At 73.7% G+C, this 55,002-nt stretch carries 53 protein-coding genes, 1 tRNA gene, 1 other RNA gene and 3 pseudogenes (1 of these 58 only partly in view); 32 read left to right on the top strand and 26 right to left on the bottom strand.

The window, feature by feature from the left end; genetic code table 11:
* Positions 1 to 33 (bottom strand) — tRNA-Ser (locus AUV08_RS11175) (it extends 53 nt beyond the left edge of the window).
* 155 nt (positions 34 to 188) lie between these two features.
* Between AUV08_RS11175 and ffs the strand changes: the two genes are divergently transcribed.
* Together ffs and gluQRS are read left to right on the top strand one after the other, a co-directional pair.
* An RNA gene (gene ffs, locus AUV08_RS11170) (signal recognition particle sRNA small type) lies at positions 189 to 285 on the top strand.
* A 16-nt stretch (positions 286 to 301) separates the two neighbouring features.
* Positions 302 to 1,288: a tRNA glutamyl-Q(34) synthetase GluQRS gene (gene gluQRS / locus AUV08_RS11165; RefSeq protein WP_061867553.1), complete on the top strand. Its 987-nt coding sequence runs from the start codon at positions 302 to 304 to the stop codon at positions 1,286 to 1,288.
* A 39-nt stretch (positions 1,289 to 1,327) separates the two neighbouring features.
* Here the strand turns inward: gluQRS and AUV08_RS11160 are convergent, their stop codons facing one another.
* On the bottom strand, positions 1,328 to 1,993 hold the full coding sequence (locus AUV08_RS11160; protein WP_049146682.1) for a malonic semialdehyde reductase: 666 nt from the start codon (positions 1,991 to 1,993) through the stop codon (positions 1,328 to 1,330).
* Positions 1,994 to 2,071: 78 nt separating this feature from the next.
* Here AUV08_RS11160 and AUV08_RS11155 point away from each other — a divergent pair, with 78 nt between their 5' ends.
* Together AUV08_RS11155 and recR are read left to right on the top strand one after the other, a co-directional pair.
* On the top strand, positions 2,072 to 5,539 hold the full coding sequence (locus AUV08_RS11155; RefSeq protein ID WP_061867554.1) for a DNA polymerase III subunit gamma and tau: 3,468 nt from the start codon (positions 2,072 to 2,074) through the stop codon (positions 5,537 to 5,539).
* 115 nt (positions 5,540 to 5,654) lie between these two features.
* A complete protein-coding gene (recR, locus tag AUV08_RS11150; protein WP_002856659.1) occupies positions 5,655 to 6,254 on the top strand; it encodes a recombination mediator RecR in 600 nt (199 codons plus the stop codon).
* Positions 6,255 to 6,297: 43 nt separating this feature from the next.
* On the opposite strand, the gene AUV08_RS11145 is transcribed toward recR, so the two are convergent.
* Positions 6,298 to 7,554 carry an ABC transporter permease gene (locus tag AUV08_RS11145; RefSeq protein ID WP_061867555.1) on the bottom strand — a complete coding sequence of 419 codons (1,257 nt, stop codon included), beginning with the start codon at positions 7,552 to 7,554 and terminating at the stop codon, positions 6,298 to 6,300.
* A complete protein-coding gene (locus tag AUV08_RS11140; protein ID WP_061873249.1) occupies positions 7,551 to 8,564 on the bottom strand; it encodes an ABC transporter ATP-binding protein in 1,014 nt (337 codons plus the stop codon). Before AUV08_RS11140 ends, AUV08_RS11145 begins: the two co-directional genes overlap by 4 nt.
* 228 nt (positions 8,565 to 8,792) lie before the next feature.
* Between AUV08_RS11140 and AUV08_RS11135 the strand changes: the two genes are divergently transcribed.
* Positions 8,793 to 10,079 (top strand): aspartate kinase, encoded by a 1,287-nt coding sequence (locus AUV08_RS11135; RefSeq protein ID WP_061873248.1) that lies wholly within the window; start codon positions 8,793 to 8,795, stop codon positions 10,077 to 10,079.
* A gap of 126 nt (positions 10,080 to 10,205) precedes the next feature.
* Here AUV08_RS11135 and AUV08_RS11130 read toward each other — a convergent pair whose 3' ends face one another.
* Positions 10,206 to 13,190 carry a S8 family serine peptidase gene (locus AUV08_RS11130; RefSeq protein WP_061873247.1) on the bottom strand — a complete coding sequence of 995 codons (2,985 nt, stop codon included), beginning with the start codon at positions 13,188 to 13,190 and terminating at the stop codon, positions 10,206 to 10,208.
* A 266-nt stretch (positions 13,191 to 13,456) separates the two neighbouring features.
* Between AUV08_RS11130 and AUV08_RS11125 the strand changes: the two genes are divergently transcribed.
* From AUV08_RS11125 to AUV08_RS11115, 3 genes are all read left to right on the top strand, one after another.
* Entirely contained in the window at positions 13,457 to 14,527 is a 1,071-nt protein-coding gene (locus AUV08_RS11125) for a hypothetical protein (protein ID WP_061867559.1), read from the top strand.
* Between the two features lie 95 nt (positions 14,528 to 14,622).
* Positions 14,623 to 16,494 carry an alpha/beta hydrolase gene (locus AUV08_RS11120; protein WP_061867560.1) on the top strand — a complete coding sequence of 624 codons (1,872 nt, stop codon included), beginning with the start codon at positions 14,623 to 14,625 and terminating at the stop codon, positions 16,492 to 16,494.
* 203 nt (positions 16,495 to 16,697) lie between these two features.
* Positions 16,698 to 17,690, top strand: a complete 993-nt coding sequence (locus AUV08_RS11115; RefSeq protein ID WP_061873246.1) for a GNAT family N-acetyltransferase — start codon at positions 16,698 to 16,700, stop codon at positions 17,688 to 17,690.
* Positions 17,691 to 17,908: 218 nt separating this feature from the next.
* Here AUV08_RS11115 and AUV08_RS11110 read toward each other — a convergent pair whose 3' ends face one another.
* The gene (locus AUV08_RS11110; RefSeq protein ID WP_020621445.1) at positions 17,909 to 18,271 is read right to left on the bottom strand and encodes a VOC family protein; all 363 of its coding nucleotides are present in this window, start codon (positions 18,269 to 18,271) and stop codon (positions 17,909 to 17,911) included.
* 615 nt (positions 18,272 to 18,886) lie between these two features.
* Between AUV08_RS11110 and AUV08_RS11105 the strand changes: the two genes are divergently transcribed.
* The 3 genes from AUV08_RS11105 (at position 18,887) to AUV08_RS12100 (ending at position 19,842) form a co-directional block, all read left to right on the top strand.
* Positions 18,887 to 19,393 (top strand): hypothetical protein, encoded by a 507-nt coding sequence (locus AUV08_RS11105; protein ID WP_231862100.1) that lies wholly within the window; start codon positions 18,887 to 18,889, stop codon positions 19,391 to 19,393.
* A gap of 3 nt (positions 19,394 to 19,396) precedes the next feature.
* Complete coding sequence (locus tag AUV08_RS11100) at positions 19,397 to 19,600, top strand: helix-turn-helix transcriptional regulator (RefSeq protein WP_002856639.1); 204 nt, start codon at positions 19,397 to 19,399, stop codon at positions 19,598 to 19,600.
* Positions 19,601 to 19,686: 86 nt separating this feature from the next.
* Complete coding sequence (locus tag AUV08_RS12100) at positions 19,687 to 19,842, top strand: hypothetical protein (protein WP_010079551.1); 156 nt, start codon at positions 19,687 to 19,689, stop codon at positions 19,840 to 19,842.
* 33 nt (positions 19,843 to 19,875) lie between these two features.
* Here AUV08_RS12100 and AUV08_RS11095 read toward each other — a convergent pair whose 3' ends face one another.
* Positions 19,876 to 20,322 (bottom strand): YchJ family protein, encoded by a 447-nt coding sequence (locus tag AUV08_RS11095; protein ID WP_049148014.1) that lies wholly within the window; start codon positions 20,320 to 20,322, stop codon positions 19,876 to 19,878.
* Positions 20,319 to 20,483, bottom strand: a complete 165-nt coding sequence (locus tag AUV08_RS12040) for a hypothetical protein (RefSeq protein ID WP_155643109.1) — start codon at positions 20,481 to 20,483, stop codon at positions 20,319 to 20,321. Before AUV08_RS12040 ends, AUV08_RS11095 begins: the two co-directional genes overlap by 4 nt.
* 176 nt (positions 20,484 to 20,659) lie before the next feature.
* Here AUV08_RS12040 and purS point away from each other — a divergent pair, with 176 nt between their 5' ends.
* The 3 genes from purS to purL are packed head-to-tail and all read left to right on the top strand — an operon-like array spanning position 20,660 to position 24,020.
* On the top strand, positions 20,660 to 20,926 hold the full coding sequence (gene purS, locus AUV08_RS11090; RefSeq protein ID WP_002856633.1) for a phosphoribosylformylglycinamidine synthase subunit PurS: 267 nt from the start codon (positions 20,660 to 20,662) through the stop codon (positions 20,924 to 20,926).
* A complete protein-coding gene (gene purQ / locus AUV08_RS11085; protein ID WP_049148013.1) occupies positions 20,923 to 21,717 on the top strand; it encodes a phosphoribosylformylglycinamidine synthase subunit PurQ in 795 nt (264 codons plus the stop codon). Before purS ends, purQ begins: the two co-directional genes overlap by 4 nt.
* The gene (purL, locus tag AUV08_RS11080) at positions 21,714 to 24,020 is read left to right on the top strand and encodes a phosphoribosylformylglycinamidine synthase subunit PurL (RefSeq protein ID WP_061873245.1); all 2,307 of its coding nucleotides are present in this window, start codon (positions 21,714 to 21,716) and stop codon (positions 24,018 to 24,020) included. The genes purQ and purL overlap by 4 nt, the downstream gene beginning before the upstream one ends.
* Positions 24,021 to 24,111: 91 nt before the next feature.
* On the opposite strand, the gene AUV08_RS11075 is transcribed toward purL, so the two are convergent.
* From AUV08_RS11075 to AUV08_RS11055, 5 genes are all read right to left on the bottom strand, one after another.
* On the bottom strand, positions 24,112 to 24,423 hold the full coding sequence (locus tag AUV08_RS11075; protein WP_152540298.1) for an anti-sigma factor domain-containing protein: 312 nt from the start codon (positions 24,421 to 24,423) through the stop codon (positions 24,112 to 24,114).
* On the bottom strand, positions 24,420 to 24,854 hold the full coding sequence (locus AUV08_RS11070; protein WP_061867564.1) for a hypothetical protein: 435 nt from the start codon (positions 24,852 to 24,854) through the stop codon (positions 24,420 to 24,422). The genes AUV08_RS11075 and AUV08_RS11070 overlap by 4 nt, the downstream gene beginning before the upstream one ends.
* Complete coding sequence (locus tag AUV08_RS11065) at positions 24,841 to 25,389, bottom strand: RNA polymerase sigma factor (RefSeq protein ID WP_061867565.1); 549 nt, start codon at positions 25,387 to 25,389, stop codon at positions 24,841 to 24,843. The genes AUV08_RS11070 and AUV08_RS11065 overlap by 14 nt, the downstream gene beginning before the upstream one ends.
* A gap of 76 nt (positions 25,390 to 25,465) precedes the next feature.
* Entirely contained in the window at positions 25,466 to 25,900 is a 435-nt protein-coding gene (locus AUV08_RS12095; RefSeq protein ID WP_158604212.1) for a class F sortase, read from the bottom strand.
* Positions 25,901 to 26,207: 307 nt separating this feature from the next.
* The gene (locus tag AUV08_RS11055) at positions 26,208 to 27,026 is read right to left on the bottom strand and encodes a DUF4397 domain-containing protein (RefSeq protein ID WP_061867567.1); all 819 of its coding nucleotides are present in this window, start codon (positions 27,024 to 27,026) and stop codon (positions 26,208 to 26,210) included.
* A gap of 200 nt (positions 27,027 to 27,226) precedes the next feature.
* Here AUV08_RS11055 and AUV08_RS12285 point away from each other — a divergent pair, with 200 nt between their 5' ends.
* Entirely contained in the window at positions 27,227 to 27,427 is a 201-nt protein-coding gene (locus AUV08_RS12285) for a hypothetical protein (RefSeq protein ID WP_036384100.1), read from the top strand.
* 106 nt (positions 27,428 to 27,533) lie between these two features.
* The gene (locus AUV08_RS11045; protein ID WP_044658681.1) at positions 27,534 to 27,914 is read left to right on the top strand and encodes a YtxH domain-containing protein; all 381 of its coding nucleotides are present in this window, start codon (positions 27,534 to 27,536) and stop codon (positions 27,912 to 27,914) included.
* Between the two features lie 63 nt (positions 27,915 to 27,977).
* Here AUV08_RS11045 and AUV08_RS11040 read toward each other — a convergent pair whose 3' ends face one another.
* The 3 genes from AUV08_RS11040 to AUV08_RS11030 are packed head-to-tail and all read right to left on the bottom strand — an operon-like array spanning position 27,978 to position 30,911.
* On the bottom strand, positions 27,978 to 28,724 hold the full coding sequence (locus tag AUV08_RS11040; protein WP_061867568.1) for a hypothetical protein: 747 nt from the start codon (positions 28,722 to 28,724) through the stop codon (positions 27,978 to 27,980).
* Complete coding sequence (locus tag AUV08_RS11035) at positions 28,721 to 29,431, bottom strand: Tat (twin-arginine translocation) pathway signal sequence (RefSeq protein ID WP_231862101.1); 711 nt, start codon at positions 29,429 to 29,431, stop codon at positions 28,721 to 28,723. Before AUV08_RS11035 ends, AUV08_RS11040 begins: the two co-directional genes overlap by 4 nt.
* A gap of 58 nt (positions 29,432 to 29,489) precedes the next feature.
* Positions 29,490 to 30,911 (bottom strand): LLM class flavin-dependent oxidoreductase, encoded by a 1,422-nt coding sequence (locus AUV08_RS11030; protein ID WP_061867570.1) that lies wholly within the window; start codon positions 30,909 to 30,911, stop codon positions 29,490 to 29,492.
* 513 nt (positions 30,912 to 31,424) lie between these two features.
* On the opposite strand from AUV08_RS11030, the gene AUV08_RS11025 reads away from it, so the two are divergent.
* Genes AUV08_RS11025 through AUV08_RS11015 form a run of 3 tightly spaced genes read left to right on the top strand, consistent with a single transcriptional unit; the run spans position 31,425 to position 34,152 of the window.
* The gene (locus AUV08_RS11025; protein ID WP_061867571.1) at positions 31,425 to 32,273 is read left to right on the top strand and encodes an ABC transporter ATP-binding protein; all 849 of its coding nucleotides are present in this window, start codon (positions 31,425 to 31,427) and stop codon (positions 32,271 to 32,273) included.
* Positions 32,270 to 33,289 carry an aliphatic sulfonate ABC transporter substrate-binding protein gene (locus AUV08_RS11020; protein WP_061867572.1) on the top strand — a complete coding sequence of 340 codons (1,020 nt, stop codon included), beginning with the start codon at positions 32,270 to 32,272 and terminating at the stop codon, positions 33,287 to 33,289. Before AUV08_RS11025 ends, AUV08_RS11020 begins: the two co-directional genes overlap by 4 nt.
* Positions 33,286 to 34,152 carry an ABC transporter permease gene (locus tag AUV08_RS11015; protein WP_049147884.1) on the top strand — a complete coding sequence of 289 codons (867 nt, stop codon included), beginning with the start codon at positions 33,286 to 33,288 and terminating at the stop codon, positions 34,150 to 34,152. Before AUV08_RS11020 ends, AUV08_RS11015 begins: the two co-directional genes overlap by 4 nt.
* A gap of 31 nt (positions 34,153 to 34,183) precedes the next feature.
* Here the strand turns inward: AUV08_RS11015 and AUV08_RS11010 are convergent, their stop codons facing one another.
* Positions 34,184 to 35,440, bottom strand: coding sequence for an acyl-CoA dehydrogenase (locus AUV08_RS11010; protein WP_061867573.1), 1,257 nt, complete (start codon positions 35,438 to 35,440; stop codon positions 34,184 to 34,186).
* 211 nt (positions 35,441 to 35,651) lie between these two features.
* On the opposite strand from AUV08_RS11010, the gene acs reads away from it, so the two are divergent.
* The gene (gene acs / locus AUV08_RS11005) at positions 35,652 to 37,856 is read left to right on the top strand and encodes an acetate--CoA ligase (protein WP_061867591.1); all 2,205 of its coding nucleotides are present in this window, start codon (positions 35,652 to 35,654) and stop codon (positions 37,854 to 37,856) included.
* On the opposite strand, the gene AUV08_RS11000 is transcribed toward acs, so the two are convergent.
* From AUV08_RS11000 to AUV08_RS10975, 7 genes and pseudogenes are all read right to left on the bottom strand, one after another.
* Entirely contained in the window at positions 37,805 to 39,094 is a 1,290-nt protein-coding gene (locus AUV08_RS11000; protein ID WP_061867574.1) for a M20 family metallopeptidase, read from the bottom strand. The genes acs and AUV08_RS11000 overlap by 52 nt on opposite strands.
* Positions 39,095 to 39,145: 51 nt before the next feature.
* Positions 39,146 to 39,943 (bottom strand): hypothetical protein, encoded by a 798-nt coding sequence (locus AUV08_RS10995; RefSeq protein ID WP_061867575.1) that lies wholly within the window; start codon positions 39,941 to 39,943, stop codon positions 39,146 to 39,148.
* Between the two features lie 138 nt (positions 39,944 to 40,081).
* Positions 40,082 to 40,960, bottom strand: a complete 879-nt coding sequence (locus tag AUV08_RS10990; protein WP_061867576.1) for a siderophore-interacting protein — start codon at positions 40,958 to 40,960, stop codon at positions 40,082 to 40,084.
* A 108-nt stretch (positions 40,961 to 41,068) separates the two neighbouring features.
* On the bottom strand, positions 41,069 to 41,827 hold the full coding sequence (locus tag AUV08_RS12425; protein WP_369814517.1) for an LLM class flavin-dependent oxidoreductase: 759 nt from the start codon (positions 41,825 to 41,827) through the stop codon (positions 41,069 to 41,071).
* Between the two features lie 76 nt (positions 41,828 to 41,903).
* Positions 41,904 to 42,395 (bottom strand): annotated as a pseudogene (locus AUV08_RS12420) (LLM class flavin-dependent oxidoreductase); the annotation flags it as partial.
* Positions 42,396 to 42,439: 44 nt separating this feature from the next.
* Positions 42,440 to 43,714 carry an MFS transporter gene (locus tag AUV08_RS10980; protein WP_231862102.1) on the bottom strand — a complete coding sequence of 425 codons (1,275 nt, stop codon included), beginning with the start codon at positions 43,712 to 43,714 and terminating at the stop codon, positions 42,440 to 42,442.
* A 111-nt stretch (positions 43,715 to 43,825) separates the two neighbouring features.
* Positions 43,826 to 45,208 (bottom strand): acyl-CoA dehydrogenase family protein, encoded by a 1,383-nt coding sequence (locus AUV08_RS10975; protein WP_084776571.1) that lies wholly within the window; start codon positions 45,206 to 45,208, stop codon positions 43,826 to 43,828.
* Positions 45,209 to 45,405: 197 nt separating this feature from the next.
* Between AUV08_RS10975 and AUV08_RS10970 the strand changes: the two genes are divergently transcribed.
* The 7 genes and pseudogenes from AUV08_RS10970 to AUV08_RS12025 all read left to right on the top strand — a co-directional run bounded on the left by AUV08_RS10970 (position 45,406) and on the right by AUV08_RS12025 (position 50,674).
* Entirely contained in the window at positions 45,406 to 46,290 is an 885-nt protein-coding gene (locus tag AUV08_RS10970) for a DMT family transporter (RefSeq protein WP_061867578.1), read from the top strand.
* A gap of 9 nt (positions 46,291 to 46,299) precedes the next feature.
* On the top strand, positions 46,300 to 47,106 hold the full coding sequence (locus tag AUV08_RS10965) for a DUF1648 domain-containing protein (protein ID WP_061867579.1): 807 nt from the start codon (positions 46,300 to 46,302) through the stop codon (positions 47,104 to 47,106).
* 8 nt (positions 47,107 to 47,114) lie between these two features.
* Positions 47,115 to 47,651: a metallophosphoesterase gene (locus AUV08_RS10960; protein ID WP_061867580.1), complete on the top strand. Its 537-nt coding sequence runs from the start codon at positions 47,115 to 47,117 to the stop codon at positions 47,649 to 47,651.
* A gap of 190 nt (positions 47,652 to 47,841) precedes the next feature.
* Positions 47,842 to 48,741 (top strand): hypothetical protein, encoded by a 900-nt coding sequence (locus tag AUV08_RS12030; protein WP_157554135.1) that lies wholly within the window; start codon positions 47,842 to 47,844, stop codon positions 48,739 to 48,741.
* 385 nt (positions 48,742 to 49,126) lie between these two features.
* Positions 49,127 to 49,579, top strand: a pseudogene (locus AUV08_RS12280) (recombinase family protein); the annotation flags it as partial.
* Positions 49,565 to 49,789 (top strand): recombinase family protein, encoded by a 225-nt coding sequence (locus tag AUV08_RS12335; RefSeq protein ID WP_061867582.1) that lies wholly within the window; start codon positions 49,565 to 49,567, stop codon positions 49,787 to 49,789. The pseudogene AUV08_RS12280 and the gene AUV08_RS12335, both read left to right, overlap by 15 nt.
* A 147-nt stretch (positions 49,790 to 49,936) precedes the next feature.
* Positions 49,937 to 50,674, top strand: coding sequence for a hypothetical protein (locus AUV08_RS12025; RefSeq protein ID WP_157554139.1), 738 nt, complete (start codon positions 49,937 to 49,939; stop codon positions 50,672 to 50,674).
* 156 nt (positions 50,675 to 50,830) lie between these two features.
* On the opposite strand, the gene AUV08_RS10945 is transcribed toward AUV08_RS12025, so the two are convergent.
* Both AUV08_RS10945 and AUV08_RS11885 read right to left on the bottom strand, forming a co-directional pair.
* On the bottom strand, positions 50,831 to 51,457 hold the full coding sequence (locus tag AUV08_RS10945) for a recombinase zinc beta ribbon domain-containing protein (RefSeq protein WP_084776573.1): 627 nt from the start codon (positions 51,455 to 51,457) through the stop codon (positions 50,831 to 50,833).
* A gap of 198 nt (positions 51,458 to 51,655) precedes the next feature.
* On the bottom strand, positions 51,656 to 51,868 hold the full coding sequence (locus tag AUV08_RS11885; protein ID WP_084776574.1) for a recombinase family protein: 213 nt from the start codon (positions 51,866 to 51,868) through the stop codon (positions 51,656 to 51,658).
* Between the two features lie 341 nt (positions 51,869 to 52,209).
* Here AUV08_RS11885 and AUV08_RS10940 point away from each other — a divergent pair, with 341 nt between their 5' ends.
* The 5 genes and pseudogenes from AUV08_RS10940 to AUV08_RS10920 form a co-directional block, all read left to right on the top strand.
* Positions 52,210 to 52,512, top strand: coding sequence for a hypothetical protein (locus AUV08_RS10940; protein WP_157554142.1), 303 nt, complete (start codon positions 52,210 to 52,212; stop codon positions 52,510 to 52,512).
* Positions 52,509 to 52,778, top strand: a complete 270-nt coding sequence (locus tag AUV08_RS10935) for a hypothetical protein (protein WP_061867585.1) — start codon at positions 52,509 to 52,511, stop codon at positions 52,776 to 52,778. The genes AUV08_RS10940 and AUV08_RS10935 overlap by 4 nt, the downstream gene beginning before the upstream one ends.
* A gap of 169 nt (positions 52,779 to 52,947) precedes the next feature.
* Complete coding sequence (locus AUV08_RS10930; protein WP_061867586.1) at positions 52,948 to 54,318, top strand: O-acetylhomoserine aminocarboxypropyltransferase/cysteine synthase family protein; 1,371 nt, start codon at positions 52,948 to 52,950, stop codon at positions 54,316 to 54,318.
* Positions 54,319 to 54,321: 3 nt separating this feature from the next.
* Positions 54,322 to 54,837 carry a CoA-binding protein gene (locus AUV08_RS10925; RefSeq protein ID WP_061867587.1) on the top strand — a complete coding sequence of 172 codons (516 nt, stop codon included), beginning with the start codon at positions 54,322 to 54,324 and terminating at the stop codon, positions 54,835 to 54,837.
* Between the two features lie 48 nt (positions 54,838 to 54,885).
* Positions 54,886 to 55,002, top strand: a pseudogene (locus tag AUV08_RS10920) (IS5/IS1182 family transposase); the annotation flags it as partial.

Genomic DNA, 55,002 nt, shown 5'->3' with positions numbered 1-55,002 from the left:
GGCGTGCGCCATAGGCCGCTAGGCGAATCCTCCTTGGTGCGCCCCCATGCGGCGGACCGCGCGAGGGCAGGTTCCATCATAACCAGATCGTCCTGGGCCGCGCCAATCCTCCGCGGGAGGCGCGAGCTCGGCCCGAGCCTCCCCGCGGCCCGAATCGCCGCGCCCGCCGCCACCCTGCTAGACTCTTCGACGGCCCCTCACGTGGTGTCATCTCGCTGAACTCCCCCAGGACCGGAAGGTAGCAAGGGTAGGTGGGCTCTGGCAGGTGCGTGAGGGGTCTTCACTTTCCCCAGGAGATCCCATGCCCGCCGGACGCTACGCCCCCTCCCCCACGGGAAGCCTGCACCTGGGCAACCTGCGCACCGCGCTCGTCGCGTGGCTCGCGGCGCGCGCCACGGACCGTGCCTTCCTGCTGCGGGTCGAGGACCTGGACCGCGTCCGCTCCGGGGCCGAGGCTGACCAGCGGGCGGACCTGGCCGCCGTCGGGCTGGACTGGGACGCCGAGCCGGTGCGCCAGTCCGAGCGCACCGCCCTGTACGACGCCGCCGTGGCCGCCCTGCGCGCCGCGCACGGCACGGACGCGGTCTACGAGTGCTTCTGCTCCCGCAAGGACATCGCCGAGGCGACGTCGGCCCCGCACCCGAGGCCCGACGACGGTGCCCCCGCCTCCGGCGGCACCGTGCCGCTGCGTCCGCCCGGCTTCTATCCGGGCACCTGCCGCGGCCTGACCGAGGCCGAGCGGGCCGAGCGACGGCGGGTGCGCCCCGCCGCCCTGCGGATCGATGCGGCGAAGGTCGCGGGCCTGCCGGCGGGCGAGACCCCGCGCGCCACCGCCGTGGACGTGCTGCACGGCGAGGTCACGGGCCTGGTCGACGACCTGGTGCTGCGCCGGAACGACGGGGCGTACGCGTACAACCTGGCCGTCGTCGTGGACGACCTGGCGCAGGGCGTGGACCAGGTGGTCCGCGGCGACGACCTGCTCGACTCGGCCCCGCGCCAGCGCTGGCTGGCCGAGGCGCTGTGCGCCGCGCGCGGGGAGCCGACGCCCGCGGTGGAGTACCTGCACGTGCCGCTCGTGCTGAACGCGGAGGGGCGGCGGCTGGCCAAGCGGGACGGCGCCGTGACCCTCGAGGACCTCTCCGCGCAGGACCCGGCGTGGACCCCCGAGCGGGTGCGGGACCGGCTGCTGGAGTCCCTCGGCCTGCCCGCGGGACCGCTGGCGGCCGCCGTGCCCGCGTTCGACCCGGCCGCCCTGCCGCGTGATCCGTGGGTGTTCACCGGGCTCTGAGCGGGCCGGCGCCCTGGTCCGCCGCAGGCCCGGCCCCGGTCAGAGGACCTGGGCGGCCTGGTCGAAGTCGAGGCGGCCCTGGCGGGGCTGCTGCGCCTTCTCGTCGTCTGCGGCGGCGTGGCCCACGTTGATCACCAGGAGGGACTTCCAGGCACGGTCCGCATGGAACTCGGCGTCCACGGCGGCGGCGTCGAACCCGGCCATGGGGCCGACCTCGAGCCCGTGGGCGCGCAAGGCCACGAGCAGGTAGCCCACCTGGATGAGCGCGTTCGTGCGGCCCATCCCCTCGCGCATGCCCGGCTTGCCCTCGGCATCCTCCTCGAAGCCCTCCCGGAACGGGGCGAGGTGGCCCATGTGGCGGTGCCAGTCGAGGTCGTAGGAGGCGATCAGCGTGAGCGGGGCGCGCTCCGTCTTCTCCCGGTTGAACTCGATCATCAGCGGAGCCAGGCGGGCGCGGGCCTCGGGGCTGTCCACGACGTCGAGCCGCAGCGGCTGGTTGTTCATGGCGGTCGGCGCCCAGCGGAGGTCCGCGTAGGCCCGCTCGATCAGCGCGAGGTCGACGGGCTCGTCCGAGAAGAGCTGCGTCGTGTGGCGGTCCGCGAAGAGGCGGTCGATCTCGGCCTGACTCAGCGGTCCCGCGTCCGGGGCCGGCTGCGTGGGGTGGATCGTGTCCTCGGCGTCGGTGTGCATGTGCGTGGTGGTCATGGGCCAGGGAACGGGCCGGCGGGCGTGCGCATTCCCCGGCTCCCTTAGCCCGTCCGCCCGCCGGATAGGCTTTCGAGGGTGAGCACCGCCCTGTATCGCCGCTACCGCCCGGACCGTTTCGAGGACGTGATCGGGCAGGACCATGTCACGGTCCCGCTGCGCACCGCACTGGCGAAGGACCGCGTGAACCACGCCTACCTCTTCTCCGGCCCGCGAGGCTGCGGCAAGACCACGTCCGCCCGCATCCTCGCGCGCTGCCTGAACTGCGCCCAGGGCCCCACGCCCACGCCGTGCGGCGAGTGCGACTCGTGCCGGGACCTGGCCACCGGCGGGCCGGGCTCGCTGGACGTGCTGGAGATCGACGCGGCCTCGCACGGCGGTGTGGAGGACGCCCGCGGCCTGCGCGAGCGGGCCACGTTCGCCCCGGTCCGGGACCGCTACAAGATCCTCATCATCGACGAGGCGCACATGGTCACCGCGGCGGGGTTCAACGCGCTGCTCAAGATCGTGGAGGAGCCGCCGGAGCACCTGAAGTTCATCTTCGCCACCACGGAGCCGGAGAAGGTCATCGGGACCATCCGCTCCCGCACCCACCACTACCCGTTCCGGCTCGTGCCGCCGGAGCCGCTCATCGCCTACCTCGAGCAGCTGTGCGCGGAGGAGGGCGTGTCCGTGGAGAAGGGCGTGCTGCCGCTCGTGGTGCGCGCCGGCACGGGCTCGGTGCGTGACACGCTCTCCGTGCTGGACCAGCTGATCGCGGGCGCCCAGGAGGGCCAGGTCTCGTACGAGCTCGCGGTGAGCCTGCTCGGCTTCACCCCGGAAGCCCTGCTGGACGACGTGATCGACGCCGTCGCCGCGGACGACACCCCCACCGTGTTCCGCGTGGTGGACCGCGTGGTGCAGTCCGGCCAGGACCCGCGCCGCTTCGTCGAGGACCTGCTGGACCGCTTCCGCGACCTCGTGATCGCCCGTGCCCTGCCGGAGGAGGCCGGGGCGATCCTGCACGGCATGCCGGAGGACCAGGTGCGGCGTCTGTCGGCGCAGGCCGCGCAGCTCTCCCGCGCGGAGCTCTCCCGCCTCGCGGACATCACCAACCTCGCGCTGACGGACATGGTGGGGGCCACCAGTCCCCGCCTGCACCTCGAGCTGCTCATGGCGCGCCTGCTGCTGCCTGCCTCGGACGAGACGCACCGCGGCCTGGCCGCCCGCCTCGAGGCCCTCGAACGGCGCCTCGAGCTCGGTGGCGCCGCGCCCATCGAGGACGGCGCCTCCGAGGGCACGACGACGCCGGCCCGGTCCGGCACGCCCGCCGCGGACGGCGGCGGATCGGCCGAGAACGCGGAGGGCTCCGGCACTCTGACCGGTGCCGCGCTCGCCCGGGCCGCCATGCGGCGGCCGGAGGAGCCCGCGCCGACCGCGTCCACCGCCCCGCCGGAGCGCTGGACGCCGCCTGCCCCGCAGTCCGTGGCAGAGGCGCCGGAGGGGGACGCCGCCGCCGGGGCCACGGGGTCCGAGCGTCCGCAGCAGGCGCCGCAGCCCAAGCGGCCCGAACCGGCTGAGGTCGGGGCCCCTTCCGGGGACACGCGCCGCCCGGAGGCCGGGAGCCGCCCCGAGCCTGAGGGCCGGCCCGAGCCTGAGGGCCGGTCCCATGCCCAGGAGCGCACCGGTGCCGCGCCGGCCCCCGCCCACGGGCCGGAGGAGACGGCCGCGCCGTCGAGCCCCACGCCCGCCCCGGCGGCGAGCCAGGTGGAGATGATCCGCCGGGCCTGGCCGGACATCCTCACGGCCCTCGAGGACGCCTCACGCCTGGTGTGGATGCTGGTGAAGGACAACGCGAGCGTCGCGGGCTACGACGGCTCGTTGCTGACGATCGGCTTCCAGCAGGACGGGCCCCGCCAGTCGCTGCTCGGCCGGGGCGGTGACCGCGTGCTCGGCGAGGCCGTCCACCAGGTGCTCGGCATCCGCCCGCGGCTCGATCTGATCCTCGGTGGGGACGCGCCGACCGGGGACGCCCGCGCACAGTCCGGCGCTCGCCCGGCCGGCCCGGCGCGGACGGACCGGCCTGAGCGTCCGGCCCCGCAGCAGGGCCGGCCCGACCGACCGACGGCGCAGCCGAACCGGCCCGCTCCGGCACCGGGGCAGGCCCCACGCGAGCCGGAGTCCTCCCGCCCCACCCCGCCGCGCTCCGCCGCACCCTCCACCGCGGAGGACGATCCGGCGCCGCCGGCCGCTCCGCCCCGGGCCACGCAGCAGCGTCAGACGCCGGAGCCGTCCCCCGCCTGGACGCCCGCGGCTCCCGCCACCTCCTGGGGGCCGGCGCCGACGTCGTCGACGACGCCCGCCCCCGCCCCGCCGGCGGACGGCTGGGGCGGCCCGGACGAGGAGCCGCCCGCCTGGGACGACGCTCCCCCGCCCGAGGAGGACCCGTGGGACTCGCTGCCCGCGTTCGACCCGGACGCGGAGCAGGACGACTCGGACGGCCCCGAGGGCTGGACCCCGCCGGCCCGGGACGCCGAGGAGCGGCCCGTCGGCGCCGCCGGCTGGGACGGCCCCGTGCCGTCGGTCGAGGACTGGGGCGCGCCGCCGCAGGCCGCACCGGCCCCCGGCGGCGCCGCGCCGGACGCCGGCCAGGACTCCCCGGTCCAACCCGACGCCCCGACCCCCGGCGAGAGCGAGCCGAGCGCCGAGGAGGTCCGTCGGGCCTACGACCCGGGGCCGCTGGTCCGCGAGGAGGAGCACTCGATCCCCGTGTTCGCCCGTCCGGAGGCGGAGCTGCGCGCCGAGTTCGCGAAGCGCTTCGGCGCGACCCGTCCCGCCGGCTTCGACGACGGCGCGGGCGCGGCCGCGGACGGTGACTCCGCCCGGCCTGCCACGCCGTCGCCCGCCCCGGACGACGACGCAGCGGCCACGGAGCGACGCGATCTCCACCCGGCCGCCTCGGGCGCCGGCCCGTCCTCGGACGAGGAGCGGCGCCCCACGGGCTCGCCCACGGCCGACGCGACCCCTGACCCGGGCGTGCCCGCCGACGACGCAGACGCCGCGCCGCGCGCGGCTGCCGGCCCGACCGGTTCGGACTTCCCGGGTTCGGGCCATCCGGCGAGCATGTACCCGCGGCTCATGGAGCGGCTGCGGGCCGGTGGGCCCCTCGAGCCTCCGGTGAACGCGGGCTCGAGCGGCGGCCCCGGCGCTCCCGGTGGCCCCGACCCGGACGCCTCGCCGGGCTCCCCCGCCGGGGGCCGGCCGAGCGCGGCCTCGCTCGGGGCGCGCCCCGCCGACGTCGAGCCCGCCGGGGGAGCCTCGGCGCCGCCCTCGTTGGACGCGCGGGCCGCGGCCATCCACGCCGCCCGCGAGGCCGCCCAGGGCCGCGGCCCGACCCGGCCCGCCGACACCGGCCCCGCCGCCCCGGCGACGTCCGGTGTGGGGTGGGAGGACGAGGTCGCCAGCGACGACGACGTCCCGCTCGAGGACTCGGGCCTCGTGGGCCGAGCCGTCGTCGAACGGGTGCTCGGCGGCCGTCTGCTCGAGGAACGCCCCAACGACGCCTGAGGCGAACGCGCCCGTACGCCGTCCGGGGCCGCGGGCATGATGGACGCGGCGCCGGACCACGGCGCCGCGTCGGGGCGCACGGACCACGAGACGCACCATCGGACGAGGGAGACGGATGTACCAGGGCGCGGTGCAGGACCTGATCGACGAGCTCGGCCGCCTGCCGGGCATCGGGCCGAAGTCCGCCCAGCGCATCGCCTTCCACATGCTGGAGGCGGACCGGGAGGACATGCTGCGGCTGGCGGACGCCATCCGCACGGTCAAGGACAGGGTGCGGCTGTGCTCGGTCTGCTTCAACGTGTCCGAGGACGAGGTGTGCTCGCTCTGCCGGGATGAGCGCCGGGACCGCTCCCAGATCTGCGTGGTCGAGGAGTCGCAGGACGTCATGGCCATGGAGCGCACCCGCGCCTTCCAGGGCCGCTACCACGTGCTCGGCGGCGCCATCAATCCGATCGCCGGCATCGGCCCCGAGCAGCTGCACGTCCGCGAGCTGCTCACCCGGCTGCAGGACGAGGCCGTGCAGGAGGTCATCCTCGCCACGGATCCCAACCTCGAGGGCGAGGCCACGGCCACCTACCTCGGCCGGCTCCTCGGCGCCACGGGCATCCGCGTCACGCGTCTGGCCTCCGGTCTGCCCGTCGGCGGGGACCTCGAGTACGCGGACGAGGTCACCCTCGGCCGTGCCTTCGAGGGCCGCCGCCTGATCAGCGGCTGACACCGGCCGGCGTCGAGCAGGTCCCGCCCGACGCCGGCCCGGCTCAGGCCACGCGCGTGCCGGCGGGCAGCCGCCCGGCCGGGGTGTCCAGGCGACGGTGCCCCCACCAGCCCAGCCCGGCCACCAGCACACCCTGCATCGCCAGACCGAGCGGCCACACCGGCCAGGTGCCCTGCCGGTCCGGCACGCCGGTGCTGTCGAGACCGCGCAGCTCGCCGTCGAGGCACTCGACGTCCCGGACGGGGTCGCGCTGGGTCCAGCGCAGGCCCACGGACAGCAGGTTGAGCGGCCCGGGATCCGCCCGGGTCCCGTTCTCGAGGAGCCCGCCCTCCCAGGGGGAGGCATCCGCGAGGACGGCGTAGGGGTTCGCCGCGAGCAGCCATCCGCTGCGCCGCGGGTCGGGGATCGTCCGGGTGGTCACCGGGCCGACGCACCGGTCGGCGATCCCGTCGTACAGCTCCGGGTGCGTCGCCTCCCACTCGGCCCAGGCCTGCTCCTCCTCCTCCGGGGTCATCTTCTCGAGCTCCGCCTCGGTGAACGGCTCCGCCGTCATGGAGCCGTACTCGGCGTCGTTGGCCCGCACCTCGGTCTGCAGGAACTGCAGGGACAGCCCGAAGGCCACCAGGGTGCCGATCGTCAGCGCCGCCACGATCAGGTACGTCACCACGACGGCGAACAGCGTGCGCCCGGTGATCGCCGACACGGCGACGCCGATCCCCGCGATCATGCCGAACTCCACGAGGATCATCACGAGCCCCACCAGCACGGCCCACGGGGACACGCGCCCCACCACGGCCGCGACCGCGAGCCACGGCAGCGCGGCCGCGAGGAACGCGGCGGAGGCGATCCACGCGGCCAGCCACTTGCCCGCCATCAGGTGCCCGGTCCGCAGCAGGGTGACCTGGGTGATGGCCAGGGTGCCGCCGGCACGGTCGCCCGAGATCGCGTTGGCCGCCAGGGCGGGCGAGACCAGCAGCGAGAGGGTGAGGACGAAGAGCAGGACGCCGTCGAAGAGCGTCCGCCCCAGGGCGCGCATCTGCTGCTCCGCCAGCTCCGGCTCCAGGCCGGACGCCTCCATCTCCGTCATGCCCAGGCTTCGCAGCCCGAGGGCGCCGAGGGTCACCGCCCCCACCACCACGAAGAAGACGCCCAACAGCACGTACCAGCCGCGCGAGCGCAGCCGCTGACGCAGTTCCATGCCCACCACGGTGGCCACGGCCTGGGCCGCGCCGAGGCGTCCCCCCGGCTGCGGCTGCGGCGGGCGGCGGTCGTGGATCGAGGTCGCGACGGCGGTGCTCACGGCCGGTCTCCTTCGGTGCGGGGGCCCTCCAGATGGAGGCCCAGGTAGGCGTTCTCGAGGCGGGAGCCCTCCGGGGCGAAGTGGCTGACGAGCACACCCTCGCGCACGAGGTCCGCGAGCAGCGCGGCCGCGGCGGCCTCGCCCCGCAGCTGCACCACGACGCCGTCCCGACGCTGGCCCGCGCCGGCGCCGGTGGCCGCGGTGACGGTCAGGCCGCGGGTCTCGAGGGCGCGGACGAGGGTGTCCCGGGCCGTCGGATCGGGTCCGGCGATCCGGTAGGGGCGGGCGAGGTCGTCGGCGGCGCGGAACTCCTGGGTGGCCACCGTGGCGCCCTCATGGAGGAACACGGCGCGGTCGGACATCTCCTCGAGCTCGGCGAGCACGTGGGAGGAGACGAGCACGGCGGTGCCGGCTGCGGCCATGGCGCGCAGGTCGTCCCGCAGCCGGATGCGGGCGGCCGGGTCGAGGCCGTTGGCGGGTTCGTCCAGGAGCAGGACGGAGGGCCGGTGCACGGTGGCCCGAGCCAGGGACAGGCGCTGCTGCTGGCCGCGGGAGAGCACGCGGGCGGGCCGGTGGGCGAACTCCGTGAGCTCGACCCACGCGAGCTGCTCGTCCGCGCGTGCCGACGCCTCCGCCTTCCCCATGCCGTAGAGCCGGCCCAGGCTGGCGAGGATGTCGTGGCAGGTCAGCTCCTCCCACACACCCAGGGTGTCGGGCATCCAGCCGAGCCGCCGCCGGGCCTCGACGGGCTCGCGCACCGCGTCCACCCCGGCCACGGACACGGCGCCGGCGTCCGGGCGCAGCAGGGTGGCCAGGATCAGCAGGAGCGTGGTCTTGCCCGAGCCGTTCGGGCCGACGAGGGCCGTCACGGAGCCGGTGGGCACGGTGAGGGAGACGTCCCGCACCGCATGGACGGCGCCGAACGAGCGGGCGAGGCCGTGGGCCACGATCCCGTCGTGGGCGGCCACCCCCAGGACGGGTGAGGCGGGCGGGGGTGCTGGAGCGGTCATGGCCCCATCCTTGCCGCGCCGTGCACGGACGCGGATCCACCCGGGGGATGATCCCGGCGCCGATCCCAGCCCGACCGGGGTCGCAGGCGGGGCCGCGGGCGCCGTCGTCATGGCCGGCCGCGGGCGCCGGGTCCAGCATCCGGAACAGGGGTTCACCTGGCGGACCCGCGCGGGTGCGCGCCCCTAGACTTGGCCCGAACCGACCCTCGACCCCGTCCGGAGCGACCCATGAGTCTCATCGTCCAGAAGTTCGGCGGCTCCTCCGTGGCCGACGCCGCCGGCATCCAGCGCGTGGCCCGCCGCGTCGCGAACACGGTCCGGGCCGGGAACCGCGTGTGCGTCGTGGTCTCGGCCATGGGCGACACCACGGACGAGCTGCTCGACCTCGCCGCCGAGCTCACGCAGGACGCGCCCGCGCGCGAGATGGACATCCTGCTCTCGGCCGGCGAGCGCATCTCCATGTCCCTGCTGGCGATGGCGATCCACGCCGAGGGCGTCGAGGCCCGCTCCTACACCGGCTCCCAGGCCGGCATGCTGACGGACACCTCGTACGGCCGGGCCCGGATCGTCAAGGTCAACCCCCACCGCGTGCAGGAGGCCCTCGACGCCGGCCGCGTGGCCATCGTGGCCGGGTTCCAGGGCATGAGCCCCGAGTCCAAGGACATCACCACCATGGGCCGCGGCGGCTCGGACACCACGGCCGTCGCCCTCGCCGCCGCGCACGGTGCGGACGTGTGCGAGATCTACACGGACGTGGACGGCGTCTACTCGGCCGACCCGCGCGTCGTGCCGACCGCCCGCAAGCTCACCGAGCTCTCCTCCGAGGAGACCCTCGAGATGGCGGCCTCCGGATCCAAGGTGCTGCACCTGCGCTCCGTGGAGTACGCGCGCCGCTTCGGCGTGCCGCTGCACGTGCGCTCCTCCTTCTCCGACCATGAGGGCACCTGGATCATGCCCGACCCGAACGACACCATCACCCTTCAGGAAGGCGCTCCCATGGAACAGCCCATCGTCTCCGGCGTCGCCCACGACCGCTCCGAGGGCAAGGTCACGATCGTCGGCGTCCCCGACGTGCCCGGCAAGGCCGCCGAGATCTTCCGCGTGATCGCCGTGTCCAACGTGAACATCGACATGATCGTGCAGAACATCTCCCGCGAGGGCTCGGGTCGCACGGACATCTCCTTCACCCTGCCGATCGTGGAGGGCAAGGACGCCATGGCCGCCCTGCGCGCCGCCCAGGACCGGATCGGCTTCCAGGACATCGTCTCGGACCCGGAGATCGGCAAGCTCTCGCTGATCGGCGCGGGCATGCGCTCCAACCCGGGCGTCTCCGCCACCTTCTTCAAGGCCCTCGCCGACGCCGGCGTGAACGTGGACCTCATCTCCACCTCGGAGATCCGCATCTCCGTGGTCACCGCCGAGAGCAAGCTCGACGACGCCGTCCGCGCCGTGCACGCCGCCTTCGGCCTCGACGCCGAGGAGGAGGCCACGGTCTACGGCGGCACCGGCCGCTGACGCCGCACCCGCCGCTGCCCCACCCACCAACGACGCCGGCCCCGCACCTTCAGCGTGAAGGTGCGGGGCCGGCGTCGTGCGGGCGGTTCCTCCCGTTCCGTCAGCGAGGACGGAGGGGGTCGGCGGTCACGGGACCTGGACGGTCACGTCGGTCGTGATGCCCGCGTCCCAGGTGACGAGGCCCTTCCAGGTGCCCGAGGTCAGGCCGGACCAGGAGAGGGTCGCCTCGGTGGCCTTGCCCGAGGTCACGGGCACCGGGTTCGGGGAGACCGTGAGGTTGCCCGCGTCCTCGCGCAGCTTGAGCGTCTCGAGGGTGCCGGTGTCCTTGCCGCCGTTGGCCGCGTACAGGTGGCCGACCACGGTGTAGGCGCCCGGGGCGGGGTCGGCGATCGTCAGCGTCTCGGACTCGTCCGCGGTCGCCCGGGAGAGCTGCTTGCCCTCGGGGGTGATCACGTACAGGTCCCAGTCGGCGCCGGCGGCGCCCGCGTTGATCGAGGCCACCAGGGACTGGGTGCCCTCCTCCACGGTCACCGTGGACACGGCCAGTGCGCTGGACTCGAGCGAGTTGCTCGCGGTGGCGGCGGCCACGGTGGAGTCCACCTTGCCCAGGCCCAGGACCTGCGGGGTCAGCTCACCGGTCACGCCGGGGGTGATCTCCACGTCGGCGGAGCCGGTGGCGCCGGAGCCCTCGACGGCGGAGGTGACGGTCGCGGACTTCGCCTTCACGGTGACCGGGGAGGTCACCTCCGGGACGGCCTTGCCCTTGGCGGTGGTCCAGGACATGGAGCCGTGGGTCCAGGTGTTCACGGCGGCGTCGGTGCGGGTGACGGTCAGCTCGACGTCGGCGGACTGGCCGGCCTTCAGGTCCAGCACGGCCGGGGAGGCGGTCACCTCGAAGCCGGGCACGTTCGCAGAGAACCGCCAGCGGCCGTTCTCCAGGGCGGTCACGGTGCGGGTCACGGTGGCCGAGCCGACGACGTCGGGGATCGCCAGGGACGGGACGTTCACGTCACGGCCGGCGATGTCGCCGCGCAGCAGCGCGTCCCACTGCTCCTTGCCGGAGTCGTAGACCAGGCCCGGACGGGCGGCGGCGGCCGGATCGGCGGAGCCGGCACCCGTGGCGAAGTTGTCCGTGTTCACGGTGCCGTCGGCGTTGTACACGTCGCCGGCGGTGGTCATGAGGGCGGACTTCACGGCCATCGGGGACCAGGCCGGGTACTTGCCGATCAGCAGCGTGGCCATGCCGGCCAGGTTCGGCGAGGCCATGGACGTGCCGGACATCAGGCCGAACGTGTTGCCGTGGTAGTCGGGGTCCAGCGGGGAGACGCCGGCGATCACGTTCACACCGGGGGCGGCGAGGTCGGGCTTCAGGAGCTCCTGGTTCACGGCGTTGGCCGGGCCGCGGGAGGAGAAGCCGGCGATCTGGGGCAGCGGGTCCTCCGGCAGGCCGGTGGTGTCGCCCGGGACGATCGTGGCGGTGAGGTCGGAGGACTTCACCTTCTCGATCACGCCGTTGTCGTTCATGTGCACGGTCGGCACCGCGTGGATGTCCGCGTCCAGCGAGCCGGACGGGGTGTTCACGAGGATCATGCCGACGCCGCCGGCCTCCTCCACCACCTGCGACTTCTCGGTGCGGGCGTTCCCGCCGCGCTCGCAGAGCACGATCTTGCCGGCGGCCTCCTCGGTGAGCCCGCCGGGCAGGCAGAGACGCGCGGCCTCGGCGTCGCCGGCGGCGACCTCGGACGCGTGGATGACCTCGGCCGGGCCCACGCCGGTGCGGGCCGAGGAGGCGCCCCGGAGCTGCGTGCCGTCGGAGAACTGCACGGTGGCGGTGAGCTCGTTGGAGAACGTCTCCGCGGCCACGGTGGTCAGCCACGGGGAGCCGTGGTTCACGGTGTTCGGGCCGGGGCCGGAGTTGCCGCCGGAGGCGGCCACGAAGATGCCGGCCTCGGCGGCGGACTTGAAGGCCATGGCCACCGGGTCCACGATCGAGGTGTTGGAGCCGGAGATCGAGTAGTTCAGCACGTCCACGTTGTTCTCGATGGCCTGCTCGACGGCGGCCACGGAGGCGGAGGTGTAGCAGCCGCCGGTGTTCGGGTCGGTGTCCTCCCAGCAGATCTTGTAGGAGATCAGGTGGGCGGCCGGGGCCACGCCCGCGCCCTCGCCGAAGGAGTCGTCGTCGATGGTCTGCTCCACCCCGGTGTTGCCGAGGATGGTGGTGGCCACGTGGGTGCCGTGGGAGAACACGCCCAGCGGGGAGATGCGCTCCTCCGGGGCCCGCTCGTCCACCGGGACGAAGCGCTCGAAGTCGTCGGAGAAGGCGTAGGCGCCGATCAGCTTGGAGTCGCACGACGACGCCGGGAAGTCCGGGCCGGTCTCGCACTCGGCCGTGGCGGTGGTGCCGTCCGCCTTGAGCACGGCGATCTGGCCGTCCGCGGTGCGGTACGGCACGCCGACCTTGGCCTTGCCCTTGAGCGGCTGGACGGGCTGACCGTCGATGAACGGGTTGTCCGGGTGGATGCCGGAGTCGATGACGCCGACCACCACGCCCTTGCCCGCGTTCTCGGCCTTGCCGTACACGGACTTCCAGGTGCCCTTCTTGCCGGGCAGGCCGAGGAATTCGGTGGAGCTGTAGTCCGGGGCCACCTGCTCGTCCGGTGCGACGCCGAGCACGGCCGGGTCCTTCGCGATCGCCTGGGCCTCCTCGGCGGTCAGCTCGGCGACGAACGCGTTCACGGCGCGCTGGAAGGAGATCTCGGCCTTGGCGCCGTGGGTCTTCGCGACCTTCGCCTGCTGGCGCTGGAGCTTGGCCTCGTAGTTCTTCACGCGCGGGTGCGAGGGGTCGAACTTCGCCTTCGGGGCGGCGCCCGGAACGGCGCCGGCCTCGGGGGCGGTCACCGACGGCTGGTCCTTCAGGACCACGAAGTAGCGGCCGTCCTCGAACTGCTGCTGGACCTGCACCTCGCCCTGCGGGCTGGAGACGGTGCTGCCGTCGGGCAGTTCGACGGCGGTGGCCGACACCGCGAGCGCGGGAGCGGCCACGAGGCTCGCGCCGGCGACGGCCGCGGCCAGGGCCCGACGGCGCCGGGCAGGGGTGGGGTTCTGAGGCATTGCCTCCGCCTTTCTCATCAAGGTCCGCCCAGCTCTCACCCGTGGCACGCCGGCGGGGATGACGCCGGGGGACGGGGAGATCGGCGCCCATGTGATGGGCACCACAGCGAGACATGTGCAATCTACCGTCCGGTAGGGCGTTTGACCAGATCTTTGCCAGGCAACGTCCAGGACCGTCGAATTGGGGCCGCCGGAGTGCGCTCCCCGCGTCGGCGTCGCGGACCCGCTCGCTCCCGAGGAGCGCCACGGGGGAGGATGGTGGGGCCATGCCCGAGCCACGCACCGCCCCCGCGCCCCCGCCGACCGCCGTCGTCGCCCTGCCCGCCGACGTGTGGCGGGCCCACGCGCGGGCGCACCGCGAGCGCATCGCCCGACGCACGGACCCGCTGGTGGCCCTGCGAATGCGCGGCGAGAAGCACCCGGTGCAGGACTTCCTCTTCGGCTACTACACGCACTCCCCCGCCGCGCTGCAGCGCTGGCACCCCGGGCCGGGGGTCCTCCTCGCGGACGACGACGGCGCCGCGGCTCGCGCCGAGGCGGCCGAGCTGGGCACGACCCCGCGGGCCGAATGGAAGCACTACCGGCGCGTCGAGGCCGGTGAGGTGCCGGGCGCCGTCGTCGACGGCCACCCGGTGGGCGGCTGGCTGGTGGACGTGGCGGCGGTGCTGGCCGACCGCGCGTCGGGGGTGGCGTTCACCCGGGAACTGCTCGCGCGCACGGCGGAGCGGGCGCCGCGCCTGGGCTGCTTCGGGCTGCACGAGTGGGCGATGGCGTACCGCTCGGACGTGCACGGGGTGCGGCACTCCCAGCTGCCGCTGCGGCTCGGGGCCGAGGGGACGGACGCGGTGGTGGAGGGCTCGCGGATCCGGTGCACGCACTTCGACGCGTTCCGGTTCTTCGCGCCCGAGGCCCGCGACCGCAACGAGGGCGACGACGGCGTCCTGCCCACGCGCGCCGGGATGCGGGAGATGGAACAGCCCGGCTGCCTGCACGCGGGGATGGACCTGTACAAGTGGGCGTACAAGCTGGTGCCGGTGGTCGCCTCGGGCCTGCTCGCGGACTGCTTCGACCTCGCGTGGGACATCCGCCGGCTGGACATGGAGGCCTCGCCGTACGACCTGACCGGGGTGGACGACCTCTCCGACGGGTGCGGCGGCTACGCGGCCGTGCGGATCGAGGAGCCGACCGGGCGTGCCGAGTACGCGCGGCGGCAGCGCGAGTTCGCCGAGCGGGGGCAGGCGCTGCGGGTGCGGCTGCTGGCGGTGCTGGACGAGGCCGTGGGGGCGGCCCCTGGGACCGGGCCGGACGCCGAGTGGACTTCCAGCGCACGTCCATGATTAGGATGGCCGCTCTACAGGCTGTGAGGCGCATCACTCGCGTCATCCGGTGACCGCCCCGGCCCTCTCCGCGCCGAACGACTCGAGGACCTGACGTGACCAGAACCGTTCCAGCTCGCCGCCGCACCACGCTCGCCGCCGCCGTCGCGGCCGTCTCGCTCGCCGTCGCGGCCGCCGCCCCCGCGCTCTCCGCGCCGGGCACCGGCAACGGCAACGGCAACGGGTCCGCATCGCAGGGCCAGGCCCGCTCCAACGACCTCTCCGCCACGCGCGGCAACAAGGTCAACGACGCCGCCGCGCTCGCGCCGCACCTCGTGGGCCAGACGCTGGACTGGGAGGCCTGCGACTTCGGCAGCGAGAGCCTCAACGCCCGGTTCAACGCGATCCCCGGCACCGCGTGCTCCGACGTCACGGTGCCGCGGGACTGGAAGAACCCCGAGGACGGCCACACCATCACCCTGCGCGTGGCCAAGACCGAGACCTCGAAGGGCAACCCCGACCGCCAGGGCATCGCGCTGGTCAACCCCGGCGGCCCGGGCGGCTCCGGCCTGCCCTGGGGCCCCGCCATGGCCGAGCGCGCCCCGGAGCTCGCGGAACAGTACGACTTCATCGGCTTCGACCCCCGCGGCGTGGGCCAGTCCACCGCCCTGGAGTGCACCTACACGCCGAACCCCGAGCACGACGTGTGGCAGGACACGAAGGCCCAGGTCGACGCCTGCCTCGAGAACGAGCTCACCCCGTACATCACCACCGAGCAGACCGTGTACGACATGGACTTCATCCGCGCCGTCCTGGGCGAGGAGAAGACCTCCTACATCGGCTACTCGTACGGCACGTGGCTGGGCAGCTGGTACCAGCGCGTCTTCCCCCAGCACGCGCACCGGTTCCTGCTGGACTCCGCCGTCGACATCTCCCGCGACGGGCTCCAGACCACCTGGGACCTGCAGCCGCGCTCCCGCGACCGCCAGTTCCAGGACGCGATGCTCCCCTACGTGGCCCGGCACGACGAGATCTTCGGCCTCGGGGACGACCCGATGCAGATCCGGCAGCGCTGGGAGGACGTGGGCGGCACCCGCACCCAGCTCGGCATGATCGTCGCCGGCTCGTTCCTGCTGCCGGCCATGTACGACACGTCCCAGTACCTCGACGCCGGGTCCGTCATCGCCGCCTACATCCGCATCATGGAGTCCGAGGCCGCGGCCACGGACCCCGCGGGGCAGCGCACCCAGATCGAGCGCATCCTGGCCGAGGCCCGTGCGTCGCTGCCGGCCGAGGAGCGCGACTCCTTCGACCGCTTCGCCGCCCGCGGCCTGGAGACCGTGGGCGAGCGCGAGCAGCTCGTCGCCGCCACCCAGGCCGGTGACGCCGTCACCTTCGAGGGCGCGTTCTCGGCGATCCGCTGCCAGGACGGCCAGTGGAACACCTCGCAGGGATACTGGACCTCGTGGGTGGACGACCTCGGCCGCAAGGCCCCGTGGATCGGTGTGCTGATGGGCCCGTCGGAGTGCATGTACTGGCCCGCCCAGACCTCCATGCCCGCCCAGCCCGGTGGCAAGGGCGCCCCGAACACCGTGATCGTGCAGTCCGAGCTGGACGCGGCGACCCCGTACGAGGGCGGCCACCGCGCCGCCGGCGTGCTGCGCAACACGTCCCTGATCTCCGTGGACAACGAGGGCACCCACGGCCTGTTCCCGTACCGCACCGAGTGCGTGGACGCGCCCATCCGTGACTACTTCCTGACCGGCGCCCAGCCGGCCGAGAAGTCGCTGTGCGACGCCGTCCCGCTGCCGCTCGAGACCCAGCCGGTCCAGGTGGCCGGGACCCCGACGCACAAGGGCGACATCAAGATCTCGATGCGCACCGACGCCGTGCGCGAGGCCAACCGGATCACCCACGACGCGATCGAGCGTCAGCTGATCGACTCCCGCGCGGTGACCCCGGACGTCGAGGCCTTCCTGGAGGACTGACGGCCCGGGCACCCCGGCACCCGGCTCGCCCCCGACGGCCCGGCGACTCCCCCGCGGAGACGCCGGGCCGTCGTCGCGCCCGGGGCGGCCCTGCAACGCTGGTTGGGTTGTCGCGGGTGCCGCCGCCCCACACCCCCGATAACTCAACCCGCGATGGGCAGCCGGAGGGGTGGCGTCGACGCCGAGGCCGATAGCCTCGCGCCATGATCCTGCACATCACCCTCCCGGAGGACTGGGCCGCCGCGCGTCGCACCGGCCGCTACACGGCATCGACGCGCGGCGCCTCGATCGACGACGTCGGCTTCCTCCACGCCTCCGACGACGCCGCCCAGGTGGGAATGGTCGGCGCGGCGATCTACCCGGACCGGCCGGACGCGTTCGTCGTCGGCCTGGACGAGGACGAACTGGCCGGGGCCGGCCTGCGGGTGCGGCGTGAGCCGGGAGACCCCTCCGATCCCCACTCGGCCGAGTTCCCGCACGTCTATCCGGGCAAGGCCGTCTCCGGGCGCATCCCGTGGTCGATGCTCACCCCCGTGACCGACCCACGGGCGGACGCCCGCGTGCACCGCGAAGACTCGGCCGAGGCCGCCGCGCTGCTCGACGCCGGGTGGAGCGTGCGCTCCCGCTCCTGGGGCGCGCGCCTCCACCTCGACGACGACGCCGACCTGGCGCCCTACCGTGGCCACGTCGCGGCGGCCGAAGCGCGGGGAATCGAGGTCCGGAGACTGACCGCCGTCGACCTGCCTGCCCTGCGCGCCCTCGACGAGGAAGCGGCTCCCCGGTTCCCGCACACCGACGGCTCCCGTCACGAGCCGCTGCCGGACGACCTCGAGGCCCGAATGTCCACCCCAGAGGGGCTCGCCGTGGGGGCCTTCGAGGGAGGCGTGCTCATCGGATTCACCCTGACGTTCCGCTCCCCTGACCGGTGGGAGGTCGACCGCACCGCGGTCGCGTCCGAGCACGAGAACCGTGGCGTGGCGAAGGCCGTCAAGGCGGCGACTGTCCTGGCGACCCATGCCCGCGGTGGGCGCGAGTGGGGCACCGGCGGTGCCGAGGCCAACGCGGCGTCCCTGCGGATGAACGCGGCCCTCGGATTCCGTCTCGAACCGGCCTGGCTCGGGCTGACCCCGCCCATGACGTGGGAGGAGTTCGTGCGGGCCCCGGCGTCAAGCTCCCTTGACGACAAGGTCACTTGACTGTCACGCTTGCTTCACAACGTCCGGTCGGACGCCCCCAGGGCCTCCGAGGCGGGCCGGGCCACCTGCCCAGGGCATCGACCACAGGAGGGCCCCATGACCGCGAACCACTCCCGCCACACCACCGCCGCCGCGGACGGCCCGGGCACCCGGTACCCGGTCCGCCCCGACGGCCCGGCGACTCCCCCGCGGAGACGCCGGGCCGTCGTGGGGTCGGCTCAGCCGTCGAGGATGCAGAACTCGTTGCCCTCGGGGTCGGCGAGGACGGCCCAGCCGAGGTCGACGCGGCGGTCGTCGACCATCGCGGCGCCGAGGGCGAGCGCCCGCTCGATCTCGGCGTCGCGCGTCGAGCCGGCGGCCGCGCGCAGGTCCATGTGGGCGCGGTTCTTCACGCGCTTGGCGTCCGGGACGCGGAAGAAGAGGACGACCTGCCCGTCAGGGCCGACGAGTGAGCACTCGTCCGACCCCGGGCGGTAGAGGTGAGGCTCGTCGACCTCCCAGCCGAGCAGCGCGCGCCAGAACTCGGCGATGGCGTGGGGGTCCAGCGCGTCCCACGTGGTGTGAGAGAGACGGAGGGACATGGCGGCTCCTCAGGAACGGGCCGGGGCGGGCGGGGACGACTCCACGCGAGCCAAGGGCGCGGCACCCCGGGCAAGGCGGGTTGACTTGTCACGGGTATTCACCGCCCAGACCCGCGACAAGTCAACCCGCGTTGGCCGGACGGGCGGACGGACGGCGGAGGGCCGGGTCACCCGCGGATGTGTCGCATCACGAGCCGCGGGATCGCGCTGCGCGGGCTGATGCTGCACCACGCGACGGGCTCGCCGTCCGAGTACCGACGACGCCGGGCGCAGGCTCCCCCGCAGCGAGCGCCCGCATGGTGTCCTCGCGGGGGTCGCCGGGCGCGTGCCTCTGCGGCGCTGAGAGCCGGGGGGACAGGCACCAGCAGTGCGTGGCGCGGCGGTTCGGGTTGACGACGTGCGCGAAGTCGTCGAAGCGGTCGGCGGTGAGCGGGTGCACCTCGAAGGCCATGCGGCCAGCATCGTGGGCGGCGGTGGAGGCGTCCACGGCGAGGCCCAGCTCCGCCGCCGCCCTGTCGGGCCACCGTCAAGCAGACTTGACGTCAAACTCTCTTTACTGTCAAGCTTGCTTCACACGACGGGGACAAACCCCGGCCCCGCCCCGGAGGGACCGCCATGGCCACCACGCCGCACACCACCACCGACCTCGCCCGCGACCGCCGCCCCCGCTGGGGCCGCTCCGCCCGTCTGGGCGGCGGGTCCGGGCGACTGATCCTCGTCAGCCTCGTGGCCGGCGTCGTCATCGCCCTGCTGATCGGGGCCGCGGCCTACGGTCTGGCCTCGAGCCAGGGCGACGCCGATCCCCGCTTCCCGGCGGTCATGGGTGCGGTCATGGCGGCGTCGGCGCTCCCGGTCGGCGCAGCCCTCGCCTGGCTGTTCCTCGTGGACCGCACCACCCTCCGCGGCGCCGTCCGGGACACCGAGGAGACCGTCGAGGGCCGGTGGCTCGAGAAGGCGCAGTCCGGCGCATTCGGTGACCTGCTCGTGGTGCTGGGCCTGGGCACGTTCGTCGTCGCCCTGGCGGGGTGGCAGCCCAGCCTCCCCCTCGTGGGCGCCGGGCTGCTCCTCTTCGCGGGCGCCTCGGTGGCCGTCCGCTACGCGCTCCAGAAGCGCCGGGGCTGAGCCGTGGAGAACACCATCCCCGACGAGCGTGCCCGCCTCGGCTGGTCGCAGCAGCGGCTCGCCGACGAGCTCGGCGTCTCCCGGCAGACCGTCATCTCCCTCGAGAAGGGCCGCTACGACCCCTCGCTCCCGCTCGCCTTCCGCCTCGCGGCCGTGTTCGGGCGGCGGATCGAGGACCTGTTCACCCCGGACGGCAACGCGGGTTGAGTTCTCGCGGGTCCAGGCGCCCAGCACCCGTGACAAGTCAACCCGCGTTGGGCCCGGGGCGGCGTGGGGCATGAGAGGCTGGGGCCATGGATCGAGAGCTGCGCACCCCTCCGGAGCTGGAGGGCGTGGACTGGCACGACGACGCCCCGCGTCGCCCCCGCCCGATCGTCACCCTGGTGGCGTGGATCGCCATCCTGGGCCTGGTCCTCAGCGTGGGCGCCGGGATCTTCTCCGCCTTCTGACGCGTCACCGCCGGCCGACGCGCCGCCCCGGCCTCAGCGCACGTCGCCGTTAACGTAGCGCCAGATCCCGTCCTCACGGCGGAACCGGCTGACCTCATGGAGTCGGAACCGCCCCTCGGCCCCCGTGCCGACGGCCACGAACTCCACGGTCCCGGCGTCCTGGAACGGCCCGCCGTCCCGCACGTCCAGCACCGCCAGGCGGGTGAACCGCGGCGCCTGTTCCCCCTCGGTCGGCAGCAGCTCGGCCGCGGTGGGCCGGTGCTCGGGAACCCAGGTCGCGGCGAGATAGTCGGCCATCGCCCGCGCCTCTGCCGTCCCGGCCTCGCCCAGCCGCGCGAACGCCGTGTACCGGGAGCGCATGAGCGCCTCGGCGGTGGGCGCGGTCAGGGCGCCGTCCTGGGCGAAACGCGCGTGCAGGCGACCGCAGCACGCCGCGAGCCCGGCTCCGGACCCGCAGGGGCAGGGCTCGGGACGGCTCACCGGCGCGGGCGCCCGGTCGCGCGACGCCGGGCGGACCGGGCCGTGATGCGGCGCACTCCCGTCAGCACGACGCCGGCCGCCGCGGCGAGCAGCGCGGGGCCGAGCGGGCTGATCGGCCGACGTCGACCGAGCGGGGACACACGGGTCTGCTGAGGTCTCATGCCGCCAGGCTACGCCGGGCCGGCTGCCGCGTGCCGCCCCCATCACACCCACGATCCCGCGTCCAGGCGGCCGAGTAGACTGGACGGGCAAGCACGCGGAGCGCCCCGGGCCGGGCGTGAGACGGCATCTACACCGTCCTGCTCCGCGGCATCGTCCCGCACCCAGGAGCGTGTTCATGCCCATCATCGTCGTCGACGTCATGCCCAAGCCCGAGATCCTCGATCCGCAGGGCAAGGCGATCAACGGGGCCCTGCCCCGCCTCGGCTTCACCGAGTTCAGCCAGGTCCGCCAGGGCAAGCGCTTCGAGCTCACCGTGGAGGGCGAGGTCACCGACGAGATCCTCGCCCAGGCGCGCACGGCCGCCGAGGAAATGCTGTCCAACCCCGTCATCGAGGACGTCGTGAACGTGGCCGTCCTGGACGAGGCCGAGGGCGCCCGATGACCGAGCTCCCCCTCATCGGCGACTACTCGACGCCGACGACGCCGCTCAGCGGCGCGCGCATCGGCGTCATCACCTTCCCCGGCACCCTGGACGACGTGGACGCGCTGCGCGCCGTTCGCCTCGCCGGCGCCGAGCCCGTCTCCCTGTGGCACGCCGACGCGGACCCGCAGCGGACGCTCGCCGGCGTGGACGCCGTCGTGATCCCGGGCGGCTTCTCCTACGGCGACTACCTGCGCGCCGGCGCGATCGCGCGCTTCGCCCCCATGATGGACGCGGTGGCGACGGCGGCCGGCGGCCCCGAGGGCGACACGGACGGCCTGCCGGTGCTCGGCATCTGCAACGGCTTCCAGATCCTCACCGAGTCGCACCTGCTGCCGGGCTCGATGGTCAAGAACGACCACCTGCACTTCATCTGCCGCGACCAGGAGCTGGTCGTGGAGAGCGCGGACACCGTGTGGACCCGCGACTTCGAGCAGGGTCAGACCATCACCGTGCCCCTGAAGAACCAGGACGGCCAGTACGTGGCGGACGAGACGACCCTCGACGCCCTCGAGGCCGAGGGCCGCGTGGTGTTCCGCTATCAGGGCTGGAACCCGAACGGCTCGCGCCGGGACATCGCGGGCATCGCGAACCCGGCCGGCAACGTCGTCGGCCTGATGCCGCACCCGGAGCACGCCGTGGAGACGGGCTTCGGCCCGGACACCGCCGCCGGCCCCCGCTCCGGCGTGGACGGCCTCGGCTTCTTCACCTCCGTCCTGACCACCCTCGCCAGCCGTGGAGGCCATGCATGAGCCAGCAGTTCAACATCGAGACGGTCGCGGACGCGCAGGCGACGCCGGACGTCGAGCAGCCCTGGGCCGAGCTGGGCCTGAAGGAGAACGACTACGCCGAGATCAAGAAGATCCTCGGCCGCCGCCCCACCGCGGCCGAGCTGGCCATGTACTCGGTCATGTGGTCCGAGCACTGCTCGTACAAGTCCTCGAAGGTGCACCTGCGCCAGTTCGGCGAGAAGCTCACCGACGAGATGAAGCAGCACATGATGGTGGGCATCGGCGAGAACGCCGGCGTGACCGACCTCGGTGACGGCTGGGCCGTGACGTTCAAGGTCGAGTCCCACAACTCGCCCTCCTACGTGGAGCCCTACCAGGGCGCGGCCACGGGCATCGGCGGCATCGTGCGCGACATCATCTCCATGGGCGCCCGCCCGGTGGCCGTGATGGACCCGCTGCGCTTCGGCGCGATCGACCACCCGGACACCGCCCGCGTGTTCCACGGCGTGGTGGCCGGCATCGGCGGCTACGGCAACTCCCTGGGCCTGCCGAACATCGGCGGCGAGACCCGCTTCGACCCGGTCTACCAGGGCAACCCGCTCGTCAACGCCCTCGCCGTGGGCGTGCTCAAGCACGAGGACCTGCGCCTGGCCAACGCCTCCGGCGTGGGCAACAAGGTGGTCCTGTTCGGTGCCCGCACCGGCGGTGACGGCATCGGCGGCGCCTCCGTGCTGGCCTCCGAGTCCTTCGACGGCGACGGCAAGCCCGCCAAGCGCCCCTCGGTGCAGGTCGGCGACCCCTTCTCCGAGAAGGTGCTCATCGAGTGCTGCCTCGAGCTGTTCCGCGACTCCCTCGTGGAGGGCATCCAGGACCTCGGCGCCGCCGGCATCTCCTGCGCCACCTCCGAGCTCGCCTCCAACGGCGAGGGCGGCATGCGCGTGGAGCTGACGGACGTGCTGCTGCGCGACTCCACGCTGACCCCGGGCGAGATCCTCATGTCCGAGTCGCAGGAGCGCATGATGGCCGTGGTGACGCCGGAGAACGTCGCCGCGTTCGAGGCCGTCATGGCCAAGTGGGACGTCGAGTACTCCTGGCTGGGCGAGGTCACCGGTGACGGCCGCCTGATCATCACCTGGGACGGCGAGGTCATCGTCGACGTGGACCCGCGCACCGTGGCCCACGACGGCCCGGTCTACGAGCGCCCGTACGCGCGTCCGGCCTGGCAGGACGAGCTCCAGGCGGACACGTTCCGCTCCTCCGAGGCCGGTCAGGAGCTGCCCGCCACGGGCGAGGAGCTGCGCGCCGCCGTCGTGGAGCTGATGAGCTCCCCGAACCTGGCGGACACCTCCTGGATCACCCGCCAGTACGACCGCTACGTCCGCGGCAACACCGCCCTGGCGGCCCCGGACGACGCGGGTGTGGTGCGCGTGGACGAGGAGACCGGCATGGGCGTGGCCCTGGCCACGGACTGCAACGACCGGTTCACCTACCTGGACCCGTACACGGGCGCGCAGGCCTCCCTGGCCGAGGCGTACCGCAACGTCACCACCGCCGGGGCCGTGCCCCTGGCCGTCTCCGACTGCCTGAACTTCGGCTCCCCCGAGGACCCGGACGTGATGTGGCAGTTCGCGGAGGCCGTGCGCGGCCTGGCGGACGGCTGCCAGACCCTCGGCATCCCGGTGACCGGCGGCAACGTGTCCCTGTACAACCAGACGGGCAGCACCCCGATCCACCCCACCCCCACGGTGGCGGTGCTCGGCCAGCTCGACGACGTCCTGCGCCGCACCCCGTCCGGCTTCGCCCCGGACGCCGACGGCCAGGCGATCTACCTGCTCGGCGAGACCGCGGACGAGCTGGACGGCTCCGAGTTCGCGCGCCTGCGCGGCCACCTCGGCGGCCTGCCCCCGAAGGTCGACCTGAAGAAGGAGCGCCTGCTCGGCGAGCTGCTGGTCAACATGTCCCGGGACGGCATGATCGACGCCGCCCACGACCTCTCCGGCGGCGGCCTCGCGGCCACCCTGTCCGAGATGGTGCTGCGCTTCGGCGTGGGCGCCCGCGTGGTGCTGGACGAGGTGCTGCGCCGCGACGGCGTGGACCTGTTCACCGCACTGTTCTCCGAGACGCAGGCGCGCGCCGTCGTGGCCGTGCCCCGCACCGAGGAGGTCCGGTTCACGGACATGACCACGGCCCGCGGCTACGCGGCCGTGCGCATCGGCGTGGTGGACGCCGACTCCGCGGCCCTCGAGGTCCAGGACGCCTTCACCCTGCCGATCGCGGAGCTGCGCGAGGCCTGGGAGGCCACCCTGCCGAAGCACTTCGGCTGAGCCTGGGACAGAAGCGACGAGCCCTGCGCAGTGGTGCCTATCCAGTACTGATGGGCCCCACTGCGCAGGGCTCGTCGTATCTCAGGGCTCGTCAGGTGGTCCGGTGCATCTCACCGACCCACAGGGAGAGCGTCGAGTGGGACGGGTCGCCGTCGAAGTGCTCATGCGAGACGTCCAGCACGGGGTAGGACGCCAGGTCGACGCCCTCCGGGACGGTCAGTGTCGTGTCCTGGCGGGTCACCGTGCCCAGCGAGATCATGCGGCTGGCGGCCTCGTCGCGGATCCAGACCTCCAGGTAGCCGTCCTCGGGGGCGGGCACCTGGGGCACATGCACGGCCAGGTGCATCTCCCCGTCGGCGGCACGCGTCATCTCCGCGCGGGCCGGCGATCCGTCGGTGGTCACGGACGCCATGACGGCGGTGCCGATGAGGTCGTCGCCGCGGCGACCGGCCACCAGCGGCCGCGGGCGGCGGACGGACCCGAGCCGATCGGACGGACGGTCGCGACGCCGTCGGGCGCGACATCCTCGCCCGTGGCCTCCCCCTGCAATAGCCCGTCGTGAGCCACGGCCTCCGTCTCGGGTCCCAGCTCAGCGGCGATCCGCCCCCACAGGTGCGGCGGTGGGTCGGCCAGGTCCGGGGCGGGGCCGTCGAGGGCGGCCAGCACACGCAGGATGGCCTCCAGCTCGGCCGCGTCCTCCGGATGGAGCGACGCCGCGACGTCGGCGGGCACGGCGAGCGGGCCGCCGTCGCGCACGCGCTCGTGCAGCCGGACGGCGAGGTCGGAGATCTCCTCCGCGGACTGTCGGCCGCGGGGATGCTCACGCTCGGGCATCGGCGGCCTCCAGACGTCTTCTCAGTGCGGCCAGGCCGCGATGGATGTGGGAACGTACGGTGCCGAGCGGCATGTCGAGGCGCTCGGCGATCTGCTGGTGCGCCAGGTCCTCCAGGAAGGCGAGGCGCAGCACCTCGTCCTGGGGCGGACCCAACAGGGCGAGGGCGTCATGCACGACGACGGCGGCCACCACGGTGTCGCTGACCGCGTCCTCCGCGCCCTCGGCGCGGGGGAGGTGGACGACCTCCGCCTCCATCTTCCGCGCCTCACGAGCACGGCCGGCGAACATGTCGGCGATGACGCGACGGGTGATGCCCGTCAGCCACCCGCCGAGCGGCCGGGCGGGATCGTAGGTGTCCCGCGAGCGCCACGCCCGCGTGAACACCTGCTGGGCGGCGTCCTCGGCGTCCTCCCGGCTGCGCAGCGCGGCGAGACACAGGGAGAAGACCAGGCGACCGTGGCGCTCGTACGCCTCGCGCACGGCGACGGCCTCCCCCGCGGCGAAGCGGCGGTCGAGCCCGTCGTCCTCAAACATGGGACTCCTCTCCCGCGGTGTGCTGCGTCGGCGCGGCGCGGCCCGATTCAGGCCAGACCTTCCGACAGGCTACCGGTCAGCCCTCGACGGGAGTGGCGATGGTCACGATGTTCTCCGTGTAGTCCCGCTCGTCCGGCAGCCATTCGCCGCCGCAGGTGATGAGGACGAGCTCGGCGGCGCCGTCCCGGCGGAAGTACGGGGACAGGTCCAGCTCGCCCTTCCCCAGACTCTGGGTGGAGGCCACCCGATAGCGCCGGGCGGTCCCCGCCGCATCCGTGACGGTGACCTCGTCGCCGACCGCGGCCTGCCGCAGCCCGTAGAGGGCCCCCACGGGATTGCGCGGTGAACCCGAATGGGAGGCGATCACCGCCGTCCCCTCAGGATCCCCGGGGGCCGAGCCGTGGCGGTACCAGCCGCCGACGGAGCTGTCGTCGGGCAACTCCATCGCCCCGTCCTCCGTGACCCCGACCGAGACCACGCTCAGCGTGGCCCCGATGGCCGGATAGTCCACGCGCACGGGGATCCTGGCGTCGTCCGATGGGCTCTGGGTGGCGCGCCGGACGGCGATCCCCGACGACGGCGTCCGCCCGGGGACGACCGGAGCCGCGGAGGGGGTTGCGGCCGGTGGGGTTCCCGTCCCCGCCGCGGGACCCGGCGTCATCGCGACGACGGAGCCTCGCCCCTGCTCGGACGGGAGGGAGGAGACCGCCGCCGACGGCGCGCAGCCGGTGAGGACGACGGCGGCGAGGGCGAGGACCGCCGGCACACGGCCGACGGTCCCCATCTCCGGGCGGGAGGGACCCCGCCCGCAGGCCTCATCACGCACGGGCCGCCCGGCGGCGGGCCATGAGGACGGCGCCGGCGACCAGGGCGGCCGCACCGGCGCCGACGGCGGCCAGCATCCCGGTGGAGTCCTGGGCGGGGGCGACGTCGATGCCCGCGGGGACGGAGCCCGGCGCGCTGTGGTCGGCGGCGACCTCCTGGGTGGCCAGCGCGAGGGTGCCGTCGGCGGCGGAGCCCCAGGCGTAGGCGATCGTGGTGACGCCGTCCTTGACCTCGACGTCGGCGGGGCCGATCACGGGGTCGGTGGTGCCGGCCACGGACACGGCGGCGGAGACGGTGCCGGCGGGCACCTCGAGGGAGGCCTCGTCCGGGTTCTCCAGGCCGGGCACGACGACGTCCTCGCCGGCCCAGACGTCCACGGCCGGGGCGGCGGCGATGTGACGCACGGTGAGGCGGCCCTCGCCGGCGGCGACGGCGCTCGTGTCGTTCTCGAACGCGGTCACCGTGGGCGTGCCGGCGGCGTCGAGGTGGGCGGCGGCGGTGTAGTCGCCGCCGTCGGCGAGGGTGAGGGTGACGGGACCGAGGATCGGGGCGGAGTCATCCATGGCGTCCGCGGCGGTGATGGCGACCTCGTAGTCGCCGGCGGCGAGCTCCAGGGGACCGGCGAGGTCGCCGGGCTCGAAGTTGTCCAGGGTGAGGGCACCGTTCACGTAGACGTCCACGGGGGTCTCGGGCACGGCGTGCAGCACGGAGAGCTCGGCGCCGGACGGGGCGTCCATGGCGGCGGCGGACAGGGGGGCGAGGACGGCGATGCCGATGGCGGCGGTGACGGCGGCCGGGAGGGACGTGCGCATGGTGTCGTTCCTGTTCGTCGAGGGTCCTGCGGGGCAGGCGGGGCGAGGCGCCGAATGCGCTCACACCAGGACTACCGACGCCGCGACCGATCCGTTGCAGAAGACTTTCCTCCCCCTCCGACCACGAGCCCTGCGCAGTGGGGCTCGTCGTGTTTCGGGGGCTCGTCAGAATTGAAGAAGGTCCGCACCGTAGATTCATCGTGTACACACCCCTCCCGCGAGCCTCCCCGCCCCGCGGCCTGGGCGCCGTCGAGGGGCTCGACCGGGAAGAGGCCCTCCTCACCGGCGAGAACGACCCCGTCCCGACGCACGCGGGAGACGCCGTGCTCTCGGGCTCGGCCGTCGTCGCGGGCACGGGAGTGGTGCTCGCCATCGTCGTGGCCGTGCGCCTCAGTCGTTGACGCGGCGGGCTCCGATGACCAGAGTGATCCCAGGACAGCGCGCCAGCGCGCCGCCCGGCCCGTCCAAGAGGGTCGGCGCGGTCCCGACACATGAAGGAGACCACCCATGCGCCTCATCACCCTGGGCCTCGGCGCCGCACTCGGCTACCTGCTCGGCTCCGCCGAGGGCCGCAAGAACCTCGAGAAGATGACCCAGAACGCCCAGAAGCTCTGGAACGACCCCAAGACCCAGGAGAAGGTCGGCCAGGTCCAGGAGACCGCCCAGCAGAAGTTCGCTGAGGTGAAGAAGTCCGATCCGGTGCAGAAGGCCACGACGAAGGTGGAGGATGCCATGCAGGGCAACGACAAGAAGAACGACGTCCGCGAAGATCGCGTGACCGAGTCCAACAACGACAACATCACCTCGGCGGCCCGCCACGGTGCCGAGCCGGACACCATCTCGGACCCGTCCACCCCGCTGGGTGACGAGGGTCCGCTGACGCGCTGACCCGCGCAGACACGGCGGCCCGCCTCCCCGAGGGGAGGCAGGCCGCCGTCGCCGTGGGCCGGGTCAGCCGTCCTGCTTCAGGACCTCGTCGGCCGGCGGGGCCTGCACCGGATCCACCCCGCCCATCTCGGAGAGGGTCACCACGGCCTTCGTGCCGGCGGACTCGGTCTCCACGGTGAGCAGGCGGCCGTCCTCCTTGGACACCGTGAACGCGGTCAGCTCCACGCCCTCCTGCGGGCCCGAGACGGGCTCGTCCAGCACGTAGCGGATCGCATCCTGACCGCTGCGGCGGATGCCGTCCGCGTCCGCCTCGACGTCGTCCAGGCCGCCCGACTCCGGCAGGGAGCCCAGCAGCGAGCTCACCATCGCGCCCATGCCGGTGGCGCTGGGATCGCTCTCGTACGGGGTGGCGGTCCAGCGCTCCGCATAGGCGGGGCGGTCCTCACCGCTCGTGCCGGCGCGCTCCACCGTGAACCGGGAGTACGCGGTGCCGTCCACGATCCGGGACTCGTCCCGGGTGATCAGGCCGTCGTCCTGGTACACGGACACGTACCGCATGGACGAGCCGTCCACGGGACCGGAGATGTCCACCGAGTCCGGGACCGCGCGCCCGTTGCTCGGGGCCTCGGACCGCAGCTCGGTGACCATGCGGACGGAGTCGGCCTCCTCGAGCTGGGTGCGGGCACGGTCCCAGGCGCCGGGGGCGTCGTCGCCCGAGGCGCAGCCGGTCAGCAGCAGGGCGGCCGCCCCGAGGGCGGCGAGGGACAGGCCGCGTCGGGTGCGGCGGGTCTGGGTCTGGCGCTGCCTCACTCGGCCACCTCCTCCGGCGCCTCGGCCGGCTCGATCTGGTTCCAGTCGCTCAGGGCGTACTGCTGGGTGGCCCGGCCGTCGTCGACGGTGAGCGCGACCAGCTCGCCGTCGTCGTCCACCGTGAAGGAGTGCACCCGGGTGGCGTCGCCCTCGACCATTGCGGCGTCGGCGACCTCCTCGGGCACGGCGTAGCGGTAGGCCGTGCCGCCGTCCCAGTCGACCTCCTCGGCGCGCACCTGGGCGCCGTCGAGGGCGTCCGCCGCGGGGAGGCCCACCTGGTCGAGGAGGGACTTCAGGGGCGGCTCCTGCCCCTCGCCGGCCGAGGCCCGGCGCCACTGTGGGTCGGAGTACATCATCTGGACGTCGTCCGGGACGTCGGACCCGTCCACGTCGACCCGCACGAAGACGTCCTCGCCGACCTGGCGGGACTCCATGGTGATGTGCGAGTCGCGGCCGACCTGCATGACGCCTTTCGACTCGGCGTCGCCGCCGTCGAGCCGGCCGGCGATGTCCCAGCGGACCGACTGCGGGCCCTGACGGCCGGTGGTGTAGGCGGTCTCGAGTCGGACGGTCTCGGCCTCGTCCAACTGGGTGCGGGCCTGATGCCAGGCCTCCCCCGCCGACTGCGGCTCGGATGCGCACCCGGCCAGGGCCAGGGCGCCCACGACGCCGAGCCCGGCCGCGCGGACGGCACGTCTGCGCTGCATGTTCTCCTCCTGGGGCTGCTGCCGGCCGAGGCAGGGCGCCGCGGCCACTGGCGTCACCCTACCGGCGGCGCAGGGCGAAGGATGCGCCGTGGTGGTTCTGCGGCAGGTGGTCGCCGCGGCCGAAGAGCTTGTGGCGCAGCGTGCCGTCCGTGTACGCGGTCTTGTAGCGGCCGAGCTTCTGCAGCTCCGGCACCACGAACTCCACGACGTCCTCGAAGGTGCCCGGGGTGATGTGGTAGGCGAGGTTGAAGCCGTCCACGTCGGTCTCGTCGGCCCACTCGACGAGCTGGCGGGCCGCGGACTCGCCGCCGCCCACGATCACGGGGCCGAAGCCGCCGATGCCCACCCACTCGGCGAGCTTGCGCACGGTCCACTCCTCGTCCGTGCCGGAGGCCTTCTGGAAGGTCTCCACGGTGGACTGGATGGCGTTCGACTTCACGTCCCCGATCGGCTCGTCCAGGTCGTACTGGGACAGGTCGATGCCCATCCAGCCGGACATGAGCACGAGGCCGCCCAGCGGGTCCACGTACTGCGCCAGGTCGTCGTACTTGGCTCGCGCGTCCTCGTCGGTGGCCCCGGTGACGACCGTCTGCATCGCGAAGATCTTCACGTCGTACGGGTCACGGCCGGCGTCCACCAGGGCCTGGCGGATCTTCTTCACGGTGGCGGCCGCCAGCTCCTTCGTGGGGGAGTTGATGAACACGGCCTCGGCGTGCTTGCCGGCGAAGGCGCGGCCGCGCGTCGAGGCGCCGGCCTGGTAGATCACGGGGGTGCGCTGCACGGACGGCTCGGTGACGGCGTGGCCGGGCACGGTGAAGTACCGGCCCTGGTGGGCGATGTCGTGGACCTTGGCCGGGTCCGCGAACACGCCGGACTCCTTGTCGTAGACGACGGCGTCGTCCTCCCACGAGCCCTCGAGGAGCTTGTAGACGACGTCGAGGTACTCGTCGGCGTGCTCGTAGCGCTCGTCGTGCTCCATCTGGTCGTCCTGGCCCATGTTCTGGGCGGCGGAGGGCAGGTAGCCGGTGACCACGTTCCAGCCCACGCGGCCGCCCGTGAGGTGGTCGAGCGTGGCGAGGCGGCGGGCGAACGGGTAGGGGTGCTCGTAGGCGGTGCCGGCGGTGACGCCGAAGCCGAGGTGCTCGGTGACCGCGGCCATCGCGGAGACGAGCAGGAACGGGTCGTTCACGGGGGTCTGCGCGCCGGTCCTGATGGCGGCCTCGGAGGTGCCGCCGTACACGGAGTACGGGCCGAGGACGTCGGCGATGAACAGGCCGTCGAACAGGCCCTTCTCCAGCGTCTGCGCCAGGTGCGTCCAGTAGCCCAGGGTGTTGTAGTCCCGGGCGTGGTCGTCGGGGTGACGCCAGAGACCCGGGGACTGGTGGGCGACGCAGTTCATGTCGAATGCGTTGAAGAGGATCTCGCGGTGCTCGTCCGGGCGGGTGGGTGCTCCGGCCCCGGCGTTCTCGGCGGTGCTCATGGGTCTCCTTTCCAGGGCCGCCCGGTCGCAGGGGCGCGGCCGGGCGGGCGACGGTTCCGCACCATGCAACGCCGACGCGGCCGGCGGTGGAAGCCGGTCCGGCCCAGGGGTTCATGACGGCCCCGCCGGGCCCGGCCACGCGTGCGGCGCCCGGTTCGTGACATGCCCTGACCGTGACGGAGGACACGTCCGCGGGTGGCGGCCCTGCGGCAGCCCAGCGGCACCCCAGCGCTGAGCCAGTGACGTCCCAGCGCTGAGCCAGTGACACCCCAGCGCTGAGCCAGAGAAATCTGCTGCCTCCACCCTACGGAGACGACCGAAACGTCTGGCTCGGCGCTGGCTCGGCGCCGGCTCGGCGCGGGATCGGCGCGGGGCCCGGCGCCCCCGGTGTGACGCCCGTGTGACCCTCCGGCGCCGGCGGCCGGGCGACCGCGCGGCCGACCGGGCCCGCGGTGGTCTACTGGCATCCGTATCCGTCCGACACCGACGACGAAGCGACGATGGGAGCCCTCCATGAGCGTGCACGCGCCTTCCCGTGCCACCGCCTCCACCCCGGTCCGGGACGAGGACCGCCACAGCCTCGACGTCGTCTTCCGCGGCGTCGGGCGCACGTTCCCCACCGCGGACGGACCACGCGTCGTCCTGCGCGACGTGGACCTGACCGTGGCGCCCGGCGAGGTGCTCGCCGTGATCGGCGCCTCCGGCTGCGGCAAGTCCACGCTGCTGCGCGCCGTGGCCGGCCTGGACCCGGACTTCGACGGAGAGCTGCTGATCGACGGCTCGCCCGTGCGACCCTACGACGAGCGCACCGCCGTCGGCTTCCAGGAGCCGCGCCTGCTGCCCTGGCGCACCCTGCGCCGCAACGTGGAACTCGGCCTGCCCCGGGAGCTGGACCGCGCCGCGGGCCGGGACCGCGTGCAGGAGCTGCTCGAGCTCGTGGGCCTCGCGCCCTTCGCGGAGCACCGCCCCCGGGAGGTCTCCGGCGGCATGGCCCAGCGGGCCTCGCTCGCCCGCGCCCTGGCGCGCCGCCCCGGCGTGCTGCTGCTCGACGAGCCCTTCGGCGCCCTCGACGCCCTGACGCGCCTGAAGATGCAGGACCTGCTGCTGGACGTGCACGCCGCCACCGGCACCACCGTCCTGCTCATCACCCATGACGTGGAGGAGGCCCTGCAGCTCGCCGACCGCGTGCTGCTGCTCGCCCGTGACGTCCCCGCGCCCGACGGCGGGGCCCGCCCCGGAGCGACCGTGGGGCGGATCGTGGACGTGCCGGGGGCCCGTCCCCGCGACCGCGCGGACGTCCGCCTGGCCCGGCTGCGCGCCGAGCTCCTCGAGGGCCTCGGCGTCGAGAGCCACGCCCGATGAGCGGCGCCGGCTCCGCACGCCTGACCCGTCGCACGGCGCTCGGCCTGCTGGCCGCGTCCCTGCCCCTGGGCCTGAGCGGATGCGTCCTGCAGGGTGAGGCGACGACCGGGCCGGTGAACGGTCCGGACACGCTGAGCATCGACTACGCCACCTACAACCCGCTCTCCCTCGTGATCCGCCACCAGGGATGGCTGGAGGAGACGCTCGCGCCCCGCGGCGTCCGGGTGAACTGGGTGTTCTCCGCCGGCTCCAACAAGGCCAACGAGCTCCTGCGCTCGAATTCCGTGGACATCGGGTCGACGGCCGGCTCGGCCGCGCTGCTGAACCGGGCCAACGGAGCCCCCACGCGCATCGTGGGCGTCGCCTCGCGACCGGAGTGGTCCGCGCTCATGGTCCCGCCCGGCTCGGACATCACGGACGTCGCCCAGCTCGCGGGCCGCACGGTGGCCGCCACGCGCGGGACGGACCCGTACTTCTTCGCCGTGCAGGCGCTCGAGGCCGCCGGGGTGGACCCGGCCGACGTCGAGATCCAGAACCTGCAGCACGCCGACGGCCGCGCCGCCCTCGCCGGCGGATCGGTGGCCGCGTGGTCCGGGCTCGACCCGATCATGGCGAAGGCCGAGGCCGAGGGCGCCCGCTTCCTGTACCGGGACCTCGCCCTGAACACGTTCTCCGTCCTCAACGCCACGGAGTCCTTCCTCGAGGAGGACCCGGAGACCGCCCAGACCGTCCTGGACACGTACGAACGCGCCCGCGCCTGGGCGCTCGAGCACCCGGACGAGACCGTCGGGATCCTGGCCGAGGCCGCGAAGATCTCTCCCGACGTCGCCCGCACCGTGATCCTCGAACGCACCAACGCGGACGTCAGCCCCGTGCCGGGCCAGGAGCTGCTCGACGCCCTGACGGGGGTCGGACGGATCCTGGTCGGCACCGGGTCCGTCGACTACCAGCACCAGGTGGACGCCGCGCTGGCGAGCATCCTGGACACCCGTTTCGCCGAGGAGGCCATCCGATGAGCACCGCCCTGACCACCCCCGCCGCGACGACGGGCCCCGAGGCGCGCGAGCGGTCGGGTCACGACGACGGCGACACAGGGGCGCGCCGACGGCAGCGGCCCCGGGTGCTGGACCGGCCCGGCGCCCGGGCGGTGGTGGGGCTGGCCGCGCCCGCTGTCCTCCTGATGCTGTGGTGGGCGGTGACGGCCGCCGGGCTGCTCTCCGCGGTGCAGCTGCCCTCCCCCGGCGCGGTGCTGAGCGCCGGCGTCAACCTGCTGGAGCGGGGCGACCTGTGGCTGCACGTGGGGATCTCCACCCAGCGCGTGCTGCTGGGCTTCCTGCTCGGCGCCGCACTCGGGCTGGCCGTGGGGTCCGCGCTCGGGCTGTCCCGGTGGGCGGACGCGCTGTTCGCCCCGCTGATCGGGGCGCTGCGCGCGGTGCCCTCGCTGGCCTGGGTGCCGCTGCTGATCCTGTGGATGCAGATCGGCGAGGAGTCCAAGGTCACCCTCATCGCGATCGGCGCGTTCTTCCCGGTGTTCACCACCGTCTACGCCGCCCTGCGCCATGTGGACCCGCACCTGGTGGAGGCCGGTCGGGCCTTCGGCTACCACGGGCTGTCCCTGCTGCGGACGGTGCAGCTGCCCGCCGTGGTGCCGGCCGTGTTCTCCGGCCTGCGGCTGGCCCTGGCCCAGGCCTGGCTGTTCCTGGTGGCCGCGGAGCTGATCGCCTCCTCGATGGGCCTGGGCTTCCTGCTCACCGACTCGCAGAACAACGGACGCACGGACCGCCTGATCCTGGCGATCATCCTGCTCGCCGTGCTCGGCAAGCTCACCGACTGGCTGCTCGGCCTGCTGGAGCGCCGGGCCCTGCGCCGCTGGGCCTGAGCCCGGCACGTCCGGCCGCCCGGTCGTCGGGTCAGTCCCCCTCGGGGACCTCGCCGGCCGACGTGTAGGCGGTCGGCGGGGTGCCGTTCACGAGCCAGTCGCCGGCCATGCGCACCTTGAACGCCGCCGGGTCGTGGGTGGCGAGGGTGCGGGCGTTGCGCCAGTGCCGGTCGAGGCGCAGCGTGGCCGACGTCGCCGACGCGCCGAGCGTGTCGAAGATGCGGGTGCACACCTCGAGGACGGCCTCCGGCACCACGGCCTGGGCCCGGTACGCGGCCGCCATCGCCTCGGCGGACGCCGCCGCGACGTCGGCCTCCGCCGGGCCGGCCCCGTGGGCGCCGTCCTCCCCCTCGTCGAGCAGACGCCCGACCTCGCGCACCATCAGCTCGGCCGCGGCCTGCCGCCCGGCCAGCTGCCCCATGATCTCGAGGAGCTGGGGGTCGTCCTTGGGCAGCGCGGCCGTGCCGGTGTTGAAGGTGCGGCGCCGCTGCCGCAGCAGCTGCGTGCCCTCCGTGAGCGCCGCCCGGCCGATCCCGGCCTGCAGCGCCAGCAGGGTCGCCTCCATGAGCACGGGCACGGGCCCGTCCTGCCGCGGCACCTCGAGCAGCTCCTCGGCCGCGGCGTCGTCGAGCACCACGGACCCGGTGGCGGTCAGGCGCTGGCCGAACCCGTCCCAGTCGTCCTTGATGCCCACGCGCGGCTGACGCACGCGCACAACGGCGACGGCTCGGTCCGGCTCGCGGACCGCACCCCCGGCCCGCTTCGAGTTCCGGCGCGAGACGAGGTCCGCCCCCTCGATGCCCACGGTCGCGGCGGTCCACGTGGCGAACGCCGAGCCGGTCGCGTAGTACTTCTGCCCCCGCACGACCCAGGTGCCGCCCTCGTCCCGGCTGGCCAGGGTGGCGGCACGGCCCGGCGCGGCCCCGCCGGCGCGTTCGGCCAGCGCGGAGCCGGCCCAGTCCCCCGCCACGATGTGCCGCAGCCACCGCTCCCGGCGGGCGGGCGCCTGGTCCATGGCCGTGGCGATGAACACGAGGTGGGAGCGCCAGACGTGCGCGGTGTTCACATCCCGGGCGGCCAGGTCCATGAGCAGGCGCAGCACGGTCTCGCTGCCGCCGCCCTCGCCGCCCGCGTCCACGGGGACGCCGACCTTGCCGAACCCGGCGGCCTGCAGCTCCCCGAGGGCGGCGAACGGCAGGTGCCGGCCCGCCTCGCGGGCCCGCTCGCCGTGGGCGACGGAGTCGAAGGCGTCGGCGTACCGGGCGGCGAGGGTGGCGTAGGTGGTCATGGACCTACTCTGACACGCGCGGGCGGCCCGGCGGCCGGGACGCCCCGGCCGTGGGACGGGGTCCACACCGGCCGCCGTCGCCCTGGCCCGCGCCGGGCGCGCGCGGGGATCCGGCGGGCCGAGCATGACCGCCGGTGACGACGGCGGGCGCGGCGTCGTCGTCGGCGTCCCTACCCTGGTCGGACCCGCCGACCAGGAGGAACCGCCGCCCATGACGCCCACCGAGGACCCCGCCCGCCCCGACCCGGCCGAGGAGGGCGCCTCCGGGGCCGTCCGCGGACCGAACGACGGCGTGCCCGCCGCGGCCCTCGCCACGCTGCCCGGCCCCCTCCCGCAGGCGCTCGTCGACGCCGCCGACCCGGACGTCCACCCCGGCCGCCCGGCGGACCGGCTGCACGGCGGGCGCGGCGACGGCCGCCCGGTGGCCGAGTCGGACCGGCTCGCGTTCTGGGAGGCGGCCGGCCGACGTCTGAGCTGGGAGCGGCCCTTCACCCGGACGCGCTCCCTCACCGCCCCGGACCCGGCCGCCGAGCGCGGCCCGGAGATCCGCTGGTACGAGGACGGCACCCTGAACGTGGCCGTGAACTGCGTGGACCGGCACGTGGCGGCGGGGCGCGGGGAGAAGGTCGCCCTGTACTTCGAGGGCGAGCCCGGCGACCGCCGCGCCGTCACCTACGCACAGCTGCAGCGCGAGGTCGCCCAGGCCGCGAACGCCCTCGAGGAGCTGGGCATCGAGGCGGGCGACCGCGTCGTCGTGTACCTGCCCGTGCTCGTCGAGACGATCGTCATCACGCTGGCGTGCGCGCGGATCGGCGCCGTGCACTCGCTCGTGTTCGGCGGGTTCTCGGCGGAGGCGCTGCGGTTCCGCGTCGAGGACACGGGCGCCAAGCTGCTCGTCACCACCGACGGCCAGTTCCGCCGCGGTGCCGCCGTCCCCGTGAAGGCCAACGCGGACGAGGCCGTGTCCGGGGACAACGCGATCGAGCACATCCTCGTCCTGGACCGCACGGGCCACCGGGACATCCCGTGGACCGAGGGCCGAGACCTGTGGTGGCACGACGTCGTGGACCGCCAGCCGGACACCCACACCCCGCGCGCCTTCGACGCGGAGCACCCGCTGTTCATCATGTACACCTCCGGCACCACGGGACAGCCCAAGGGGCTCGTGCACACCTCCGGCGGGTACCTCGCCGCGGCCTCGTGGACGCACGACTTCCTGTTCTCCCACCCGAACCCGGCACGGCGCGACGACGACGTCCACTGGTGCACCGCGGACCTGGCCTGGGTCACCGCGCACACCTACGAGATCTACGGTCCGCTCTCGAACGGGGTCACGCAGGTGATCTACGAGGGTGTGCCGAACGCCCCGCACCCGGGCCGGCACTTCGAGGTGATCGAGCGCTACCGGGTGACGAGCTACTACACGGCGCCCACCCTGATCCGCTCGCTCAAGGGCTGGCATCCGGACGGGATCCCGGCGCACGCGGACGGCGGTCCGGACCTGTCCTCGATCCGCCTGATCGGGACCGTGGGCGAGTCCGTGAACCCGGAGGCCTGGACGTGGGCCCGCACCCAGATCGGCCGGGACACCCCGGACCTGCCGATGGTGGACACGTGGTGGCAGTCCGAGACGGGCGCCACCGTGCTCTCCCCCCGCCCCACGGACACGGCCTTCAAGCCGGGCTGCGGCTCCCGGCCCCTGCCGGGGGTGGACGTGGCCGTGGTCGACGACGACGGCGCCCCCACGCCCGAGGGCCTGCAGGGCCGGATCGTGGTCACCCGCACCTCGCCGGCGATGGCCCGGACCGTGTGGCGGAACCCGGCCCGCTACTTCCACTCGTACTGGGAGGACTACGCGGACCAGGGCGAGGCGGGCTGGTTCCTCGCCGGCGACGGCGCCAAGCGGGACGAGGACGGCGACGTCTGGATCCTCGGGCGCGTGGACGACGTCATCAACATCTCCGGGCACCGGCTGAGCACCATCGAGATCGAGTCCGCCCTCGTGGCGCACCCGGAGGTGATCGAGGCGGGGGTGTGCCCCGTGCCGCACGAGACCACCGGGCACGCCGCCGTCGCCTTCGTGGTGGCGCACGAGAGCTGGCTGGCCGGCGATGACGGCCCCGGCGCCTCCGCCGCCGACCGCGCCGAGGAGCTGCGGCGGCACGTGGGGCGGGTGATCGGGCCGGTGGCCAAGCCCGCCGAGGTGGTCTTCGTCCCCGACGTGCCCAAGACCCGTTCGGGCAAGATCATGCGGCGGCTGCTGACGCAGCTGCACCAGGGCACCGCGCTCGGGGACACCACGAGCCTGCAGAACGAGCCGTGCGTCGGGCAGATCGCCGAGGTGCTCCGGGCCGGCCGCCGCGCTCAGGACGCCGGCACCGGCGCCGTCCGCAGCGCCAGCTCGGCCAGCACCTGAGCGGCCCGCGGCACCACGGCGTCGTCGAACACGGCCTGCGGGGAGTGGTTGACCGGGGCCTCGTCCGGGTCCATGCCCTCCGGGACCGCCCCGAGCAGGACGTAGGCGCCGGGCACCCGCTGGAGGACCTCGGAGAAGTCCTCGCTGCCGGGCTCGGGCTCGGGCAGCTCCCGGTAGGCGTCGGCCCCGTAGAGGTCCTCCACGACCCCGCGGACGAAGGCCACCGCGTCCGGATCGTTGGCCGTCACCGGGAACGCGCAGTCCGTCCGGACCTGCGCGCTCATGCCGTGCGCCGCGGCGATCCCATGCACCAGGCGCTCCACGGCCGAGAGCAGCCGGGCGCGGGCGTCCGCGGAGAAGGTCCGCAGGGTGAGGGCGAGGGTGGCGCTGTCCGGGATGATGTTGGCCGCCGTGCCCGCGCTCAGGTGCCCGACGGTCGCGACCACCGGGTCGAAGGCGTCGAACTGCCGGGTGACCACGGACTGCAGCGCCAGCACCATCTCGGCGGCCACGGGCACCGGATCCTGGGCCAGGTGCGGCACCGAGCCGTGCCCGCCTCGACCGTGCACCGTCACCACCAGGTCGTCGCAGCCGGCCTGGATCGCCCCCGGGCGGCTGAGCAGGACGCCGCGCGGGTACGTGCCCGAGGAGACATGGATCGCGTAGGCGGCGTCCACCGGTCGCCCGGCCGCCTCCAGCAGCCCCTCCTGGATCATGTGCAGGGCGCCGCCGCCGGTCTCCTCCCCGGGCTGGAACATGGCCACCACGTCGGCGGTGAGCTCCCCGCGACGGCGCACCAGCCAGGCCAGCGCGCCGTAGAGGCCGGCGGTGTGCAGGTCGTGGCCGCAGGCGTGCATGGTGCCCGGCACCGAGGGGGCGTACTCCAGCCCAGTCTCCTCCGTGACGGGCAGGGCGTCCATGTCCCCCCGCAGCAGCACGACCGGCCGCCGGGCCCCCTCCGGCAGCGGGGCCCCGCCGCGCAGCACCACGACGACGGAACTCAGCGCCCGGCCGACGCCCGTCTCCAGCGCGGGGCGGCCGGTGGCGGCATCCTCCCCCGCCTCAGCGCGCAGGGCCTCGAGCCGCTCGAGGACGGCGGCCTGAGTGCGGGGCAGGTGCAGGTCCAGCTCCGGATGCCCGTGGAGGAGGCGGCGGAAGGCGATCGCCTCCCGGGCGATGTCCTCCGGCAGGTCCTGGGCGAGGGCGTTCACGGGCGGAGTGGGGGCGGTGCGGTCCATGAGGACATCATGCCGTGGCGCCCCGCCGGCCCACCTGGATCGCGCAGCGGGTCAGCCGGCCAGCTCCTGCAGCTCGGCGAGGTCGAAGACGTCCTCCGAGGCGGGGGCCTCGGGCGCCTCGACCGCGTTCCACTCGGTGAAGGTGGCGTTCGCGTCCACGTCCTCGTCCTCCGAGTTCACGTCCTCGAGACGGTAGAGGGTCGTGCTCTCCGGGTCGATCAGCATCGTCCGGCCGAACTCGTGGTGCTCCTCGGGCAGCGCGTACTTGAGGTACTTCCTGCCCTCGAGCTCCACCTCCTCGGCCTTCAGGTCCTTGCCGTCGAAGGCGTCCGCGGCGGGCATGTCCTCCTCGAGGTCGGACATGATCTCCTCCAGTGAGATGTCCATCTGCGCGGCCTGATCGGCGCTCGTCTTGATCCAGCGGTCGCCCACGAGGGTGGAGAACATGCCCATCTCCTGGGGCAGGTCGTCACCGTCGGCCTGGAGCTTGAAGAACACGTCGGCGTCCCGGCGCAGGACCTCGATGGCCATGGTGGCCGCCCCCATGTCCATGTTCATGGTGCCCTTGAGGTGGGAGTCGTCGGTGGCGCCGGCGAGGTCCACGTTCGCGGACTGGATGGCGTCCGTGCCCAGGGAGGCGGAGGGCGACGCCGAGGCCGACGCGTCGTCCTTGTCCTCCTCCTTGTCGGCGGCGGTGCCCTCCATCCTCAGGCGCAGGCTCTCGGCATCCACGACCTTCTGGCGGACCTCGGGCCAGCTCTCGTCCAGCGTCGGGTCGGAGGCGCAGCCGGTGAGCAGCAGACCGGAGGCGGCGAGCATGCCGGCGGCGAGGCGTGCGGGCGTCTTCATGGGGACTCCTTCACAGAGGTGCGGACGTGCCGGCGGCCGGGGACCGCCGGACGATGTCCCGTCGACCCTCTCACGCCACCCCTGGCCCGTCATGCCCTGAAGGACAGCGAGGCTGCGGTTGTGCCGATCCTGTGCAGGTCAGCCGCCGGTGGTGCCGTCCTCGAAGATCTGCCCCGCCGGGGTCTGCTTCTCCGCCTGGAACACGTCCTCGGCGCGGCCGTAGGCCCAGTACGCGCTCACCGACAGCTGCCGCCGGTCCACACCGCGCACGTCCGTGAGGTACGCCCGGACGCGCTTGACCTGCTCCCGCTCGCCGTGCACGAACGCGTGCACCCGTCCGTCCCGCCACGCCGCGTCCTCGACGGCGGCGGCGAACCGCGTCGTCTCCGGGGTGAAGGGGCCGCCGCGGTGCAGCCAGCGCACCTCGACGCCGGCCGGCGCGGTCAGGGGCACCTCGTCCCGGGCGTCGGTCACCTCGATCAGCGCGACGCCGGCTGCCGCGGCGTCCGTGGCGGCGAGGTCCTCGAGGGCGGCGGCGATCGCCGGCAGGGCGGCCTCATCACCGGCGAGCAGGTGCCAGTCGGCGGTGGGGTCGTGCCGGTAGGCGCCGCCGGGACCCAGGAACGCGACCTGCTGCCCCACCGGCTCGGACGCCGCCCACGCCCCGGCCAGGCCGCCGTCGTGCCCGAGGGCGGCGCCGTCGTCGTCCGCGCCGTGGACCACGAAGTCGACGTCCATGGTGCGGGCGGCCGCGTCCATGCGACGCACCGTGTAGGTGCGGCGGACCGGCAGCTGCTCCGGGGCGAGGCGCTCGCGGAGGGCGTCCAGGTCGTACGGGGGTTCGAGGCCGAGCGCGGGGTCGGCGAAGAGCAGCTTCACGTAAGGGTCCGTGGCGCCCTTCTCCGCCCAGCGGGCATGGACGGCGTCGAACTGCTCGCCGCCGAGGGTCAGGCGCACGAGGTGCGGGGTGAGCCGACGGGCGGCCACCACGGTGAGGACGGTCTGGGGCCGGGCCATGCGGGCCTCCTGGGGTCGGGGCGGGTTCTGCGCGGGCGCGCGTCCCCCACTCTCCCACGACGAGGCGGATTAGCGCACGTCAGCGTGACGTTTTCCGCGGCCTCGGGGTCAGCGGAACCGGGCCCCCCGGTGGTCCTCGGGCAGCAGCGGTCCCGCGCCGGCCACGTTCTCGCGCAGGGTCCGCCCCGCCTCGGGCTCACGCAGCACGCCGCGCCGCCGCAGCTCGGGGCTCACGAGCCGGGCGAACCGCTCGAGGTCCGTCGGGCGCACGGCCGCGGAGATGTTGAAGCCGTCCACGCCGGTCTCGCGGTGCCAGCGCTCGAGCTCGTCCGCCACGGTGGCCGGGGACCCCACGATCACCGGCCCTCGCCCGCCCACGCTCACGAACTCCGCCACCTCGCGCACCGTCCAGCGGCGGTCCGGCGACTGGGTGGTGAACGCGGCCAGCGCCGTCCGGGAGGCCTCGCTCTCCACGTGCTCCAGCTCGGCGTCCGGGTCCAGGCCGGACAGGTCCACCCCCGTCCAGCCGCCGAACAGCGCGAGCGCGGACTCGACGTCCACGTGCTGGTGGTACGCGGCCAGCCGCGCCTGCGCCTCCTCGTCCGTGTCCGCGACGACGACGGTCACCATCGCCAGCACGCGGATCGCGTCCTCGGGGCGGCCGGTCTCCCGCAGGCCCTCGCGGGTCTGCTCGACGAACCGCCGCACGTGCGCCGTCGTCGGGCCGATGTAGAAGACCGCCTCCGCATGCTCGAGCGCGAACCGTCGCCCCCGCGAGGACGCGCCGGCCTGGAACAGGAACGGGGTGCCCTGCGGCCCGGGGTGCGCGAGCGCGACGCCGGGCAGGCGCACGTGCGGGCCCTCCACGCCGATCGGGTGCACCTTCCGCCGGGTCCGCGAACACCCCGGACTCGCGGTCCGCCACGACGGCGGTCCGCTCCACGGACCCCTCGAACTGGCGGTACATGGCGTCGAGGTAGGCGTCGGCCCGGTCGTAGCGCTCGTCGTGGCCGGGCTGCCGGTCCAGGCCGAGGTTGCGTGCGGCCGAGTCCTGGTAGCCGGTCACCACGTTCCATGCGATGCGCCCGTCCGTGAAGTGGTCCAGCGAGGTCAGCGTGCGCGCCAGCAGGTAGGGCTGCTCGTAGGTGACGGACGCGGTGACGCCGAAGCCCACCCGCTCGGTGACGACGGCCATCGCCGAGACCACCGTGAACGGGTCCAGCAGCGGCCACTGCACGCCGCCGCGCACCGTGGCGTCCACGCCGCCGCCGTGCACGTCGTAGAGCCCGAGGATGTCCGCGAGGAACACGGCGGTGAACCCGCCCTCCTCCACGGTGCGGGCCAGGTCCGTCCAGAAGGACAGCCGGTCGAACTCGTGGGCGCGGGACTCGGGGTGCCGCCACAGCCCGGGCGACTGGTGCACGGGCGTCACCATGTCGAACGCGCTGAGGATGAACGGGGTGGGGGCGGGGGTCGCGGTCATCGGGTCTCCAGGGTCACGGGGGCATGGTCGGCCGGCACGACGGCGGCCGGCCCGTCCGCCTGTGCGGCCAGGATGGCGGCGTCGTCGGCCACGAGGTCCGTCTCGGGGCGGGCCACGGGGTCGCGGGCGAAGCGCGTGGCGATCAGCGAGAGCGTGGCCAGCAGCGTCAGGTACGCGGCGATCAGCCACGGCGTGTGGCCGCCGACCTCGTACAGCAGCGCCGCGATGAACGGGGCGAACCCGCCGCCCACCACCGTGCCGAGCTGATAGCCCAGGTTCACGCCCGAGTACCGCACGCGCACCGGGAACTGCTCGGCGAACCACGCGGCCTGCGGACCGTAGACGCTGTCGTGGGCCACGTTGATCACCAGCACGACGACGAGCGGCAGCACCGCCAGCGCGCCCGCGTCCACGACGGCGAACAGCACCCAGCCCGCCACCGCCGTGAGCGCGTACCCGGCCCGGGACACCCGGGCACGGCCCACGCGATCCGAGACCGCGCCCCAGAAGGGGGTGCTCAGCAGCCCGATGGCCGAGGCGACCATGATGGCGGAGACGAGGACGCCGTCGTCGGCGCCGCGGAGCACGAGGTAGCTCACCAGGTACGCGGTGACGAGGTAGTAGAGGCCGTTCTGACCCAGACGGAGGCCGGCGGTGACGAGCACGGGGCGGGCGTGATGGCGCAGCAGCTCGACGACGGGCGCGCGGCTGACGGTCCCCGCCTCCCGGTGCACGCGGAACTCCACCGAGTCCTCGACGCCGAGGCGGATGGCCAGGCCGACCACCACGAGCAGGCCCGAGGCGAGGAACGGCAGGCGCCAGCCGAACGCGGCGAACTGCTCGTCGGTGGTGACGAGCTTGACCAGGGAGAACGCGCCGGTGGCCAGGAGCATGCCGGCCGAGGAGCCGACCTGCGTGAACGAGCCGAACAGGCCGCGCCGGCCCGCGGGGGCGTGCTCCACGGACATCAGGGCGGCCCCGCCCCACTCCATGCCGGCCGAGACACCCTGCAGGCAGCGCAGCAGCACGAGCCCGGCCACCGCCCACCAGCCCGCCTGGGCGAACGTGGGCAGGACGCCGATGAGCATCGAGGCGCCGCCCATCAGCAGCAGCGAGATGACCAGCAGGGCCTTGCGGCCCACACGGTCCCCGAAGTGGCCGGCCACGATCCCGCCCAGCGGGCGCAGCACGACGCCGACGGCGAGCGTGGCGAACGAGGCGAGGGTCGCCCCGAACGCGGTCTGACCGGGGAAGAACTGCACGTTGAACACGAGCGCGGCGGCCAGGCCGTAGAGGTAGAAAGAGGTAGAAGTCGTACCACTCGATGGTGGTGCCGATGAACGATCCGAGCGCGGCCCGGCGACGGTGGGTGCGCAGGGAGCTCATCGGGCGGCCTCCCCGGGGGCGTCGGCACCGACGGGCGCGGAGGCGGCCGGGGCGTCACCGATCGCGTTGAGGCCCTCGGGCACGGTGCCGTTGATCCAGTAGTCGCCGATCGCCCGGGCCCGGAACGCGATGGGGTTGTGCGTGGCCACGGTCTGCGCGTTGCGCCAGTGCCGGTCCAGGCCCTTGGCGGTGCTCGTGGCGGAGGCCCCGCCGGTGAGGAACAGCTCCTGGGCGGCGCCCAGGGCCAGCTCCGGGACGGTCACCTGGGCGTGCTCCACCGCCAGCTCGGCCCACGTGAAGGAGGCGGGCACCTCCTCGGGGGCGCCGGAGCCGGTGCGGCCGGCGTCGTGATCCGCGAGCGCCGCGTCCAGGGCGTCCGCCGCCGAGAGCACCGCGGCCTCGGCCGTGAACGCCTTGGCCGCGATCCGTCCGACGGCCTCCTGGATCAGCGGGTCCTCCCGGAACGGCAGGCCCAGACCCGTGTTGAAGGTGCGCACGCGGGCGGCCACGGCGTCGGCGGCGTCCCGGCGGGCCGCCCGGGCGATCCCGGCGAGGACCGCGAGCAGGATGAGCTGGAACCACGCCGCCTCGTAGACGGCCTCGGCACTGCCGGGCACACGGTCGAGCACGTCCTGCGGCGGCACGGCGACGCCGTCGAACACCGCGGTGCCCGTGCCGGTCAGGCGCTGGCCGAAGCCGTCCCAGTCGTCGTCCAGCCGCACGCCCGGGGCCTCCACCGGCACGACGGCGAAGCGCCGGCCCGGAGCCGGGCGCCCGTCCGCGTCGGTCTGGGCGGCCGAGACGCGCGTGTGCGAGGAGAAGATCGAGCCGGTCGCGTAGAACTTGGTGCCGGTCAGGGTCCACGGTCCGTCGCCCACGGGCGCCGGGGTGAGGACCGTGTTGAGCGTGCCCAGCGCGTTGCCGCCCTTCTCGGTGGACGCGTTGCCGACCGTGGCGCCGGCCAGGATCCGGGCATGCCAGCGCTCGCGGACGGCGGCGGGCTGGAAGCGGAGGGAGTCGAGGAAGCCCAGGTGCGAGCGGTAGAGGTGCGCGACGTTCGCGTCCGCCTCCGCCAGATCGATCAGCAGGGCGACGGCGGTCCGCACGTCCACACCGGGCCCGCCGGCCTCCGCGGGGACCCGCAGCGTGGCGAAGCCGGCCTCGTTGAGGGCGCGGACCTCCTCGAACGGGAGGATCCGGCGGCGGTCGCGCTCGCGGGAGCCGTCGGCGATCCGTGCGAACACCGGGGCGAAGTGCCGGCGCAGGCCGGCCAGGTCGCGGGGCAGGTCGGCGGGGCGCACGAACGGGGGGACGGTGCCGAGCGGGGTGGGCACGGCGGCGGGCGGCGCGGACGCGTCCGTCGGGTCGGTGAGCGGCATGTCGATCTCCTCGGTCCGGAGGCGGGCACCCCGCCGGGCGCGGTGCCGCGGGTCGTGGGGGTCGCTGGGTCGTGTGGAGGCCCACGCTAGGAGCGGCGCCGGGGCCGTGTGCCGGCCGCGGTCACATTCGGCGGGCCGGGCGCGGGGAGGGCGCCGGCTGGGGCCGGGGTGGCGCGGCGCGCCCCTAGGCTGAGCCCGTGCGTCTCGTCCTGCTCGTCCTGCTCTCGCTGCTGAGCCAGCAGCTCGGCGCGTCCGTGGCGGGCCTGCTGTTCGACGACGTCGGCGCATCCGCGATGGTCGCCCTGCGCGTGGTGTTCTCCGCGGCCGTGCTGCTGCTCGTCACCCGGCCGAGCCGCGCCGCCCTCGCCGGCCTGGGCCCCCGGGGGTGGGCCGCCGTCGTCGGGCTGGGGGCGGCCATGACCGGCATGAACCTGACCATCTACGAGGCCTTCGCGCGGATCCCGCAGGGCGTGGCCGTGACGTTCGAGGTGCTCGGGCCGCTGGCGCTGTCCGTGGCGGCGCGGCCGTCGTGGCGGTCGGCGGCGTGGGCCGCCCTCGCGCTCGTCGGGATCGGGGTGCTCGGCCGGGAGGGGTTCAGCGCGGACGGCGGGATCGGCGGGGCGGGGCTGGACCCGGTGGGGGTGGCGCTCGCGCTGGCCGCGGCGGCGTGCTGGGCGGGGTACATCCTGCTCTCGCGGCGCGCGGGGCTCCACCTGCCGGGGGTGCAGGGGCTGGCCCTGGCGACGGCCGCCGGGTCCCTCGTCGCGCTGCCGGTCGGCGTCACGACGGCGGGGGCGGCCCTGCTCTCCCCCGTGGTGCTGGGCGTCGGACTGGCCGTGGCGCTGCTGTCCACGGCGGTGCCGTACGGGATCGACCTGCAGGTGCTGCGCCGCATGCCGACCGCGCTCTTCTCCCTGCTGACGTGCCTGTCGCCGCTCGCGGCGGCGCTGACGGCCTGGGCCGTGCGCGGGCAGGAGCTCACCCCGCTGGACCTGGCGGGGATGCTGCTGGTGATCGCGGCGTGCGCGGCCGCCGTCTGGACGGGCCGGTCACCGGGTGTGGCGGGCGGGGGCCGAAGCTAGCCTGGGTCGATGCCCCACCCGCCCCATCCCGCCCCCGACGACGTCCCCGCCACCGAGCGCGCCGCCCTGCGCCGTGGCCGGCTGCGTCCGTGGCGGCCGTTCCTGCTCGCGGCCGCGCTGTGCCTGGCGCTGCTGGGGTGGGCCCTCGTCGCACTGCCGGGCCTGCCGGAGCGGGTGCCCACGCACTGGGGCGTCGACGGGCGACCGGATGCGTGGGAGGACACCTCGTTCGGCACGGTGGCGGCGGGGCCGCTGATCGGCCTCGGCATGACGGGGTTCCTGGCCCTGGTCTCCGCGATGCTCACCGCCCTCGTCCCCACGGATCCGGGGCTGTCCCCGTGGCGGCGCGTGCGCCAGGCGGGGGTGCACCGCGGGGTCCAGGAGGGCCTCGGGTGGTCGTGCGTGCTCATCGTGCTGGTGCTGGCCCCGATGACGGCCGAGGTGCTCGCCTCCGGGGCGTGGACGATGGCCTGGTGGATCCTGCCCCTCACGCTGACCGTGCTCATGGTGGGCATCTTCCCGGCGATGCGGGCCAGCACGCGGCGGTGGACGCGCTGGTCGGACCGCGTCGCCGCGGACCTCGGGCACCGGCCCACGGCCGCGGAGCTCGCCGAGGACGAGGTGTGGACGCCCCTGGGGCTCAAGCGCGACCCCGAGGACCCGGCCGTCTTCCCCGCCAAACGCCCCGGCTACGGCGTGGGCGTGACGGTCAACCTCGCCACCCCGGTGGGCCGGTGGCTGGTGCGCGGATTCGTGGCGGTGTTCATCGTCGGCCTGCCGCTGGCGCTCTGGCTCGGCGCGTTCGCCGCGCGGTGAGGCGGACCGTGCTCGACGACGTCGCCGTCCGCCTGCTCCTGATCGCGGACACCCACATCCCGCGGCGTGCCCGTGCCCTGCCCGCGCAGGTGCGGGCCGAGGTGGCGCGGGCCGACGTGGTGCTCCACGCCGGTGACTGGGTGGCCGAGGGCGTGCTCGACGACCTCGACGCGCGGGCCGCCCGCCTGGTGGGCGTGTGGGGCAACAACGACGGGCCGGGGCTGCGGGCGCGGCTGCCCGAGGTGGCGCGCGTGGAGCTCGGCGGGGTGCGGATCGCGATGGTCCACGAGACGGGCCCGGCGGCCGGCCGCGAGCGCCGCATGGCCGCGGCGTTCCCGGACGCGGACGTGCTGGTCTTCGGGCACAGCCACATCCCGTGGGACACCGTGGCCGGGCCGGAGACCGCGAACCCGGGCCTGCGGCTGCTCAACCCCGGCTCCTGCACGGACCGGCGGCGGCAGCCCGAGTGCACCCTCATGCGGGCGGTGGTGCGGGGCGGGCGGCTCGAGGACGTGGAGCTGGTGCCCGTGGATCGCACGCCCTGACACCCCGCCCCGACCTCTCGCCCGCACGGCTTGCCCCCACATCCGTGTCCCACGTCTCGGAGGCCGGCGCCGGCCAGGTCATCGCCGTCGCGGACGCCTCCGCCGGGTACGTGGACTACTCCCTCACTCGAGCCGGGGGAAAACAAGATGGTTTTGCTAACGTCGCGGTAGGCTGTGCGAGACTCGCCGCATGACGACTCAGCCTTGGCGCCCTCTGGGGACGGACACGGAAGATAAAATTGCCGCCTATGACGCTCTGCATCCGGGCGTGCCCGACTGGATGAAGCCCGGGTACTGGGCATGGGTGGAGGCTGCGCTAGTCCGGGGGGCGGGCGGTGATGGGTATGGGGCTCAGTTGTATCGGGCTGATGCCGACCTCATTACCGCTATGGGTCAGGAGCTCCAGGTGGCTCTGCCCGTGGTGTCTAACGATGCTGTTTACGAATCGAGTGTCAAATCTACCTTGGCACCCGTAATTGCCGCACTTATGAGGATTAAAAACCCCCTCGCCATCGCTGATTATCTTCTCTATCGCGGCGCGCCGGGGGCTCAACTCGATGATTTGCTCGCGAGATGCAAGTCCGCCTACAAGGTGGGCCAACGAGCAGGGCACCCAGGTCTGGAAGAACGGGTGGCCAAGGGGGTCCAGGACGCGGCCGACGACACTATGCAGCAGGCCGGCGCTGCGGGGGTGAGGCTGGCTGAGGCTTGGGGAGAGCTTTACGGGCTCAACTCGGACCCCAGTAAGGCATACGCGCTGGCTATCAAGGCCGTTGAAGACGCTGCGGCAAAAAAGGTTTCCCCGCTGAATGATAAGGCCACTCTTGGCACCGTCATACGCGACATGGAAAACCAGAAGAGCTGGTCACTCCCAATGACGCAAGATCCCACTCAGGCTCCTTCGGGTGACGTGCTCCTAGGCATGATGAGACTGCTTTGGCACGGTCAGCACGACCGCCATGGAGGGCAGGTGTCAGGTGCAAAACCTGCGCCCGTCACAAAGGAGGAAGCGGCTGTGGCCGTGGGGCTGGCCGTCACTCTGGTGCATTGGTTCCATTCCGACCTGCCAGCTCGGACCGTAGCCCCCTGACCGAGAAGCTACTACGCGCCCTCCCTTTTTGCTTCCCGTGCAAGTTACCTAAGCTTCAGGGTCATAACTGAACCCCAGCCGCCTCCCCCAGGTGGCAGCGCACTGATACTAGTTGGGACATGAGGCGGTACCGGGGTTGCGTCAGGAGGGCCTGATCCGGGCCATGAGCAGTACCTGACGGGAACGTATGCAAGACGCGATAGCTAGGGGCGTTACCCTCCTCCGACCGGAAGACCGGATTGGGCGGGAGAGGGGAGTCGACCCAGGTAGATATCCCTTTTGCCTAGGACTCCGTTCCCCATGTCTGATCCCGTCCTGACCGCCCGTAGCCGCCTGGCCGTCGCCGCCCGCGCCAAGGCCTCCATTAGCTTAAAAATTGCAGCTCATGACCGCCCCCGCTGCCCCCCTGGCCCTCGCATACGTCCGCGTCTCGACCGAGGACCAGGCCGAGCACGGAGCCTCCCTCGACGCCCAGCGCGCCGCGCTCGCGGCCGAGGCCGACCGCCGAGGCCGGGACTTCGAGGTGGTGGCGGATGAGGGCCTGACCGGCAAGTTCCTGAACCGTCCCGGTCTGTAGTCCGCCCTGACGCGCCTCGACCGAAGGGAGGCGGACGTCCTGCTGGCCGTCGGGCTCGACCGGGTCAGCCGCTCGGTCATCGACTTCGCCGGGCTGCTCGACCGCTGCCAGCGCCGAGGCTGGGGGCTGGTCCTCCTCTCACCGAACATCGACACCGCTGACCCGGCGGGCCGCTTCACGGCGAACGTGCTTGCGTCCGCCGCGCAGTATGAGCGGGAGCTGATCTGTCAGCGCACCCGGGAGGGCATGGCCCAGCGGAAGGCCGAGGGCGTCCGGTTCGGCCGCCCCAACGAGATCCCGGACGAGGTCCGCGAGCGCATCCTCCGCATGCGCGCTGAGGGCGTCCGCGTCTCTCACATCGCCCGCGCCCTGACCGAGGAGGGCGTGCCGACGGCCCGAGGCGGGGGCGTGTGGCGCTCCTCGACCATCGACCGCGTGCTGGTCCAGGCTGAGGCGGTGGCTGCCGCCTGATACTCCCTCTCCGTCCTTCTCCTGCCGTCTTCGGGACTTTCAGCCTCGAAGGGGACGCGCGCGTACCCAGGACCCGCGCTCGCGGAGAGGGGCGGAGAAGGATGCGGAGGCCCCTGACCGGGGGAGGGGGCGTCTACGCTGTGCCGCATGGACCTCGCACAGTCGGACCAGGACGCGCTCATGGCCCTCGGGTCCTGGTTCGAAGGCATCGTCAACTGGTGGGGCACTATCAGCTGGGGGACTGCACCCGAGTGGCTGGCGGCGATCGGCACGATAAGTGCCGTGGGAGTGGCTCTTCTACAGACGCACCGCGAGGGCGTGCGGCATCGTCAACAGGAAAGTGTGGATGCTGAGCGAATCGCCCGGCTGGAGGCCCGGGAAGAAGAGCGGGTGGCCAAGATGGAGACCCGAGAGCGCCGGGACCGTTTGCGCGGTGTAGAACTCCGGGTGTCGCCTCCTCAGCCACGGTGGGTCTCAGCCGGAGGGGGGCTGGGGAAAGAGGTAACCGTGCGGCCGGTAGTAATGCGTAATGGCAGTGCTGCGGCCATCTCAGATGTGTGGTTCTACGGGATCTCTGATGACGAGCCCCTTCGTAGAATCCGGACCTTGGGCCCTGGGCGCGAGGAGGCCTTCGCGGTGACCGCCGACGTCATCCAAGACGACGGTTACGCAGAAATGCATTTTTACGACGAAGAGTGGAATCAGTGGGTGGTGGACACCGATGGTTCCCTCAACGCCTGGGAGGACGTGTACGTCAGCTCCGATCCCTCGAAGGGGGCGTTGAAGGTTGCCCGTGCTGATTCGGTCACCCCTCAGCCCAGCTCGCCAGCCCCCAATCCGTCGGAGCCTCCCTCGGCCCCACCTGATCCGGGTGCTGCCAGCTGAACATCAGGCGGGACTTGTCGAGGCCGCGCCCGGTCTGCCCTCGGACGACCGTGATGCGCTCTAGGGCGTCGTCCAGCACGGCCCGCTGAGCCTCGACGCCCTCGGCCTTGGTCCACGCCTCAGCGAAAAACCCCGCCTCCTCGTACCGGAGCTCCGTTATGGGAGCCTCGGAGCGTTTCTCGTCACGCAGGTCCAGCAGGGCGTCCTGCTGCTCCTGAAGGCGGCGTCGAGCTCGTCCAGCCGCGCCTCGATCTCCGGCAGCACCGCCGCCCCGCTCTCGTAGACCTCCCTGACCGGGGTCCAGCGCACGTGCTCCCCCTTGGCCCAGAGGAACTGCTCTACGACGTAGTCCTGGATGCGGCTGATGGTCTGATGGCAGCGGGGGCAGGAGTAGGACTCCCGCCCGTTGCTGGTCCCACGGTGCATGCGGGCGTCGCACGCCCCGCACCACACCAGACCCGAGAGGAGCGCCGAGGTCTTCGAGCGGAGGGCGTGGGGCTTGGCGCGAGGGGAGTCGTTGCTGTCCAGCGCGGCCACCATCGCCCACCACTCGGACGGCGTCATGACGGCTACGGTGGGGTCCACCACGGGGAGGCCGTGCTCGTCACGGAGCACGTCCGAGCCGCGCTCCTTATGGGAGTTGCCCGGGTTGTAGGGGGCCATGCCGGCAAGCACCGGATTCCGCATGAGCCGCTCCACGGTCGAGTAGGACCACCCGGTGCCCCGGCGGCGGGACTGGGAAGCACGGGGAAGCGGAGCACCAATCTCGTCCAGCCGCTGCACGCGGAGTAGAGCGTGGCCCCGCCCCTGACCCGGTCAGCCGCCCCCCGCACGTACCCGATGCGCTCAGGGTCCTGCGCGAGGACGTACTCGGCCCCTCCAGGGTTGGGGACCGAGCGCCAGCCGCAGGGCACCGTCCCGCGCGGGAGCCGCCCGTTCTGGAGCAGGTGCCGCCGGGCGGCGGGCCCCGCGGTCGATCTTCTAGACGGCGACGTACTCGTGGGGCCCGTCGTAGCTCAGCAGCGCGGACCACCCTGACCGGGCCTCGGGGCTGTTGTGGGTGGCGCTGACGTCCTCGTCGGTGAACACATCCGCCACCTCCCAGCCGCGCGAGGCGGCGTACTGACGGGCGGCTTCGAGCTGGCGCTCGATCGAGACGGGCTCCTCCGAGGTGACAAAGATACGGGCGTAGATGACGGCGCGGGGGCCATGAGCCGAAGCCTAGCGCTGTACGTTGGTGTTCCTTGGCGGGTGCTACCCTCCCCGAAGGCAGATCCCTCGAGGCCCGCGCGGACGGGGCACTGGACATCGTGGACGCCGCGGGCGCCACCGAGGGTCGGATCGCGGCCCCGTGAGCGTTCGACCAGAACGGGGTCGCGCTCGAGACCCGCTACGACGTGCGCTCGGACGGCACACTCCGGCAGCACTTCACCCCCGTGGCCGACTCGTCCCGCGTGGTCCTCAACCCCTCAGCGTAGTGGTGGGCGGCAACGGGCGCCAAGTGCGCGGCGGAGCTCGCGATCACCTTCACGCCCGTGAAGGTGGCCAATCTCACCAAGAGCATCGTCTCGGTCGCCCAGAGGTCTGCGACCGTCCGGCGAGCCGTGGACCGGCTCGGCGGCGCCTACAATCCCGCCGTGAAGACGGTCCAGTACCAGGCCAATGAACTGAAGCGAAAGGCCAACGGCGCGTTCTGGGCCAAGGCCATCCCCTCGTTCCAGATGACCGCCCAGCAGAAGCAGGACGCCGCCCGCATCTCCGGGTTCCTCGGGGGCAACGTCTGGACGCTGTTCGGCTTCGGCTCGTGCGCCGAGCTCGTGATGGAGCTCCGCCGATGAACGCGCTCCTTCTCGCCCTCCTGGCCGTCGTCGCGGTCAGCGCCTTCGTCCTCGCCTGGATGTTCACCTCCGCCCGCCGCCGCGGCGAGCAATCGGTGCCCGTGAGCTCCGGCATCGCCGCCGTGGTGACGTTCGTGGCCGCCGTCGTCTACAGCATCCAGTCCGCCGACGGCGGCTGGGGCGTGCGCCTCACGGGCGTCGGCGTGCTCGTCGTCGCCCTGGTCCTCGGGGCCTGGGCGGGCCGGCGCGGCCCCGCACAGGCCTGACCCCCACGCACCCGCGCCCCGCCCCCGGACCCCCGGGGGCGGGGCGTCCGTGCCTCCGGGGTGCGGCCGGCGCCGCGTGACGCTCTGCGACGTGCCCACCCTGCACTCGGCGCACCTCGCCCGGGACAATGGGACGGACTGTCCCGAAGCCTCCATCGAAAGGACCCCCGTGGCTGACGACGAGTTCGGCTTCCGCACCCAGGCGCTGCACGCGGGCGCCGTCCCGGACGCCGTCCACGGCTCCCGCGCGGTGCCGATCCACCAGACCAGCTCCTTCGTGTTCGAGTCCGCCGAGGACGCCGCGAACCTCTTCGCGCTGCAGAAGTACGGCAACATCTACTCGCGGATCGGCAACCCCACGGTCGCCGCCTTCGAGGAGCGCGTCGCCACGCTGGAGGGTGGCATCGGCGCCGTCGCGACGGCGTCCGGCATGGCCGCCGAGTTCGTCACCTTCGCGGCCCTCGCCGGGGCCGGCGACCACATCGTGGCGTCCTCCAAGCTGTACGGCGGCACGATCACCCAGCTGGACGTCTCCCTGCGCCGGTTCGGCGTCGAGACCACGTTCGTGGACTCCACCGAGGCCGCGGACTTCGAGGCCGCCATCCAGCCCAACACCAAGGCCGTCTACACGGAGATCGTCGCCAACCCCTCCGGTGACGTCGTGGACCTGCCGGGCCTGGCCGACGTCGCCCACCGGCACGGCGTGCCGCTCGTCGTGGACGCGACCCTCACCCCGCCCTACCTGATCCGGCCGATCGAGCACGGCGCGGACATCGTCATCCATTCGGCCACGAAGTTCCTCGGCGGGCAGGGCACCACGCTCGGCGGCGTCGTGGTGGAGTCCGGCCGCTTCCCATGGGACAACGGCAAGTTCCCGTCGATGACCGAGCCCGTGCCCTCGTACGGCGGCGTCTCCTGGTGGGGCAACTTCGGCGAGTACGGCTTCCTCACCAAGCTCCGCTCGGAGCAGCTGCGCGACTTCGGCCCGTCGCTGGCCCCCCAGTCGGCGTTCCAGCTGCTGCTCGGCGTCGAGACGCTGGCCCCGCGCATGGACGCCCACCTGGCGAATGCGCAGGCCGTGGCGCAGTGGCTGGACGAGGACCCGCGTGTCTCCTGGGTCCGCTACGCCGGCCTGCCCGACCACCCGCACCACGCCCGCGCGCAGCAGCTGCTGCCCCGGGGCGTCGGCTCGGTGTTCAGCTTCGGCGTGGCCCCGGCGGCCACGGACACCGACGACGGCGCCTCCGGTCCGGAGGCCGGGCGTGCGACGGCGTCGCGCTTCATCTCCGCGCTGCAGCTGGCCTCCCACCTGGCCAACATCGGCGACGCGAAGACGCTGGTGCTGCACCCCGCCACGACGACCCATCAGCAGCTCACCGCCGAGCAGCTCGTGGCCGGCGGCATCCCGGCGGACCTGATCCGCATCTCGGTGGGCATCGAGGACACCGAGGACATCCTCTGGGACCTGGACCAGGCCCTGACCGAGGCCACCGGCCGCACCCGCGACGGCGCCGTCGTTCCCGCAGAGCAGGAGGCCTGAGCCATGAGCACCGCCCACCCCGAGCGCACCTGGACCGGCCCCGGCGCCCCCGAGCGCCTGGCGATCCTGCGGCGCACCCGGTCGATCGCGATCGTCGGCGCCTCGGACAAGCCGGCCCGTGCGTCCTACTTCGTGGCCACGTACCTGCTGAGCTCGACCACGTACGACGTCTACTTCGTGAATCCCGTGCTCGCCGCGGCCGGCAAGGAGATCCTCGGCCACCGCGTGTACGCCTCGCTGGACGACCTGCCCGTCACCCCGGACCTCGTGGAGGTGTTCCGCAAGTCCTCCGACGCCCCCGAGGTGGTGGCGGACGCCGCCCGCGTGGGCGCCCGGACCGTGTGGCTGCAGCTGGGCATCTGGAACGAGGACGCCGCGCGTCAGGCCGAGGCCGCGGGCCTGGAGATCGTGATGGACCGCTGCGTGAAGATCGAGCACGCCCGCTTCCACGGCGGGCTCAACCTCGCCGGCTTCGTCACCGGCGTGATCAGCTCGCGGCGCCAGGAACTGGACCGCTAGGGCGTGTCTGAGAATGGATCCAGGGGGCCAGCTGACACCCTGGAAGGCATGTCCCGGTTCCAGATGCTCTCCGATGCCCAATGGGAGTTGATCGCCCCGATGCTCCCGACCCGGACCGGCCGCGCCGGCAGGCCGTTCGCCGACGCCCGCGCCATGGTGGAGGCG

This window comes from Micrococcus sp. CH7 (genome assembly GCF_001595485.1).
Lineage (GTDB): Bacteria > Actinomycetota > Actinomycetes > Actinomycetales > Micrococcaceae > Micrococcus > Micrococcus luteus.
Note: the sequence above shows the minus strand (reverse complement) of the source record. Positions and strands in the feature narration are given on the sequence as shown.

What these genes read in the sequence shown, in the direction of transcription:
- gluQRS (WP_061867553.1), top strand. Translation starts at nt 302, where the DNA reads ATGCCCGCCGGACGCTACGCCCCCTCCCCCACGGGAAGCCTGCACCTG.
- AUV08_RS11160 (WP_049146682.1), bottom strand. Translation starts at nt 1,993, where the DNA reads ATGACCACCACGCACATGCACACCGACGCCGAGGACACGATCCACCCC.
- recR (WP_002856659.1), top strand. Translation starts at nt 5,655, where the DNA reads ATGTACCAGGGCGCGGTGCAGGACCTGATCGACGAGCTCGGCCGCCTG.
- AUV08_RS11140 (WP_061873249.1), bottom strand. Translation starts at nt 8,564, where the DNA reads ATGACCGCTCCAGCACCCCCGCCCGCCTCACCCGTCCTGGGGGTGGCC.
- AUV08_RS11135 (WP_061873248.1), top strand. Translation starts at nt 8,793, where the DNA reads ATGAGTCTCATCGTCCAGAAGTTCGGCGGCTCCTCCGTGGCCGACGCC.
- AUV08_RS11130 (WP_061873247.1), bottom strand. Translation starts at nt 13,190, where the DNA reads ATGCCTCAGAACCCCACCCCTGCCCGGCGCCGTCGGGCCCTGGCCGCG.
- AUV08_RS11125 (WP_061867559.1), top strand. Translation starts at nt 13,457, where the DNA reads ATGCCCGAGCCACGCACCGCCCCCGCGCCCCCGCCGACCGCCGTCGTC.
- AUV08_RS11115 (WP_061873246.1), top strand. Translation starts at nt 16,698, where the DNA reads ATGATCCTGCACATCACCCTCCCGGAGGACTGGGCCGCCGCGCGTCGC.
- AUV08_RS11110 (WP_020621445.1), bottom strand. Translation starts at nt 18,271, where the DNA reads ATGTCCCTCCGTCTCTCTCACACCACGTGGGACGCGCTGGACCCCCAC.
- AUV08_RS11105 (WP_231862100.1), top strand. Translation starts at nt 18,887, where the DNA reads ATGGCCACCACGCCGCACACCACCACCGACCTCGCCCGCGACCGCCGC.
- AUV08_RS12100 (WP_010079551.1), top strand. Translation starts at nt 19,687, where the DNA reads ATGGATCGAGAGCTGCGCACCCCTCCGGAGCTGGAGGGCGTGGACTGG.
- AUV08_RS12040 (WP_155643109.1), bottom strand. Translation starts at nt 20,483, where the DNA reads ATGAGACCTCAGCAGACCCGTGTGTCCCCGCTCGGTCGACGTCGGCCG.
- purS (WP_002856633.1), top strand. Translation starts at nt 20,660, where the DNA reads ATGCCCATCATCGTCGTCGACGTCATGCCCAAGCCCGAGATCCTCGAT.
- purQ (WP_049148013.1), top strand. Translation starts at nt 20,923, where the DNA reads ATGACCGAGCTCCCCCTCATCGGCGACTACTCGACGCCGACGACGCCG.
- purL (WP_061873245.1), top strand. Translation starts at nt 21,714, where the DNA reads ATGAGCCAGCAGTTCAACATCGAGACGGTCGCGGACGCGCAGGCGACG.
- AUV08_RS11070 (WP_061867564.1), bottom strand. Translation starts at nt 24,854, where the DNA reads ATGCCCGAGCGTGAGCATCCCCGCGGCCGACAGTCCGCGGAGGAGATC.
- AUV08_RS11065 (WP_061867565.1), bottom strand. Translation starts at nt 25,389, where the DNA reads ATGTTTGAGGACGACGGGCTCGACCGCCGCTTCGCCGCGGGGGAGGCC.
- AUV08_RS11055 (WP_061867567.1), bottom strand. Translation starts at nt 27,026, where the DNA reads ATGCGCACGTCCCTCCCGGCCGCCGTCACCGCCGCCATCGGCATCGCC.
- AUV08_RS11045 (WP_044658681.1), top strand. Translation starts at nt 27,534, where the DNA reads ATGCGCCTCATCACCCTGGGCCTCGGCGCCGCACTCGGCTACCTGCTC.
- AUV08_RS11035 (WP_231862101.1), bottom strand. Translation starts at nt 29,431, where the DNA reads ATGCAGCGCAGACGTGCCGTCCGCGCGGCCGGGCTCGGCGTCGTGGGC.
- AUV08_RS11030 (WP_061867570.1), bottom strand. Translation starts at nt 30,911, where the DNA reads ATGAGCACCGCCGAGAACGCCGGGGCCGGAGCACCCACCCGCCCGGAC.
- AUV08_RS11025 (WP_061867571.1), top strand. Translation starts at nt 31,425, where the DNA reads ATGAGCGTGCACGCGCCTTCCCGTGCCACCGCCTCCACCCCGGTCCGG.
- AUV08_RS11020 (WP_061867572.1), top strand. Translation starts at nt 32,270, where the DNA reads ATGAGCGGCGCCGGCTCCGCACGCCTGACCCGTCGCACGGCGCTCGGC.
- AUV08_RS11015 (WP_049147884.1), top strand. Translation starts at nt 33,286, where the DNA reads ATGAGCACCGCCCTGACCACCCCCGCCGCGACGACGGGCCCCGAGGCG.
- AUV08_RS11010 (WP_061867573.1), bottom strand. Translation starts at nt 35,440, where the DNA reads ATGACCACCTACGCCACCCTCGCCGCCCGGTACGCCGACGCCTTCGAC.
- acs (WP_061867591.1), top strand. Translation starts at nt 35,652, where the DNA reads ATGACGCCCACCGAGGACCCCGCCCGCCCCGACCCGGCCGAGGAGGGC.
- AUV08_RS11000 (WP_061867574.1), bottom strand. Translation starts at nt 39,094, where the DNA reads ATGGACCGCACCGCCCCCACTCCGCCCGTGAACGCCCTCGCCCAGGAC.
- AUV08_RS10995 (WP_061867575.1), bottom strand. Translation starts at nt 39,943, where the DNA reads ATGAAGACGCCCGCACGCCTCGCCGCCGGCATGCTCGCCGCCTCCGGT.
- AUV08_RS10990 (WP_061867576.1), bottom strand. Translation starts at nt 40,960, where the DNA reads ATGGCCCGGCCCCAGACCGTCCTCACCGTGGTGGCCGCCCGTCGGCTC.
- AUV08_RS10975 (WP_084776571.1), bottom strand. Translation starts at nt 45,208, where the DNA reads ATGCCGCTCACCGACCCGACGGACGCGTCCGCGCCGCCCGCCGCCGTG.
- AUV08_RS10965 (WP_061867579.1), top strand. Translation starts at nt 46,300, where the DNA reads ATGCCCCACCCGCCCCATCCCGCCCCCGACGACGTCCCCGCCACCGAG.
- AUV08_RS12030 (WP_157554135.1), top strand. Translation starts at nt 47,842, where the DNA reads ATGACGACTCAGCCTTGGCGCCCTCTGGGGACGGACACGGAAGATAAA.
- AUV08_RS12335 (WP_061867582.1), top strand. Translation starts at nt 49,565, where the DNA reads ATGGCCCAGCGGAAGGCCGAGGGCGTCCGGTTCGGCCGCCCCAACGAG.
- AUV08_RS12025 (WP_157554139.1), top strand. Translation starts at nt 49,937, where the DNA reads ATGGACCTCGCACAGTCGGACCAGGACGCGCTCATGGCCCTCGGGTCC.
- AUV08_RS10935 (WP_061867585.1), top strand. Translation starts at nt 52,509, where the DNA reads ATGAACGCGCTCCTTCTCGCCCTCCTGGCCGTCGTCGCGGTCAGCGCC.
- AUV08_RS10925 (WP_061867587.1), top strand. Translation starts at nt 54,322, where the DNA reads ATGAGCACCGCCCACCCCGAGCGCACCTGGACCGGCCCCGGCGCCCCC.